General features: G+C 63.7%; 52 protein-coding genes and 3 tRNA genes (1 of these 55 running past the window's edge). 20 read left to right on the plus strand and 35 right to left on the minus strand.

Annotated elements, in window-relative coordinates; all coding sequences use genetic code 11:
* Positions 1-289: 289 nt before the first annotated feature.
* Positions 290-874: a dTDP-4-dehydrorhamnose 3,5-epimerase family protein gene (locus R3P95_RS16750; RefSeq protein WP_149407112.1), complete on the minus strand. Its 585-nt coding sequence runs from the start codon at positions 872-874 to the stop codon at positions 290-292.
* Positions 871-1743, minus strand: coding sequence for a glucose-1-phosphate thymidylyltransferase RfbA (gene rfbA / locus R3P95_RS16755; RefSeq protein WP_317548914.1), 873 nt, complete (start codon positions 1741-1743; stop codon positions 871-873). Before rfbA ends, R3P95_RS16750 begins: the two co-directional genes overlap by 4 nt.
* A gap of 129 nt (positions 1744-1872) precedes the next feature.
* Between rfbA and R3P95_RS16760 the strand changes: the two genes are divergently transcribed.
* Complete coding sequence (locus R3P95_RS16760) at positions 1873-2391, plus strand: maleylpyruvate isomerase family mycothiol-dependent enzyme (protein ID WP_188078758.1); 519 nt, start codon at positions 1873-1875, stop codon at positions 2389-2391.
* 16 nt (positions 2392-2407) lie between these two features.
* Here R3P95_RS16760 and R3P95_RS16765 read toward each other — a convergent pair whose 3' ends face one another.
* The 3 genes from R3P95_RS16765 to R3P95_RS16775 are packed head-to-tail and all read right to left on the minus strand — an operon-like array spanning position 2408 to position 4754.
* A complete protein-coding gene (locus R3P95_RS16765) occupies positions 2408-2776 on the minus strand; it encodes a hypothetical protein (protein WP_317548916.1) in 369 nt (122 codons plus the stop codon).
* Positions 2773-3981: a hypothetical protein gene (locus tag R3P95_RS16770; protein ID WP_317548918.1), complete on the minus strand. Its 1209-nt coding sequence runs from the start codon at positions 3979-3981 to the stop codon at positions 2773-2775. The genes R3P95_RS16765 and R3P95_RS16770 overlap by 4 nt, the downstream gene beginning before the upstream one ends.
* A complete protein-coding gene (locus R3P95_RS16775; RefSeq protein WP_317548920.1) occupies positions 3978-4754 on the minus strand; it encodes a hypothetical protein in 777 nt (258 codons plus the stop codon). The genes R3P95_RS16770 and R3P95_RS16775 overlap by 4 nt, the downstream gene beginning before the upstream one ends.
* A gap of 88 nt (positions 4755-4842) precedes the next feature.
* Between R3P95_RS16775 and rfbB the strand changes: the two genes are divergently transcribed.
* Entirely contained in the window at positions 4843-5847 is a 1005-nt protein-coding gene (rfbB, locus tag R3P95_RS16780; protein WP_317548922.1) for a dTDP-glucose 4,6-dehydratase, read from the plus strand.
* Here rfbB and R3P95_RS16785 read toward each other — a convergent pair.
* Genes R3P95_RS16785 through R3P95_RS16805 form a run of 5 tightly spaced genes read right to left on the minus strand, consistent with a single transcriptional unit; the run spans position 5844 to position 11368 of the window.
* Positions 5844-6674 (minus strand): glycosyltransferase family 2 protein, encoded by an 831-nt coding sequence (locus R3P95_RS16785; protein WP_317548923.1) that lies wholly within the window; start codon positions 6672-6674, stop codon positions 5844-5846. The genes rfbB and R3P95_RS16785 overlap by 4 nt on opposite strands.
* A complete protein-coding gene (locus R3P95_RS16790; RefSeq protein WP_068054828.1) occupies positions 6671-7138 on the minus strand; it encodes a GtrA family protein in 468 nt (155 codons plus the stop codon). Before R3P95_RS16790 ends, R3P95_RS16785 begins: the two co-directional genes overlap by 4 nt.
* Positions 7135-8076 carry an NAD-dependent epimerase/dehydratase family protein gene (locus R3P95_RS16795; protein WP_317548925.1) on the minus strand — a complete coding sequence of 314 codons (942 nt, stop codon included), beginning with the start codon at positions 8074-8076 and terminating at the stop codon, positions 7135-7137. Before R3P95_RS16795 ends, R3P95_RS16790 begins: the two co-directional genes overlap by 4 nt.
* Positions 8073-9101 (minus strand): glycosyltransferase, encoded by a 1029-nt coding sequence (locus tag R3P95_RS16800; RefSeq protein WP_317549078.1) that lies wholly within the window; start codon positions 9099-9101, stop codon positions 8073-8075. The genes R3P95_RS16795 and R3P95_RS16800 overlap by 4 nt, the downstream gene beginning before the upstream one ends.
* Before the next feature lie 14 nt (positions 9102-9115).
* On the minus strand, positions 9116-11368 hold the full coding sequence (locus R3P95_RS16805; RefSeq protein WP_317548927.1) for a hypothetical protein: 2253 nt from the start codon (positions 11366-11368) through the stop codon (positions 9116-9118).
* Between the two features lie 160 nt (positions 11369-11528).
* Between R3P95_RS16805 and R3P95_RS16810 the strand changes: the two genes are divergently transcribed.
* The 4 genes from R3P95_RS16810 to R3P95_RS16825 all read left to right on the plus strand — a co-directional run bounded on the left by R3P95_RS16810 (position 11529) and on the right by R3P95_RS16825 (position 16767).
* Positions 11529-13331: an N-acyl-D-amino-acid deacylase family protein gene (locus R3P95_RS16810; RefSeq protein WP_317548929.1), complete on the plus strand. Its 1803-nt coding sequence runs from the start codon at positions 11529-11531 to the stop codon at positions 13329-13331.
* Positions 13328-13933, plus strand: coding sequence for a TetR/AcrR family transcriptional regulator (locus R3P95_RS16815; RefSeq protein WP_068054851.1), 606 nt, complete (start codon positions 13328-13330; stop codon positions 13931-13933). The genes R3P95_RS16810 and R3P95_RS16815 overlap by 4 nt, the downstream gene beginning before the upstream one ends.
* Positions 13930-14763, plus strand: a complete 834-nt coding sequence (locus R3P95_RS16820) for an alpha/beta fold hydrolase (protein WP_317548931.1) — start codon at positions 13930-13932, stop codon at positions 14761-14763. The genes R3P95_RS16815 and R3P95_RS16820 overlap by 4 nt, the downstream gene beginning before the upstream one ends.
* 111 nt (positions 14764-14874) lie before the next feature.
* The gene (locus R3P95_RS16825; protein WP_082899050.1) at positions 14875-16767 is read left to right on the plus strand and encodes a glycosyltransferase; all 1893 of its coding nucleotides are present in this window, start codon (positions 14875-14877) and stop codon (positions 16765-16767) included.
* On the opposite strand, the gene R3P95_RS16830 is transcribed toward R3P95_RS16825, so the two are convergent.
* Genes R3P95_RS16830 through R3P95_RS16850 form a run of 5 tightly spaced genes read right to left on the minus strand, consistent with a single transcriptional unit; the run spans position 16768 to position 20897 of the window.
* Positions 16768-17631, minus strand: a complete 864-nt coding sequence (locus R3P95_RS16830) for a TylF/MycF/NovP-related O-methyltransferase (RefSeq protein WP_068054857.1) — start codon at positions 17629-17631, stop codon at positions 16768-16770.
* Positions 17632-17683: 52 nt separating this feature from the next.
* A complete protein-coding gene (gene glfT1 / locus R3P95_RS16835; protein WP_068054860.1) occupies positions 17684-18595 on the minus strand; it encodes a galactofuranosyltransferase GlfT1 in 912 nt (303 codons plus the stop codon).
* Positions 18579-19385 carry a galactan export ABC transporter ATP-binding subunit Wzt/RfbE gene (gene wzt / locus R3P95_RS16840; protein ID WP_068054862.1) on the minus strand — a complete coding sequence of 269 codons (807 nt, stop codon included), beginning with the start codon at positions 19383-19385 and terminating at the stop codon, positions 18579-18581. The genes glfT1 and wzt overlap by 17 nt, the downstream gene beginning before the upstream one ends.
* Positions 19386-19396: 11 nt before the next feature.
* On the minus strand, positions 19397-20278 hold the full coding sequence (gene wzm, locus R3P95_RS16845; protein ID WP_068054868.1) for a galactan export ABC transporter permease subunit Wzm/RfbD: 882 nt from the start codon (positions 20276-20278) through the stop codon (positions 19397-19399).
* 19 nt (positions 20279-20297) lie between these two features.
* Positions 20298-20897, minus strand: a complete 600-nt coding sequence (locus tag R3P95_RS16850) for a bacterial proteasome activator family protein (RefSeq protein ID WP_317548937.1) — start codon at positions 20895-20897, stop codon at positions 20298-20300.
* Between the two features lie 175 nt (positions 20898-21072).
* Between R3P95_RS16850 and R3P95_RS16855 the strand changes: the two genes are divergently transcribed.
* Positions 21073-22278, plus strand: a complete 1206-nt coding sequence (locus R3P95_RS16855) for a cysteine desulfurase-like protein (protein ID WP_068054866.1) — start codon at positions 21073-21075, stop codon at positions 22276-22278.
* 104 nt (positions 22279-22382) lie between these two features.
* Here R3P95_RS16855 and R3P95_RS16860 read toward each other — a convergent pair whose 3' ends face one another.
* Both R3P95_RS16860 and mgrA read right to left on the minus strand, forming a co-directional pair.
* Positions 22383-23372 (minus strand): NAD(P)H-quinone oxidoreductase, encoded by a 990-nt coding sequence (locus R3P95_RS16860; protein ID WP_317548939.1) that lies wholly within the window; start codon positions 23370-23372, stop codon positions 22383-22385.
* 114 nt (positions 23373-23486) lie between these two features.
* Positions 23487-24521, minus strand: coding sequence for an L-glyceraldehyde 3-phosphate reductase (gene mgrA / locus R3P95_RS16865; RefSeq protein ID WP_317548941.1), 1035 nt, complete (start codon positions 24519-24521; stop codon positions 23487-23489).
* Between the two features lie 77 nt (positions 24522-24598).
* Between mgrA and R3P95_RS16870 the strand changes: the two genes are divergently transcribed.
* From R3P95_RS16870 to R3P95_RS16880, 3 genes are all read left to right on the plus strand, one after another.
* Entirely contained in the window at positions 24599-25111 is a 513-nt protein-coding gene (locus tag R3P95_RS16870; RefSeq protein ID WP_068054875.1) for a MarR family winged helix-turn-helix transcriptional regulator, read from the plus strand.
* Between the two features lie 45 nt (positions 25112-25156).
* Positions 25157-25246: transfer RNA gene (locus tag R3P95_RS16875), tRNA-Ser, on the plus strand.
* Between the two features lie 153 nt (positions 25247-25399).
* Positions 25400-26362, plus strand: a complete 963-nt coding sequence (locus R3P95_RS16880; protein WP_187298384.1) for a GGDEF domain-containing protein — start codon at positions 25400-25402, stop codon at positions 26360-26362.
* Here the strand turns inward: R3P95_RS16880 and R3P95_RS16885 are convergent.
* Both R3P95_RS16885 and R3P95_RS16890 read right to left on the minus strand, forming a co-directional pair.
* A complete protein-coding gene (locus tag R3P95_RS16885; protein WP_317548946.1) occupies positions 26348-27283 on the minus strand; it encodes a pseudouridine synthase in 936 nt (311 codons plus the stop codon). The genes R3P95_RS16880 and R3P95_RS16885 overlap by 15 nt on opposite strands.
* 78 nt (positions 27284-27361) lie before the next feature.
* Complete coding sequence (locus R3P95_RS16890) at positions 27362-27685, minus strand: excalibur calcium-binding domain-containing protein (protein WP_317548948.1); 324 nt, start codon at positions 27683-27685, stop codon at positions 27362-27364.
* 141 nt (positions 27686-27826) lie between these two features.
* Between R3P95_RS16890 and R3P95_RS16895 the strand changes: the two genes are divergently transcribed.
* Both R3P95_RS16895 and R3P95_RS16900 read left to right on the plus strand, forming a co-directional pair.
* Positions 27827-28030, plus strand: coding sequence for a DUF3072 domain-containing protein (locus tag R3P95_RS16895; protein WP_032395510.1), 204 nt, complete (start codon positions 27827-27829; stop codon positions 28028-28030).
* A gap of 288 nt (positions 28031-28318) precedes the next feature.
* On the plus strand, positions 28319-29365 hold the full coding sequence (locus tag R3P95_RS16900) for an alpha/beta hydrolase (protein ID WP_317549079.1): 1047 nt from the start codon (positions 28319-28321) through the stop codon (positions 29363-29365).
* On the opposite strand, the gene hisC is transcribed toward R3P95_RS16900, so the two are convergent.
* The gene (gene hisC, locus R3P95_RS16905) at positions 29354-30406 is read right to left on the minus strand and encodes a histidinol-phosphate transaminase (protein WP_317548949.1); all 1053 of its coding nucleotides are present in this window, start codon (positions 30404-30406) and stop codon (positions 29354-29356) included. The two genes, R3P95_RS16900 and hisC, sit on opposite strands and share 12 nt — an antisense overlap.
* A 93-nt stretch (positions 30407-30499) precedes the next feature.
* On the opposite strand from hisC, the gene R3P95_RS16910 reads away from it, so the two are divergent.
* The 3 genes from R3P95_RS16910 (at position 30500) to R3P95_RS16920 (ending at position 31600) form a co-directional block, all read left to right on the plus strand.
* Positions 30500-31264, plus strand: a complete 765-nt coding sequence (locus R3P95_RS16910) for a dienelactone hydrolase family protein (protein WP_068054886.1) — start codon at positions 30500-30502, stop codon at positions 31262-31264.
* A gap of 123 nt (positions 31265-31387) precedes the next feature.
* Positions 31388-31477, plus strand: a tRNA-Ser gene (locus R3P95_RS16915).
* Between the two features lie 50 nt (positions 31478-31527).
* A tRNA-Arg gene (locus R3P95_RS16920) sits at positions 31528-31600 on the plus strand.
* 184 nt (positions 31601-31784) lie between these two features.
* Here R3P95_RS16920 and R3P95_RS16925 read toward each other — a convergent pair.
* From R3P95_RS16925 to R3P95_RS16955, 7 genes are all read right to left on the minus strand, one after another.
* On the minus strand, positions 31785-32804 hold the full coding sequence (locus R3P95_RS16925; RefSeq protein ID WP_317548950.1) for a hypothetical protein: 1020 nt from the start codon (positions 32802-32804) through the stop codon (positions 31785-31787).
* On the minus strand, positions 32801-34117 hold the full coding sequence (locus tag R3P95_RS16930) for a hypothetical protein (RefSeq protein WP_317548951.1): 1317 nt from the start codon (positions 34115-34117) through the stop codon (positions 32801-32803). Before R3P95_RS16930 ends, R3P95_RS16925 begins: the two co-directional genes overlap by 4 nt.
* 348 nt (positions 34118-34465) lie before the next feature.
* Positions 34466-36367, minus strand: a complete 1902-nt coding sequence (locus R3P95_RS16935) for a hypothetical protein (RefSeq protein ID WP_317548952.1) — start codon at positions 36365-36367, stop codon at positions 34466-34468.
* Positions 36364-37497 (minus strand): VWA domain-containing protein, encoded by a 1134-nt coding sequence (locus R3P95_RS16940; protein WP_269594766.1) that lies wholly within the window; start codon positions 37495-37497, stop codon positions 36364-36366. Before R3P95_RS16940 ends, R3P95_RS16935 begins: the two co-directional genes overlap by 4 nt.
* 20 nt (positions 37498-37517) lie before the next feature.
* On the minus strand, positions 37518-39746 hold the full coding sequence (locus R3P95_RS16945) for a DUF5682 family protein (RefSeq protein ID WP_317548955.1): 2229 nt from the start codon (positions 39744-39746) through the stop codon (positions 37518-37520).
* A complete protein-coding gene (locus R3P95_RS16950) occupies positions 39743-40831 on the minus strand; it encodes an ATP-binding protein (RefSeq protein ID WP_317548957.1) in 1089 nt (362 codons plus the stop codon). The genes R3P95_RS16945 and R3P95_RS16950 overlap by 4 nt, the downstream gene beginning before the upstream one ends.
* Positions 40828-44172 carry a DUF4132 domain-containing protein gene (locus R3P95_RS16955; RefSeq protein ID WP_317548959.1) on the minus strand — a complete coding sequence of 1115 codons (3345 nt, stop codon included), beginning with the start codon at positions 44170-44172 and terminating at the stop codon, positions 40828-40830. Before R3P95_RS16955 ends, R3P95_RS16950 begins: the two co-directional genes overlap by 4 nt.
* Positions 44173-44455: 283 nt before the next feature.
* On the opposite strand from R3P95_RS16955, the gene R3P95_RS16960 reads away from it, so the two are divergent.
* Positions 44456-45100, plus strand: a complete 645-nt coding sequence (locus R3P95_RS16960; protein WP_317548961.1) for a hypothetical protein — start codon at positions 44456-44458, stop codon at positions 45098-45100.
* A 34-nt stretch (positions 45101-45134) separates the two neighbouring features.
* Here R3P95_RS16960 and R3P95_RS16965 read toward each other — a convergent pair whose 3' ends face one another.
* The 5 genes from R3P95_RS16965 to R3P95_RS16985 form a co-directional block, all read right to left on the minus strand.
* Entirely contained in the window at positions 45135-45356 is a 222-nt protein-coding gene (locus tag R3P95_RS16965) for a hypothetical protein (RefSeq protein ID WP_317548963.1), read from the minus strand.
* 104 nt (positions 45357-45460) lie between these two features.
* Complete coding sequence (locus R3P95_RS16970; RefSeq protein WP_317548965.1) at positions 45461-46240, minus strand: SDR family NAD(P)-dependent oxidoreductase; 780 nt, start codon at positions 46238-46240, stop codon at positions 45461-45463.
* Between the two features lie 13 nt (positions 46241-46253).
* Complete coding sequence (locus tag R3P95_RS16975; protein ID WP_317548967.1) at positions 46254-47585, minus strand: MFS transporter; 1332 nt, start codon at positions 47583-47585, stop codon at positions 46254-46256.
* 24 nt (positions 47586-47609) lie between these two features.
* Positions 47610-49049, minus strand: a complete 1440-nt coding sequence (locus R3P95_RS16980) for an FAD-dependent oxidoreductase (protein ID WP_317548968.1) — start codon at positions 49047-49049, stop codon at positions 47610-47612.
* Positions 49042-49866, minus strand: a complete 825-nt coding sequence (locus tag R3P95_RS16985; RefSeq protein ID WP_317548969.1) for an SDR family NAD(P)-dependent oxidoreductase — start codon at positions 49864-49866, stop codon at positions 49042-49044. The genes R3P95_RS16980 and R3P95_RS16985 overlap by 8 nt, the downstream gene beginning before the upstream one ends.
* A 217-nt stretch (positions 49867-50083) precedes the next feature.
* Here R3P95_RS16985 and R3P95_RS16990 point away from each other — a divergent pair, with 217 nt between their 5' ends.
* Positions 50084-50746: an IclR family transcriptional regulator gene (locus R3P95_RS16990; protein WP_179272235.1), complete on the plus strand. Its 663-nt coding sequence runs from the start codon at positions 50084-50086 to the stop codon at positions 50744-50746.
* An 18-nt stretch (positions 50747-50764) separates the two neighbouring features.
* On the opposite strand, the gene R3P95_RS16995 is transcribed toward R3P95_RS16990, so the two are convergent.
* Positions 50765-51184, minus strand: a complete 420-nt coding sequence (locus R3P95_RS16995; protein ID WP_094671256.1) for a nuclear transport factor 2 family protein — start codon at positions 51182-51184, stop codon at positions 50765-50767.
* Positions 51185-51279: 95 nt separating this feature from the next.
* Between R3P95_RS16995 and R3P95_RS17000 the strand changes: the two genes are divergently transcribed.
* Complete coding sequence (locus R3P95_RS17000) at positions 51280-52125, plus strand: endonuclease/exonuclease/phosphatase family protein (protein WP_317548970.1); 846 nt, start codon at positions 51280-51282, stop codon at positions 52123-52125.
* A gap of 179 nt (positions 52126-52304) precedes the next feature.
* A complete protein-coding gene (locus tag R3P95_RS17005) occupies positions 52305-53969 on the plus strand; it encodes a BCCT family transporter (protein ID WP_317548971.1) in 1665 nt (554 codons plus the stop codon).
* A 137-nt stretch (positions 53970-54106) separates the two neighbouring features.
* Here R3P95_RS17005 and R3P95_RS17010 read toward each other — a convergent pair whose 3' ends face one another.
* Together R3P95_RS17010 and R3P95_RS17015 are read right to left on the minus strand one after the other, a co-directional pair.
* Entirely contained in the window at positions 54107-55429 is a 1323-nt protein-coding gene (locus tag R3P95_RS17010; protein ID WP_317548972.1) for an MFS transporter, read from the minus strand.
* A complete protein-coding gene (locus tag R3P95_RS17015; RefSeq protein WP_317548973.1) occupies positions 55426-56652 on the minus strand; it encodes a M20 metallopeptidase family protein in 1227 nt (408 codons plus the stop codon). The genes R3P95_RS17010 and R3P95_RS17015 overlap by 4 nt, the downstream gene beginning before the upstream one ends.
* Before the next feature lie 129 nt (positions 56653-56781).
* Between R3P95_RS17015 and R3P95_RS17020 the strand changes: the two genes are divergently transcribed.
* Positions 56782-57671 carry the 5' portion of an Lrp/AsnC family transcriptional regulator gene (locus tag R3P95_RS17020; RefSeq protein ID WP_317548974.1) on the plus strand. It continues 151 nt past the right edge of the window, so the window shows 890 of its 1041 coding nt (coding positions 1-890); it begins with the start codon at positions 56782-56784; the stop codon falls past the right edge of the window.

A 57671-nucleotide genomic window follows, 5' to 3' on the forward strand; every position in this document is an offset into this window, starting at 1 on the left:
ATGCGCGCATTCTCGTCAGCGGTCAGGGGCGATTCTGCGCGCGTCTGACGAATGCGAGCGCGTTTGCCCGGATCTGGTGGTGCCGCCTCGTCCCGCCGCTCACGAGAAGTTCGGCAGGTCTCCGCGTTCGAGGGCTTGGGCGAGGGTGGGTGCGGCTTTGACCTTGTCGGAGAGTGCGCAAACGCGCGCGCACTTGCCAAATGCGCGCATTCTCGTCAGCGGTCAGGGGCGATTCTGCGCGCGTCTGACGAATGCGAGCGCGTTTGCCCGGATCTGGCGTCGCCGCCGCTCACGAGAAGTTCGGCAGGTCTCCGTTTTCGAGGGCTTCGGCGAGGGTGGGGGCGGCTTTGTCCTTGTCGGAGAGTTCGTAGGTCAGGGGTGTGCCGTCGCGGGCGGTGGTGGGCCAGTCGATGCCCAGGGCGGGGTCGAGTGGGTTGATGTCGCGGTCCAAGGCCGGGGTGTACTCCAGGGAGCACAGGTACATGACGGTCGAGTTGTCTTCCAGGGACAAGATGGCGTGGCCGAGTCCTTCGGAGAGGAACACTGCTTTGCGGTCGACGTCGTCGATCAGCACGCTGTCCCACTGCCCGAATGTCGGTGATCCGACGCGCAGGTCGACGATGACATCGAGGAAGGCTCCGCGGGCGCAGGTGACGTATTTCGCCTGCCCGGGCGGATTGGTGGTGAAGTGGATCCCGCGCAGGACCCCGGCGGCGGAGACCGAGCAGTTCGCCTGCAGCAGCTCCAACGACCGCCCGGTGGTGGCCTCGAACGCCGACGCTTTGAACCATTCGAAGAACACTCCGCGGTCGTCGCCGAACTGACGTGGGGTGTACTCGTAGGCACCGGATATTTTCAGTTCACGAAAGGTCATCGGTTCCCTCGGTCGATCAATTCCAGCAGGTAGCGGCCGTACCCGGACTTGACGAGTGTCTCGGCGCGCACGCGCAGTTCGTCGTCGGTGATGAATCCTCGTCGCCAGGCCACTTCTTCGGGGGATCCGATCTTGAGGCCTTGGCGTTGTTCGATGGTGCGCACGTAGTTCGAGGCGTCGAGCAGGGAGTCGAACGTGCCGGTGTCGAGCCAAGCTGTCCCGCGAGGGAGAACTTCGACGTGGAGGCGGCCGGCCTCCAGATAGTGGCGGTTGACGTCGGTGATCTCGTATTCCCCGCGGGCGGACGGTTCGAGGTCGCGGGCGATGGCGATGACGTCGTTGTCGTAGAAGTACAGGCCGGGGACGGCGTAGTTCGATTTCGGGGCCGCCGGTTTCTCTTCGAGGGAGATGGCTTTACGGTTGTCGTCGAATTCGATGACGCCGTAGGCGGTGGGGTCGGAGACCTCGTAGGCGAACACGGCTCCGCCGTCGATGTGATCGAAACGCGACAGTTGGGTGCCCAGGCCGGGGCCGTAGAAGATGTTGTCGCCCAACACCAATGCCGCGGAGTCGGTGCCGATGTGCTCGGCACCCAATACGAACGCTTGGGCGAGACCGTTCGGCTCGTGTTGGACCTTGTAGGTCAAGTCGATGCCGAACTGGGAGCCGTCACCGAGGAGGCGCGTGAATTGGTCGGCGTCCTGCGGGGTGGTGATGATGAGGATCTCGCGGATCCCGGCCAGGATCAGTGTCGAGAGCGGGTAGTAGATCATCGGTTTGTCGTAGACCGGGACCAGCTGCTTGCTGACACCCATCGTGATCGGATGAAGACGCGAGCCCGTGCCGCCCGCCAGAATGATTCCCCGCATGACCGCGAAGTCTTCCAGACCCTCCGATCACCCGCTCGCTTGTGCCTGCCCCGTTTCTGCTGCGTGAGCTCCGAGGTGCACTTACGCTCGCCGCATACCCAGCTTCCGAGAGAACCGAGGACAAGCCACGTGACGACAACGAACCAGATCTCCACCGGTATCGATCAGGTCACCGCTCTGCTCTCCACAGTGACCGAAGCCGAACGCGCATCGGCCACGCCCTGCACCGAGTGGACCGTCGCCGAGCTGACGGACCACCTGGTGAACACCGCGGCCAACTTGGTGACCATGGCTCGGGGTGGCGAGATCGATTGGTCGGCGTCGCCCGAACCGTCGTCGGATCCGATTCCGCTGTGGACGGAGCGGACTCGCGAACTGCTGGCCGAGATCGATGCAGGTTCACCATTGCCGCTCGGCATGGTGGCTGCGGAACTCTCGGTGCACGCGTGGGATCTCGCGACCGCACTCGGGCGCGGCACGGACGATCTCGACCAGACGGTGGCGGAGGAGGGGATGGTGTTCATGTCGGCCAACATGACCGACGAACGACGAGGCGGTGCTTTCGATCCTGAGCAGCCTGCACCCGAAAGCGCAAACGCGTACGAGCGGTTGGCGGCCTTCGCCGGACGCACTGTCCGAGGGTCCTGACAGTTCCAGCGGCCGATCACTCCCACGGGATTCGGTACGGCGAAGTTCCGGTCTCGGTGATCGGAGTCGGCCATTCGGCCGGCCACACGATCTGCGGATCGGCTTTGAGCTCTTCGACTTCCGGTGGCACCGGAGTTGCGTCCACCTCGACACGTTCCCAACTGCATTCACCCGACGCGACGCGGGTCGCGTAGTGGATCAGGTCGGCCGATGCCCGGCGTGAGGACGCCAGGCGGGCCAGCAGTTCCGCTGTGACGTATCGGGTTCCCGCCGGAGCTTTCAGATCGGTGTTCAGGGCCCGCGTGCGCGCGGCCTCGAGCTCACCGCAGGATGTCATCAGACGGTCGTACGCGGCTCGGGCGTGTGGAGGCAGTGACTGGATCATGCGTCCCGCCAGGGTTCGTCGCCGGTGCCAACGGAGAAGTCCTCGTCCGGAGTGTCGAGGACCGGTCGGATATCCGCGGTCTTTCCCGCTTCGACGGACTGCTGGCCGTGGTCGAGGAAGTCGTTCAATGGGCGTAACGTGTCGTCGATCTTCTTGCCCACCTGGCTCTCGGGATCGCCGAGCGCGTCGAGGAACGCGCCGAAGTCGTCGACCACCTGCTCGATCTTCGCAATGAGTTCCTTGGTCAGATCCATTGCTGTCCAGCAGATTTCGATGATACTTTCGACCTGCCAGGCCGTGCCCACCATCGGTACCTTCTTGATCATGACCTTCAACGCACCGCGGGCGTTGTCGACGGCGACCTCCGATTCGAGAAGTTCGGCGATTTTCCGAACCACTGCCAGCGCAGCGTCACGGAGTTGTTCGGATATCACTGCACAGACCGCGGAAATCGTGCGGCCTGCGGGCCCCTCCCATCGCATTGCGGCCAGTTGTCGGTCGGCGTAATCGGTGAATGCCTGTGCGGCAGCGCCGTTCCAGTAGGCGTCTACGCGCCCCACACCTGCCGCGAACGACTCCGACGCAGCTTCCATGGCGTCGCCTGCGATCTGATATGCGTGGCCGATTCTCCTGATTTCGTTCCAGTTGCCGGTGATCGGCATTGTCGCCTCGTTCAAGGGGCTCCACCCGCAGAGTTCGAAAATCGTTGTGTCGATCTCTCCGAGCCAGCCCGCGGCATCGTCGAGTAACTCTCGGACTTCGTCGACGACGGGATTCGGCGCGGGATAGTCGATCCCGTGGGGCCGTCCGTAATCGGATGCCCCGTCGAATTCGTCCACGTGGCCGACGGCGGCACGATCCGAGCTGCCACGATCGATGCCCGGTAGTGGCGGCGCGCTTGTGTGAGCGTTCAGCAGGTCATAGTTTCGCTGATCCTGATCGGCATACAGCCATGCCGCTCTGTTGAGTTCTGCACCCATTTCCCCGCAGTTGGCGGACAGGTGAACCTGCCGAGTGCGTGTCATCTCCTGAAACCGTGCGAGGTACGGCTGAAGTCGTTTCAGAATCTGCCCAACCACGTTCTCGCTCAGGCCCGCCTGATCGAGCAGATAACGATGACTGGCCAGAGTGTCGCCGCCGATGCGATCGAGAAGATGTCCGAGGCCGGCGATTTCCGAGGATCTGGCGATCAGCGGTTCGGTCATTGCGTCGCGGTCCTTCTCAGTGACGAGATGAGGCCGTCGACATCCTCATCGGAGAGTGCGTTCTCGACATCACGGTCGGCAAGTACGACGAAGACCGCGACCTCTGCCGTGGCGAAACCGGTAGTGGTGACAACGTCGAATGTGGCGCCGGGAGGAGGGCAGTAAGGCGAATCCGGTATGTCTTCCACCAGGGCTGTGTAGCGGACAGCCGGGACTCCGTCGACCTGTAGATACTTGGGGTCGCTGATCTGAACAGTGGGTGCCAGTGAACCGTCTCGGTTGGTGAAGATCATCGACGCCTTCTGCGCTTCCTGATAGGCGAGGACAGTCAAGTCCCCGGCACGTCGACCGGTCATTCCGCTGATCGCCGAAGACTCGAACTCACCCCCCTCGCAATCGAATCGACCGTGGAGGCCCATTGCGCCGTACGTTGCGGTCGACCCGTCCTCGCCGACCCACTCCGCGAAACCGTCGTTCCAATTTTCCCAGTCCGCAGGAATATCGTAGGTCCAGCCGAATTTGGTGGCGATGGGCTGCGGTTGGCCGTCGGGCACCTCGATCTTCGGTGGCGGCCGGTTCATGGACGGAAACCCCGGCGGCATTGGTGGCGGGGCTGTCGTCGAGCCCCTGGGTTCCGGCGACACCGGCGGCAGAGTCTGTACCCCCTCGTACGGCTCGGGCACCTGCGGCGCCAGCTGCGGGATTGCCCACATGATTCCGAACAGCAGTGCCACCGATGCCGCGAGACGCAGCAGTATGTATCGAAGACGCATCGTCACTCCCCCCGAAGTCGAGGAGAAGCTAGCACGCGCGCCCGACAAAGCCGGCCGTCGCCGACCAGCACCGGTAAAGTGCCGGTACATGAGAATTCTCGTCACGGGTGGGGCCGGGTTCATCGGCGCGAACTTCGTACATCAGACCCTCGCGCAGCGCCCCGACTCCCAGGTCACCGTGCTCGACAAGCTCACCTACGCCGGCAACAAGGCCTCCCTCGAGCCGGTGGCGGATCGTATCGAGTTCGTGCACGGCGACATCGCCGACGCCGATCTCGTGGACCGCCTCGTCCGCGAGACCGATCTGGTCGTCCACTTCGCCGCCGAATCCCACAACGACAACTCGTTGACCGACCCGTGGCCGTTCGTGCACACCAACGTCATCGGCACCACCACGCTGCTCAACGCGGTCCGCGAACACGACGTCCGCTACCACCACATCTCCACCGACGAGGTCTACGGCGACCTCGAACTCGACGACCCGGCACGCTTCACCGAATCGACCCCGTACAACCCGTCGAGCCCGTACTCCTCAACCAAAGCCTCGAGCGACCTGCTGGTGCGCGCCTGGACCAGATCGTTCGGGGTCCGCTCCACCATCTCCAACTGCTCCAACAACTACGGCCCGTACCAGCACGTGGAGAAGTTCATCCCACGCCAGATCACCAACATCCTCAGCGGCTCACGCCCCAAGCTCTACGGGGCAGGGCAGAACGTGCGCGACTGGATCCACGTCGACGACCACAACAGCGCCGTCTGGGCGATCATCGACGGTGGCCGCATCGGCGAGACCTACCTCATCGGAGCCGACGGCGAAGCGAACAACCGCACCGTCCTCGAAGCGATCCTCGAAGAAACCGGCAACGCACCGGACGCGTTCGATTTCGTCACCGACCGCCCCGGCCACGATCTGCGCTACGCCATCGACTCGACCAAGCTGCGTACCGAATTGGGTTGGACACCAACGTATGTCGACTTCCGGGCGGGCTTGAAAGCGACCCTCGACTGGTACCGCGAGAACGAGCAGTGGTGGCGGCCGCAGAAAGACGCCACCGAGGCGGTGTACGCCTCCAAAGAGTCCGTACTGCCCTAGCGCGACATCCGATGGCGCAGCAGCAGATACACCGCGCGACGCATGAACGAGGTCATCAGGGCCTTGGCGTTGCCGATGCGAACATCGTTGTCGGACAGCAGTGTCGGGTCACTTGCTTGCAGGGATCGGTGGAAGTCCGCGGCCTGACGTGCCTGCTGTGTCGCCAGTTCCACGCTCCACTGTCCCGAGTTGATACGGAACGACGCCAGTGGCTGCGGAATGGCCACGATGTCGCCGCGTAGGGCTACTGCGATGAAGGTGGCCTGGTCGATCAGGTAGGGATGGCTGTTGTCCCACAGTCCGATCTCGCGGAGTTCCGACAGCTTCATCATGACGCCGCCGGGTTCGCCGAAGATGTTGGCACCGGCCCGAACTGCGGTTCGAGCGGCGACTCGGCCCGATACCGTTCCGTGCAGTCCACCGAGCCCGCGGGCGGCGATGACCGTCTTGCCGTAGGCGTCGATCAGCGTCCGCTGTGCGGCGACCAGAACGGCGGACGGGTTGTCGTCGAAAGCCCGCACCTGAGTGTCCAGCGCGGTGGGCGCGATGGTGTCGTCACCGCAGACGAGCTTGATCAGCTCGCCCGTGGCTTCCTCGGTGACGCGGTTCCAGTTGGCCTGCGCTCCGCCGCCGGCCGGGGTTGTCAGCAGGCGGATCCGTGGGTCGTCGAACTTCTGCGCGACGGCGAGGGTTCCGTCGGTCGACGAGTGATCGGCGATGACCAGTTCGAAGTCCGTGAACGTCTGGGCGAGAATCGAATCGATGGTCTCGGCCAGGTACTCGGCGTTGTTGTACGCCGGGACGACTACGGAAACACGGGGCGTCATGATGTGGGGGCCTGGCTCTTTCTGCGGAACGAGAAGTCGCGGTAGCCGAAGAAGCTGACGACTGCCATCACGGCTGTGACGACCAATTGTGAAGGGATGGGCGGGAAGTGGAAGACGGACACGGCGATCGTCATCAGGGAGATGTTGGCGACGAACGCGCCGAAGTTCACGACGAAGAACCGCAGCAGATCACGTAGGAAGTGACCCCGCACGCGGAACACCAGGTAGCGGTACATCGCGAACGCGCACAGCACGTTGCAGAGATAGCCGAGCACGATCGCGGCGTGGTATCCGTACTGCTCGCCGATCAGCAACTGCCACAGGATGAACCACGCGGTACCCAATGCGGTGTTGACGCCGCCGACGAGCAGGAACGCGATCTTCTGATTCTTGACGATGCGCATCAGCGGCCCCGGCGCGCCGTTCATGCCCGCCGGGGGAGCAGGAGTCTGTGGTTCGGTCATCGACCCACCGCCAGTGCCTGACGCGTCGCGAACAGGGTGGACGCGATGCCTGCGGGCAATGTTCGGTGCGTTCGGCGATCGATCTGCGGCCATACCGTCGACCGCAGCCGTAGATCGCGACCTTGGAACACCGCCAGTGGGGACGCTGCCAACACCACGTTCGGTCGACGGCGGAACACCGTCCGGCAGGCTCCGAGAATCGAGCCGATGGTCACGGCCTCACCGGAGGCGAAGATCTTGATCGTCGGCGATATTCGTCGCGTGGCCGACATGGCAAGGGTGTCGGCAACCATCTCGGCCGCGTCGGACACGTAGAGGTAGTCGCGCAACGTGTCCATCGGGACGTAGATGGATACGGGGGAGGCCATGAGGTATCCCCGGCACAGGTGCGAGATCAGGCCCTGCGGTTTCGCGAGGTTCTGACCCGGCCCGTAGAGGTTCGCGAACCGGCCGATGGCCACATTGATGCCGGTGCGTTCACCGAACTCGGTCGCGATGGCCTCGGACTGCAGCTTGGCGAAACCGTAGTCGCCCAACGGAACCGGGTTCGTTCCCTCGTGATGTGGGGCGCCCGTCGCGCCGGCGTAGACGCCTCCGGCGGACGAGGCGAGGAACACGGTTCCGGTGCCCGCGCGGTCGGCGGCGACAGCCTCGATGTGCGCCAGGACGGTGCGGATCAGGCCGTTCTCTTCGGCGAATTGTGCTGCACTGGTTCCGTTCACGCCCGCGCCCGCGGCCCAGATCACGTTCCAGGTACCGTCTGCGAAGGAGTCGAAGAACTCCGAACAGCGCTGCAGCAGAGCCTGTTCGGCGGACGCCGTGTCCGACCACGGGATGGTGCTGGTGTGCACTCGATGCCCGCGACGACCGGCCTCCCGGGTCACCGCAGCGCCGAGCAGCCCGCCGCTGCCGACGATCCACGTGTGCGTCGCGGTCACGCCGGCGGTGCAGGTTCGGTCGATGGCGCGGTGCGTCCGAGCGGGCCGTTTCCGGGATCGGTGACGATCAGGTACGGCGGTTTGCCCATGGCCGTCTTGACGTTCACGCCCACGTACTCGGCCACCACACCGAGAGAGAACAGTGTTGCTCCGAAGCCGAACAACAGGATCACCATCGTCGATGCCCAGCCTCGTACCTCGGCGCCCGAATCGAAGACGAAGTACGACACCAGTACGTACGCCACCAGAATGAGGCCGAGTACCGCGAAGGCGATGCCGATGAAGCTGACCAGTCGCAGGCCCTTCGTGCCGCTCGAGAGCACCATCCGCCAGAAGTGCGAGAGCAAGGTACGCAGTCGGTAGCCCGATCGACGGTCCACCTCTTCGCGCAACGCCACCGGGCTGGTCGTGACGTCGCCTGCGATCCAGCCGAGTGCGATGTCCAGGTACGCCTCGGAACCGGCGTAGGCGGCGACGGAGCGACCGACTTCACCGAGCACCAGGCGGTAGCTCTGGTAGTCGATGGTGTTGTCCCCGGCCAGCGCCTTGGCGATCAGCCACTTCGAACCCTTGGAGGCTGCGTTGCGCCACATCCCGTGCGGTGCGACGTTGGTGGGCTTGGCGTAGACGACGGTGGACTGCTGGTCGAGGGCAGTATCCAGCATGCCGCCGATCGCCGCCGGATCGTGCTGTCCGTCCTCGTCCATCGTGACGATCCACTCGCCGCCGCTCGAGGCCATGCCGGCGAGGGTGGCGGGATGCTGACCGAAATTTCGGCTCAGCCACACCCCGCGAACGAACGTGTGCGCGGCCGTGAGCTGGCGAATCACCGCGGCAGAGTTGTCGGGGCCGTGATCGAAGACGAGCAGAACTTCCTCGACGATCATCGGCCGCCCGAGGGGAGTATGTGTCACCTGCGTCAGCGGAAGGATCTCGTCCATCAACGCGCTGAGCGTCCGTTCGCCCTGGTAGACCGGTACCACGATGGAGATGCGGTGCGGATCAGCAGCAGAGTCGTCGGACATCACGAGGTCTGAGCCTAACCGCTTTCGGGCTCTCCACCGAACTCCGGCGCAGAGGAGATTCTGCGCCGTCGCACATCGAGCACCACCAGGCCGACCAGCAACAGCGTCCCGCCGGCCATCGCGGCCAGTCCGAGTCGTTCGCCGGGCGGTCGGAAGGTGATGTGCAGGTCCGCGTTCTCGGTGCCGGGCGGCAGGTCGACGTAGAGGAAGATGTCGGCCAGCCCCTTCGTCTGCAGCTCCTCACCGTTCAGTGTCGCGGTGTAGCCGGGCCAGGCCAGACGCGAGAACACGACGCTGCCACCGTTGGGTGCGCTGACGTCGACGTGCTCCGAGTCCGCGTCGGACGATCGGGGTTCGGCCGTGGCGTTCACGGTCGCGACGACGCGTCCCGACGACGCGGGAAGCAACCCGTCGACGCGTTCGAGGACGTAGATCTGGCGAGCGGACTCGGGCGTGGGCGCGGTCACCCACATCCAGCCTGCGGGTGCGGGCCGGGAGTTCGCGAGCGGATATTGATTCTTCTGCAGCGCGATTCGATCGAGTTGCATCAGGTCGGCGTACGTCTTGCCGGTGTACGGCTCGATCTCGAACACGCGCCGGAAGGCGTCCGTGCAGGTCGATCCCTCGTGCTCGAAGCACAGCAGGTTGGCGAAGTCGAGATAGCCGACGGGGGTGTACGCGTTGACGTAGTCCAGGCCCATGATCTTGGCGGAGTTGCCGTACACCTGGGAGTGCCAGGGCAGCCGGGGGTCGTCGGGTCCGTCGGCTGCGGTTTCGGTGAGCGCACGGCTACCGAGTTGCAGAGTCGCGCCCTGCCACTGTGGGAACTCGGCCTTGGCTTCGGATTGGGAGGTAGGCAGCCACCACTTGGCGAAGGGCGGTTCGTAGGTGGCCACCTGGTACATCGCGACCGGCGCGATCGTCACGAGGAGCAGCGCCGCAGTCGCCCGGGTGGAGAAGCGGTGGGCCAGCAGCAGAGCGAGCGCGCCGACGAGCAGGATCACCAGCGCAGCGAGGACGTGGCGACCGAAGAATTCCGGACCCGACGAGCCGGCGCGAAGCAGCAGTACCAGCGTCAGCAGGCCGGCCGCGAGCAGCCGCGGCCGCAGCTTGTCGAGGGTTCCGTACCGGCTGATCAGGGTGACCACGAGAATCAGTGCGACGAGGGCGACGAACGGCAGAATGCGGGCGGGCCAGCGGATCGGTCCGATGTCGCTGGGACCTGCGGTGAAGATCAAGGCGAACGCCAGCATGATCAGTGGTGCGGCCAGCTCGCGCAGAGCCGCGGGTACCCGACGCCACGCGATGAACGCCAGCGCGGGCACCACGAACCAGGCGATGTAGGTGACCGGCGATTCGGTGGTTTCGCCCGCCCAGGATTCGATGCTCGTCACGGCGGTCGGGATGCTCGCGGTGAGCGATTCCGACCACGGTGCGGTCAGGAAGTTGTCGTTGAACGTGCCTTCGTCGCCGCTACGCCAGGTGACCGCGGATGTGAGCACGCCGGGCAGGAAGGTGACGGCCCCGCACGCGGCGGCAGCGATACCTACCGCGCACACCTTCAGTGCCGGACGCCACAGCCGCTGGAACAGTCGTTCGCCGATGGCGACGGATCCGATCATCACTCCGGCCATCACCGCGGCGTGGACGTATCCCACGCTGATGGCGAGGTAGAGGAAGGCGAACGGCACGATCGGACCGCTGCGACCGCGGGCGTAGGACACCGAGCTCGCCCAGGCGTTCATGATCCACGCCGTGCCCATCAGCGCGGTCACCCACGAGGTGTTCTCGAAGAACAGCGTGAACCCGACGAACGGTGCGCTCGCGCCCGCTACCGCAGCCCAGTTGGCTCGCGCTCCGTAGGCCAGGGCGACTCGAAACACGCCCCAGGCCAACAGAATCGAGAAGCCCAGTTTGACGACCGTTGCCAGCAGTACCAGGTTGTCGATCGACGGCGAGATGTAGTTGATCGCCATCTGCACGGGATTCCACAGGCCGCCCTGGCCTTCGACCGGGTAGTTGCCGGCCATCCACTGATCGAGCACGAGGGACGGAAAGTGGCCGTCGCGCATGATGCGTCCGAGCTGAAGCCAGTTGGGAATGGCTCCGGATTCGGTGTCGTCGATGTAGAAGAAACGGGGATCGACGCTGAGCACCAGGAGATAGCCGAGGACCACCACTGCAGCGACCGCTGCTCCCCACGCGAGGCGCTCTCTCCTGCTGTCGGGCAGGGCGGCGCGCGCGATGTGGGTATCCGTGGGGGTCAAGGGTCAACTCCGTGAGTTCGGGCAAAGACACTCGACTGTATCTCTCGAGGTGTCCAGGAACCGAAACGTCGACGCGCGAAACACGCAGGTGATCGCGAGACGGCCGACTCGGTACGGCTATTGCGAGTGATCACTCTCTAAGTTAGAGTTTCGTCATCCTATGACGGAGGTCACATTGAGCTCGAACATTCCTTTCGACGTCGTCATCACCGGCGGCACCGTCTACGACGGGTCCGGCGGTCCAGGAGTGCGAGCCGATGTGGGCATCGTCGACGGTGTCGTACGGGCCGTGTCGTCCACTCCGCTCGAGGCGGGCCCGACGACCGAGGTGGTCGACGCCACCGGTAAGTGGGTCACCCCGGGCTTCGTGGACGTGCACACCCATTACGACGCGGAAGTGCTCGTCGGGCCCGGTCTAGAGGAGTCCGTTCGGCACGGGGTCACGACGGTTCTGCTGGGGAACTGTTCGTTGTCGACGCTCTACTCCACTCCGGTCGACATCGCTGATCTGTTCAGTCGGGTGGAGGCGCTGCCGCGCGATCATGTGCTCAAGGCCGTCGATACGCACAAGACGTGGACCAGTCCCGACGAGTACATCGCAGCGCTCGAGCGCCTGCCCCTCGGCCCCAATATCGCTGCGTTGGTGGGTCATTCGGATCTCCGTGCGCACGTCATGGGTCTGGACCGCTCGACCGATCGCAGTCAGAAGCCCACCCGCGAGGAGTGGCGCGCCATGTCCGAGGCGCTCGAGAAGGCGCTCGACGCCGGGCTGCTCGGAATGTCGACCATGACGAACCCGTGGGACAAGTTGGACGGCGATCGATACCGGTCTCGTTCCCTGCCGTCCTCGTACGCGCGCTGGAGCGAATTTCGTTCTCTGCACAAGATTCTGCGTCGACGCGGTCGGTTGTTGCAGAGCATTCCGAACCTGAACACCAAATACGACATGCTGTTCTTCCTCGCCTCCGCCACCGGAATCGGACGCACTCCGCTCAAGATCTCGCTGCTGGCCGCGGCCGATGCGAAGGCGTCGCCCTGGATCCATCGGATCTTCGGCCCGCTCGCTCGCATCGTCAACGGACCGGGCAAGGGTCAGTTCCGCTGGCAGCACCTGCCCACCACGTTCGACGTCTATTCCGACGGCATCGACCTGGTGGTGTTCGAGGAGTTCGGTTCGGGCCGCGCCGCGCTGCATCTACGAGAAGAGTTGGGCCGCAACGAGTTGCTTTCGGACGAGGCCTACCGCCGTTGGTTCCGTGCCGATTTCGAGAAGAAGTTCAGCTCGCGCGTGTGGCATCGAGACTTCGCCGACGCCGAGATCACCGAGTGCCCCGACGCGTCGGTCGTCGGCAAGAACGTCGCGGAGGTCGCGGCCGAGCGCGGTGTGCACGTGGTCGACGCATTCCTCGATCTGGTGGTCGAGCACGGCCGAAAGCTGCGCTGGCACACCACTGTTGCCAATCATCGCAAGCGGCAGATGGACAAGCTGATCAACCAGCCCGGGGTGACCGTCGGTTTCTCCGACGCCGGCGCTCATCTGCGCAACATGGCGTTCTACAACTTCGGCATCCGGTTGTTGCACCGCGTGCACGATGCGCAGCGCGATCGTAAGCCGTTCATGACGGTCGAGAAGGCCGTGCACAAGCTCAGCGGCGAGCTGGCCGACTTCTACGGTCTCGACGCCGGACACGTGCGGGTGGGGGATCGCGCCGACATCGTGGTGATCGATCCGGAGGGGCTGGACGAGGAGGTCCTGGCCTACCGGGAGGAGACCATGCCGGAGTTCGGTGGCCTGAGTCGAATGGTCAACCGCAACGACCGGGCCGTGGCCGCCACCCTGGTCGCAGGCCGAGTGGTGTTCTCCGGTGGCACCTTTGCTCCCTGGTTCGGTGTGTCGGAGCGGGCAGGTAGTTTCCTGCGGGCCGGCACCCCGACGGCTCCGCGTCGACGGGAGCGTGTGTGAGCCCGAGTCAACTGCAGCGTCGGACCGAGACGATCGGAAAGTTGCTCGACGCGACCATCGAGTCGTTGTGCGAGAAGGGCTATGCCGCAACCAGTGTCAGTGAGATCGTCAGCCGCGCAGGGGTGTCTTCCGGTGCCATGTTTCGGCATTTCGACACCAGGCTGGACCTGATAGTTGCCGCAGCAGACGAGGTTCGGCGACGTCAGTTCGTGGAGTTTCGCCGTGGCCTGTCCGGTTTCGGGAGCGCGTCGATCGAGCACTGCCTCGAACTGCTCAGGGCTGCGTGCCGCGCTCCGATCAACGGTGCCTGGTACGAGCTGTTGACCGCGGCCCGTAGTGACGAGGAGTTGCGAGAGAGGCTGCAGCCGTTCACCGTTCGGTACCACGAGCAGATCGCCGAACTCGCTCGCACGCTACCGGTCGCCGGCGTGATCGATCCACGCCATCTGGAGACGGTGGTCTTCAGCGTGGTGCATCTGCTCGACGGCGAGGCGTTGGCCGCGGTGGTGCATCCGCAACCCGAGCAGGAGGCCATGCGGCTGAGGATGATCGCCCACTTGCTACGCGGCGGCACTCTGTACGCACTGAGCGACGCGGGATGACCCACTGGACTGTGCGCACTCCGGGTGCCGAGCTTACCGTCTTCGAATACGGGGACCCGGCGGCGAAGTCCACAGTGCTGCTGGTGCACGGATACCCCGACAACCGTCACGTGTTCGATCCGCTGATCGCCGAGCTCGGCGACCAGGTTCGGGTGATCGCCTACGACACACGAGGAAGCGGAGCATCCACGCTCGAGCACGAGGCGGACGTGTCCATCGAGCAGCTGGCGCGCGACGCCTTCGCGGTGGTCGAGTCGATTCCTGACCTCACCGGGAAGGTGCACGTCTTCGCCCACGACTGGGGTTCGGTCCAGATGTGGGAGGCGATGGCCTCGCCTCGCGCATCGACCGTGTTCGCGTCGTACACATCGGTGTCCGGACCCAGTCTGGATCATCTGAGGCAGGTGGCACGGGCGCGGCTGGTGCGGCCGCATCGATGGCCGTCGTTGATCGGGCAGTTGGCCCGGTCCTGGTACGTCTTCGGGTTTCATGTGCCCGTTCTGGGCACACGGGTACCGGACTTGTTGGCACGGCTGAATGTCGAGGGTGAGCCGACCCCGACGGTGGCCGACCAGCAGCGCGGCATCGCCCTCTACCGGGCGAACGTGTTGCGGCGTGTGCTCCGCGGGCCTGCTCCACGGTGCGCGGTCCCGACCACCGTGGTCGTACCGTCACACGACCGCATGCTGTCGACCAACCTCACCGACGGTCTCGATCGATGGATCCCCGATCTGCGCGTCGATCGAGTCGATGCCGGCCATTGGTGGCCGTACACGCACCCCGCCGACGCCGCCCGCGTGCTGATGGCGAGGGTGCAGGAAGCGAAGTAGACGGCGAGCGTCGGACAGATCGGTCGGGGCCTGTGCAACCATGGTCAGTGGTCTTCTTCTCTCCACGACCGCACAGAGCCACTACTCGAACTGGATGGGGTACTTCTCGGTATGGACGGCACTGCTCTCGATCGTCTCGGCTCGCCATCGGATGTGTCGGCTGTTGCCGGCGGTGACGGCGAGCCCGAACTGACAGTTCAGAGACTGCTGTTCGACGGCCCGTCGCCCCTGGTCAGTGCCGATATGTACAGCTCTGTCGGTAAGGGAAATGCCGAGCGCACCCGTACGGGCGTCCGTATCGCCAAGCGCAGCGTGCTGCACACCAACAGCTACTTCGGACGGTTCCCGGCCAGCTACTGGCAGCGGTGGACCACCGTCACCGAGGTTGTGTTCCGTGCGACCGTCGCCGGTGCCGGGCGGATCGATCTGGTGGGCACGGACTACAAGGGCCACGAGCGCACGATGGCCAGTACAACGGTCGATTCCGCGAACTCGTCGACTCAGTTGGCCGTTCCCGTCGCCACGACGCAGTTCCTCGACGGCGGCGCGCTGTACGTCCGCTTCACCACCACATCGAGCGAGTTGTCGGTACAGGACGCGGAGTGGACCGTCGCCGCGCCGGAGAAGCTGCGTCCCACCTCGGTGGTGATCTGCACGTTCAACCGCGCGGACGACTGCGCCAACACCGTCGCTGCCATGGCCGACGATCCCATCGCCCTGCTCGGGGTCGACAACGTCTACGTCGTAGATCAGGGCACCGATCAGGTGCAGACGCGCGAGAAGTTCCAGCGCGTGGCGGCCGAGCTCGGCGACAAGCTCGTCTACATCACCCAGCCCAACCTCGGCGGTGCGGGCGGATTCACCCGCGGGCTGTACGAGGTGCAGGGCAAGGGCGGCGATCCGGCCAACGTCATCTTCATGGACGACGACGTGCTGTGCGAGCCCGAGGCGATAGTGCGGATGAACTCGTTCGCCAACATGACCGTCGAGCCGGCGATCATCGGCGCGCAGATGCTCTACCTCTTGCACCCCGATCGCGTGCATGTCGGTGCCGAGGTGGCGAACCTGCAGAAGCTCGAAGCCGGAGTGCACGTCAAGAACGCAATTTCGGACAAGAGCGCGTTCAAGCGCAAGCGCCAGCAGGACGTTCGCGTCGACGCCGGCTACAACGGCTGGTGGTCGTGCCTCATCCCGTCCGAGATCGTCGGCCAGGTCGGCTACCCGCTGCCGCTGTTCTTCCAGTGGGACGACATCGAGTACGGATACCGTTCTCGTGCAAATGGTTTCGCGACAGTCACGCTGCCCGGTGCAGCTGTATGGCATGCCGACTTCGCGTGGAAGGACTGGGACGAGTGGCACCGCTACTTCAACCTGCGCAACGGCATGATCACCGCCGCCCTGCACATCGAGCTCGACGGTAGGACGCTCGCCAAGCAGCTGTTCACCGATCTGCTGCGGTACCTGGTGTCGATGCAGTACGGCATGGCGTACACGCTGATCAAGGCCGTCGAGGACTTCCTGGCCGGTCCGGAAAATCTGCTCGACGGCGGCATGGACGCTGCCGGTTCCATCCGACGCGAACGTGCTGCGTACGGAGAAACCAAGCGGCACAACGCCAACGACGTTCCCGGGGTGCGTCCGGCGGATATGTTCATCACCCCCGCGGGACCGCACCCGAAGAAGAGCATGGAATTCGCCGTGTTGGCCAAGCGGATGCTCAATCAGTGGCGCGGCACGGTGAACCCCGGTCCGGTCGCCATCTCCGCCGACGACGCCCACTGGTGGCACGTCTCGCTGTTCTCCCACGCGATCGTCACCGATCGCTCGCAGGAGGGCGTCCGAGTTCGCCAGCGCAACAAGCAACATGCGGTCGAGCTGCTCAAGCGCGGCGTGACCGCACTCAAGCGTCTGCGCACCGAAACCCCGACGGTCGCTGCGTCTTACCGCGCAGCGGTGCCCGAGCTGACAAGCCGAGAGAACTGGGCTCGCCTCTACGGCCAGTAGCTATTTCGCGCGAACTGTCGGGGCCGTGCGAATGCGTACGACGACCTGTTCGTTGTCGGCGGTGTAGCCGAGGTAGTCGAACTCGGTACCGGTGCGTGCGACGAATTCCGTCCACGCCCGGTACTCGTGGTTGCGCCAGCCGGGGAAGTTGAAGTACTCGTCGAACACGATCACCGTGCCCACCGCGAGTCGATCGGCCACCAGATCCAGCACGGTGACCGTCGACGAGTACAGGTCGGCGTCCAGGTGCAGGAACGCCAGCTTCTCGTGATGGCCCTTCAGGAAGCCCGGCAGCGAGTCCTCGAACAACCCGGGGACGATCTGTGCGCCCGGCACTTCGGGGATGGTGTCCTGCTCGAAGAGACCCTTCGGGAAACCGGTGCGCCAGGTTTCGGGGAGGCCGGAGAACACGTCGAATCCGGCGACGACGGTGATGTCCTTGCGTGAGCTCAATTCCTCGGCGATGATCTCGAGCGTCGTTCCGCTGGCGACGCCGAATTCGAGTGCCATGCCGCGAATGGATACCTCGCCGAGGGCGAACCGCAGCGTCGCGTGCGGCCGCAGGAACGTGGGGGCCTGCGGCATCATCTCTTCGGCGAATTCCGCGCTCTGGGCGGCTGCTTCGACGTCGGAGGCGTACGGAATATCGCGACGCATCCGCATCTCGAGGCCGCGGATGAACGCGTGCAGATCGTCGATCTCACGCCGCTGGCGTTCGAGGACGTCGAGCAATTTCGCCTGCTGATCGCTGGTCTGTTCGGCCAGCTGAGCGGTCTGCTGAGCCAGAACCTCGCCGATCGCCCGTTGAAGCTTCTCCCGTGCCGACGACTTGATGCGATCAGCGAGCTTCCGAGGTTCCGTCATGGGCACACGGTAGCGGTATCACGCGGGTCCGCGCACCCCATGACGAGCGGTGCTAGGGCCTACGGAAGTGTTCCCGACGCCCCAGCCCGCGCAACCGGAACCATTCGGCCAGACCCTTCGGGTTACGGGTGGTGATCAGGAAGAACCAGGTGAACCGAATCCACTCCTGCGGCAACAGCTTTCGCATACCGGGCTGCGACATCAGGTAGCCGCGATTGCGGTACGTGAAGTAGCGCTTGGTCGCGTCCTCCGGGTACTGCGTGTGCATCCGGCCGCCGAGGATCGGCTTGAACTCCTCGGCCCCGTTGGGATGCACGTAGGCGGTCGTCAAGCACGTGCCGAACTTCAGGCCCGATCGCTGCAATCGGCGATGCACTTCCACCTCGTCGCCGCGCACGAACAGGCGTAGATCGGGCACGCCCACTGCGTCGATCGTCGACGCCTTGAACAGTGCTCCGTTGAACAGCGAGGCGATGCCTTCGAGAAGGTCGTCGTCCGGGTTCGCCGGGTCGATCAATTCGGACCGCAGCCGACGCCATTCGACGCCGCGGCGCAGCGGAAAGGCCAGCCGGTCCGGATCCTCGATGTCGCAGACGACGGGGGAGACCTCGTCGAGGCCGTGGGTGAGAGCGCAGTCGTAAAGGGTCTCGAGCACCTTCGGGCCCTCGGGGCGGCCGTCGTCGTCGGCGAGGAACACCCAATCCGCGCCGAGCGAGAGCGCATACAGAATCCCGAGTGCGAACCCGCCCGCACCACCCAGATTGTGCTGCGAGCCGAGATACGTCGTCGGCAGGTCGGTCGATTCGACCAGTTCGCGTACGGCGGTCTCGTCGGCATTGTCGACGACGACCAGATGATCGAGCGGACGCGTCTGCGCACCGATGACATCGAGGGAGAGAGCCAACAACTCACGCCGCTTGTGCGTGACGATGACCCCGACAATCTTGTCAGCCACCGGCTGCATCCTCCCGCTCGATCTCCTTCAAGATCTGCGCGACGTGGTCTCCCGCGTCGTCACCGTCGTATGCCCGCACCACGTCCTCGATGCCGCCCTGCTGCCGAATCTGGCCGTGATCGATCCACATCGCGGTATCGCACAGCTGAGCCAGGAATTCGTTGGAGTGGCTGGCGAACACCAGGATTCCCGAGCGCTTCACCAACTCCTGCAGGCGGTGACGCGCCTTCTTCATGAATTCCGCGTCCACGGCTCCGATGCCCTCGTCGAGCAGCAGGATCTCCGGGTCGATGCTGGTGACCACGCCCATCGCGACGCGCACGCGCATGCCCGTGGAGTAGGTCCGCAGCGGCATGTCGAGGTAGTCGCCGAGTTCGGTGAAGTCGGCGATCTCGTCCATCTTCGCGAGCATCTGCTTGCGCGTCTGCCCGAGGAACAGGCCACGGATGATGATGTTCTCGTAGCCGGAGATCTCGGGGTCCATACCGACGCCCAGATCGAACACCGGCGCGACGCGGCCGCGGATGGTGGCGCTGCCTCGCGTCGGCTCGTAGATGCCCGAGAGCAGCCGCAGCAGCGTCGACTTGCCCGCACCGTTGTGACCCACCAGTCCGACGCGATCGCCGTCCTTCAGGTTCATCGTGATGTTCTTGAGAGCTTCGACGACGACGACGTCGGACGAGTTGCGGTCGATCGCACCACCGGCCTTGCCGAGGAACGCCTTCTTCAGTGACCGCGTCTTGGCGTCGAAGATCGGGAAGTCGACGCACGCGTCGTGAGTGCTGATGCTGATGGACAACTCGAATACCCCTAAACCCAGTAGGGCACGCGGGCCCGGTACTTCTTGAGTGCGACGATGGCCAGCGCCCAGCCGACGACGGTGAACCCGAGCACGATGTACCAGTGGTACGCCTGCTGATCCTCGCCGATCAGTGGGGCCCGGATGATGTCGAGGTAGTGGAAGAGCGGGTTGATCTCGACGAGCTTGGCGCGGTTCGCGGCCTCGCCGCCCATGGACTGCAGGCCTGAGGTGGTCCACACGATCGGCGTCATGAAGAACATCAGCGTCACGAAGCTGCCGAGGATCGGGGCGATGTCGCGGTAGCGGGTGGCGACGATGCCGAACAGAATGGACACCCACACGGCATTGAGCAGAATCAGCACCAGCGCGGGGATCGCGAAGATCACGGTCCAGTGCAGCCCGCCCTCGGGCCAGAAGATCGCGATGATGATCACGTAGATCAGCATGTTGTGACCGAACAGCAGCAGCTGACGCCACACCAGGCGATAGACGTGCACGCTCAGCGCACTGGGCAGCTGTTTGATCAAGCCCTCGTTCGCGACGAAGACGTCTCCGCCTTCGAGGATCGCGGCGCTGATCAGTCCCCAGACGATCAGGCCGACGGTGACGTGTGGCAGGAACTCGCGCAGATCGATGTTGAGCAGGACCGAATACAGCAGACCCATCGCGATGGCCTGCACGCCGGTGGCGATGGTGATCCAGAACGGACCGATCACCGACCGGCGGTACCGCTGCTTGATGTCCTGCCAACCGAGATGCAGCCACAGCTCGCGCTGGTTGAAACCGGTTTTCAGGTCGCCGAAAGCGCGCCGATAAGTCTGTGAGTCCGAAACCGGAGCAGGCATCTGGTCTCCTGCCTCGCTCTCGGGATCCTTCGCTGGTGCCGACACGACGGTCGACACTACCTGCTCAGAGATACTGGCCGGTACCGCCGCCGCCGTGGTTCCCGCCGGCTCCGCTCCCGCCACCCGGGGCACCCATCACACCGGGAGGCAACGCGCCCTGCCGCATCTGTTCGAGTTGAGCCCGCGCGGCCATCTGCTGAGCGAACAGGGCCGTCTGGATGCCGTGGAACAGACCTTCGAGCCAGCCGACGAGCTGAGCCTGCGCGATGCGCAGTTCCGCGTCGGTGGGGACGACGTCGTCGCCGAAGGGCAGTACCAGGCGCTCGAGCTCGTCGCGCAGTTCCGGTGCGAGGCCCTGTTCGAGTTCGTGGATGGACGACTTGTGGATTTCCTTCAGCCGCGTCCGGCTCGCGTCGTCGAGCGGCGCGGCGCGCACCTCCTCGAGCAGCTGCTTGATCATCGTGCCGATGCGCATCACCTTCGCGGGCTGCTCGACCATCTCCGACAGGCCCGATCCATCGTCCGATCCTTCGTTCGCGGAGGATCCGGCGGCGCGGGCCGCAGCGGCCGTCGCTTCCTCGCGGCTCAGGGCGAGCGGTTCCCCGTTGGGGCCGATCACAACGACATGGTCATCGGGCGCGCTGTTCGGCTCGGATTGAGTCATATATCCATCATTACGCCTCGCTCGCCGTTGCGCGATCGTCAGGGGCGATTATCCTGGTTCGGTCGTCGGGAACAGTGGAGGCCGGGAGGATCGAGCGTGCGAGGTGTGCAACCGTTCCCTGGGGAAACAGGACGTGGAACACATGCTTCACCGGTCGGCGCTTAGAGTGTCCGGCATGGGTTACGACGTCGCGCGAGTGAGAGGTTCCATCCCCTCGCTCGGTGACGGGTGGATTCATCTCGACCCCCAGCTGGGGATGCTGATCCCGGACCGCGTGTCGACCGCTGTGTCCACCGCATTTCGGCACAGTGCCTCCAATCATTCGGCCGGCAACACCTCGGCCAAGCGCAGTGCAGCTCTGCTGGAATCCGCCCGCGTCGCGATCGCCGATCTTGTCGGTGCCTATCCGTCCGGTGTCGTCATCGGCCCGGACCGCGCGACGTTGCTGTCCTGGCTGGCGGATTCGATGAGCTCGCGGCTGGGCCTGGGAACCGGTCTGGTGCTCTCGCGTCTGGACGAGGAAGCGAACGTCGCACCGTGGCTGCGGGTGGCCAGCCGGTCGGGCGCGCATGTCCGATGGGCCGAGGTAGAGATCGATACGTGCGAGTTGCCCACCTGGCAGTTCGACGATCTGATCACCTCCACCACTCGGCTCGTCGCGGTCACTGCTGCGTCGCCGATCGTCGGTAGTGCGCCCGATGTTCGGGTCGCGGCGGATCTGGTGCACGAGGTCGGTGGGCTGATCGTGGTCGACGCGGCCGGAGCTGCCCCCTACGCCCACGTCGACATCAAGGAACTCGGGGCCGACATCGTCGCGATCGACACCGCCGCGTGGGGTGGGCCGTCGGTCGGTGCGTTGATCTTCCGCGATCCGACGCTGCTGGAACAGTTGCCGTCGATGTCGCTCAATCCGTCGGCCAAGGGGCCGGCGCGGCTCGAGGTCAGCAGTCACCAGTACGCGTTGTTGGCCGGCGTGGTCTCGTCCATCGACTACCTGGCCAATCTCGACGACGCAGCGACCGGGACGCGTCGCGAGCGCCTCGAGCTGTCGATCGGATCGCTGCAGCACTACCACGACGGTCTGTTCGATTACCTGATGAAGGCGCTCGGTTCGCTGGACCACGTGATGGTGCTCGGCAATGCACCGACGCGCATCCCCACTCTGAGCTTCACCGTCGAGGGCATGCCAGCGGTGAAGGTGTCCGAGCAACTCGCGCAGGCCAGAATCGGCAGTGTCAGCGGAGTCCACGGCGGTAGTCGGTTGCTCGACGCGTTGGGCGTCAACGACGAGGGTGGTGCCGTCACCATCGGTCTGGCTCCGTACACCACCCGCTACGAGATCGATCAACTCGTCAAAGCGCTCACCGCCCTCGCCCTCTGAGAGCGGCTGTGCCGCACGCGCACGAGGAGCCTCCGGGTCGTTCCGCAGGCTCCACTCCGGCCTCGTAGCCCACTACGAGGTTCCGCCACGACCGCTGAGCTGCGCTACTGGATTCGCAGAATCACTTTTCCGATGGTCTCGGCCTCGTCGAGCATTCGATGTCCTTGCGCCGCTTCGGTTATCGGGATCTCAGCGTGCACGACGGCGGTCACGCGGCCCTCGGAGATCATCGGCCACAGGTGTGCGGTCATGTCCGCGACGATGTTCGCTTTGCTCGACGGCCCGGTTTCGGGTCGGCCGCGCAATCCGGCTGCGTGTACCGAGCCGCGCTTGGCGAGGAGTTTGCCGAAGTTCAGCTCGCCCTTCACTCCGCCCTGCATTCCGATGGTGACGACGGTGCCGTCCATGGCCAATGCGTCGAGGTTGCGGTCGAGGTACTTCGCGCCCATGTTGTCCAGGATCAGGTCTGCTCCGTGATCCTCTGTCTGTGAACGGATCTCGGTGACGAAGTCCTGGTTCTTGTAGTCGATCAGGATGTCGGCTCCGAGGTCTGCGCACATGTCCAGCTTGTACTTGGATCCGGCGGTGACGGCGACGGTTACGCCCATCTGTTTGGCCAGTTGGATTGCGTGCGTGCCGATTCCACTGCCGCCGCCGTGGATGAGCAGTACCTGCCCCGAACGCATGTGTGCGTCCATCACCAGGTTGGACCACACCGTCGAGGCGACTTCCGGAAGTGCCGCTGCGACATGTAGATCGAGGCCCTGCGGAATGGGGAAGAGTTGGGTGGCGGGTACGGCGACCTGCTCGGCGTAGCCGCCGCCGGCCAGCAGTGCACAGACCCTGTCTCCGACGTTCCAGCCGCTGACGCCCTCACCGAGTTCGGAGATGATGCCCGAGCACTCGAGTCCGAGGATGTCGCTGGCACCCGGAGGCGGTGGGTAATTGCCCTGACGCTGCATCAGGTCGGCGCGGTTGACGGCGGTGGCCGAGACATCGATGATCACCTGTCCGCGGCCGGGGCGGGGGTCGGGGACCTCGGTCCATTCCATGACGTCGGGATCGCCGAATTCTTTCAGTGTGATGGCACGCATGTCTCCATAGTGCGCCTCCGGCGCAGTGGTGCGGTTAGGTGCCCTCTGGAGCACCCGGGAGTGGAGCCTGCGGAACGACCCGCAGGCAGAGCCGCACCACTGCCGCAGGCACCTTTACAGGTCCCAGAGATTGATTCCGAAGTCCTCGGCATGCGTGTCGATCTCGGCGAGTTCGGCGTCGGTGAAGTCCAGGTTCTTCAAAGCCGCCACGTTGTTCTCGAGCTGTTCGACGCTCGATGCGCCGATCAGTACCGAGGTCACGCGTGGGTCGCGCAGGGCCCAGCTCAGGGCGAGCTGCGCGAGGGATTGGCCACGGGTGGCGGCAATGTCGTTCAACGCCCGGAGATGCTCGATGTGGTCGTCGGTGAGCCAGTCCGGATTCAGCGATTTGCCCTGCGCCGCTCGCGAATTCGAGGGAACACCGTCGAGGTACTTGTCGGTGAGCATGCCCTGGGCCAGAGGCGAGAAGGCGATGACGCCCGCGCCCACCGCGTCGAGGGTAGCGAGCAGTTCGGGTTCGATCCACCGATTGACCATCGAGTAGCTGGGCTGATGGATCAGCAGGGGAACACCCGCATCGGCGAGCAGGTCCGCCATCTTCTGCGTGCCCTCGGGCTTGTACGAGCTGATGCCCGCGTACAGGGCTTTGCCCTGCTGCACAGCGCTGATCAGTGCGCCTGCTGTTTCTTCGATCGGGGTGTCGTGGTCGGGCCGATGGCTGTAGAAGATGTCGACGTGGTCGAGTCGCATTCGGGTCAACGATTGTTCGAGCGAGGACAGCAGGTATTTGCGAGAGCCACCGAAGCCGTAAGGGCCGGGCCACATGTCCCAGCCGGCCTTGCTCGAGATGATCAGCTCATCGCGATATCCGGCGAAATCCTCGGAGAAGATGCGGCCGAAGTTCTTCTCCGCGCTGCCGTACGGCGGGCCGTAATTGTTGGCCAGATCGAAATGCGTGATGCCGAGATCGAATGCGCGACGCAAGATCGCGCGCTGGTTCATCAGCGGTACGTCGTCGCCGAAGTTGTGCCACAGTCCCAACGACACCGCAGGAAGTCGGGGGCCCCGTGAGCCCACTCGGCGGAGCAGCATGGACTCGTAGCGATCGTCGGCGGCAACGTACGGCGGGTCGATGTAGGGATCGGTCATACCTCGACCATAGGGCGCTGCGCCGAACGGGGCCTCGAACCGCGTCAACCTACTCGTGGGTAGATTTCCCGCCTAAGATGACACGCGTGACGGCCGAATTAGCCATTGGTCCCGGGGGGGACCCGCAGTGGCTCGACACTGCGGAAATGAAAGCATGGCGCGCCTATATGGACGGCGGGCAACGATTGATGGGGGTATTGAACAAGGATCTGCAGGATCGCCACGATCTGTCGATGGCCGAGTACCGCATCCTGGTGATGTTGTCGGAATCGGTCGACGGCTCCATCCGAATGAGTGAGCTCGCCGACGGTGTCCTGTCCTCGAGAAGTCGCCTGACGCATCAGATCAGGCGAATGGAACTGCAGGACATGGTGTCTCGCAGTACCTGCGTCAACGACGGCAGAGGCGTGCTGGCGGTGATCACCGAGGAAGGGCGTCGGCGATTGTCGGAGGCGGCACCCACGCACGTCCGCGGCGTCCGGCAGCACCTCGTCGACATCCTCTCGCCCCACGAACTCGAGGTGCTGGGCGACATCTTCGAGAAGGTCGACGCCGCGATGGACGCGTCCGGCTCGACACCGCGACGGTGAGGGGCGATTGGGCCTCGGGCCGCTCGGCCGTTTAAGATCGCACACGGAAGCGTGGCAGAGCGGCCCAATGCACTCGCCTTGAAAGCGAGAGACGTGTAAAAGCGTCCGGGGGTTCAAATCCCTCCGCTTCCGCCACAAGTTCTACCCCGGTCCACCCGCGAGGGTGGGCCGGTTTTGTTTGCCCCGGGAGCCGCGGAGAGGCGTCGATACCGCCCCGGTCGACCGGTCCTACGTTCTGCGCTCACAATTGTCGCCATGAGGACGCGCCGCAGTCGACCGTTACTGCACTTGAAGACGCGCTTGTGGACGAATCCGCCGTTCGCGAACGTCACCTCGCTCGCCTCGGCGGTCGTGGCTGTCAGTGGCGTGCTCGATGCCGTCACCTCCGATCCGGGTGCTCTCGGTCGGTGGTGGACGTGGCTCTGGACGGCCGTTGCCGTCGTCGTGGTTCTGATCCCCGCGGCGATGGGTGCGAGGTTTCCGCGGAGCATCGCTTTGCTGGGCTGCTTGTTGTTCATCGGCGTCACCTCGGTCCAGATGGGCACATCCACCCAAGGGATCGTCGCGGTCAACAACCTTGTTTTCTATCCACTGCTCGCCTGCTATCTGGGATGGTTCTTCCGTCGTCTGGTCGCCAGGTCGGTTGCAGGCGTGGCGATTGCGGCGTCCGGCATCGGCGTTGCGCTCAGCCCCAGTGGATCGCTGACGGTCACCTGGCTCAATCTGATGCTCGCGTCGTTGTTCTGTCTGGAATCTGCGAGCTATCTCTACCGACGCTTGCAACGGCAGGTCGAGACGGATTCGTTGACCGGAGCAGTGAACCGAATCGGGTTCGAGCGCAACGGAAGTCAGTACCTGCGCTGGGCCGAGAAGTCCGGCGCACCTCTGGCATTGGTGATGATCGATCTGGACCGCTTCAAGCGAGTGAACGACGAGTACGGCCATCATGCCGGCGACCGGGTGCTGGCTCGATTCGTCACCGAGGTTCGGCGAGGTCTTCGTGCGTCCGATGTGGTCGCGCGTATCGGCGGCGACGAGTTCGCCCTCGTCCTGCCCGGAATCGACGAGCAGAGTGCCCACAGTCTGGTGGGGCGTCTTCAGCAGCTCACCACCAGTGCGTGGTCCTCGGGTTGCGCAGTGAGTTCGCGCGGCGACACCATGGACTCGCTTCTGGCCCGTGCGGATGCTCGACTGCTCGACGCCAAACGACTCACTCACTCGACAGAACGGGACAGATCAGATCGGGCCTGACGGTCGAGTACCCTCGGCCCAACGCTCCAGGCCCAATCCGGTCTCGAAGCGTCGCAACGATTTCGAGATCGGGTCCGTGAATTCGATTGCACTGGCGAGTAATTGGAGCGGGTCGGTGAAATCATCGACGGCTCGGCCGGTGGCTGTCGGGTAGAGATCGTCGCCGAGGATGGGCACGCCGAGTGCATTCATGTGCAATCGCAGTTGATGGGTGCGGCCGGTCACCGGTGTCAGTCGATAGCGACCGAGTCCGTCTCGATGCTCCAGTAGTTCGACGGTGGTGTGCGCGTTGGGTTCTCCGTCGACCTCGTGGGCGGTGAATTGCCCCTTCTCCGAGACGATTCGACTGCGAACGACGGTCGGCAGGGTGAGCGACGGGTCGTAGCGCGCGATTGCCTCGTACTCCTTGCGGACCTCGCGATCCTGGAAGAGCGTTTGATACGCGCCGCGCAGTGTCGGATCCACGACGAACAGGACCAGGCCAGCGGTCACACGATCGAGCCGGTGAGCGGGCACCAGTTGCGGCAGTTCGAGTTCGAGACGCAATCGTACGAGCGCGGTCTGCAGAATATGTCCGCCGCGGGGGATGGTCGACAGAAAGTGAGGCTTGTCGATCACGAGCAACGCGTCGTCCCGGTGCACGATCGAGATATCGAACGGCACAACGGTTTCCGACGGTAGGTCGCGGTGGAACCAGACCGCCTCGCCGGGAACGTATGGAGCGTCGAAGGAGATGGGGCCGGCCATGTCGACGATGTCACCGGCGGCGAGCATGGCGTCGATCCGGTGCGGGGGAATGCGTGACTCCGTAGCGGTGAGGAAGTCACGAACAGTGAGCCAGGGGCCGTCCTCGGGCATCCGAATTCGGGCGGGATCGAGACCGTACCGCTTCGCCAGGGGCGGTTGCTGGCGTCGTCTCACCGGATGAGCGTATCCGCCCGCCGAGACCGCACTTGTGCAGACAAATCAGTGCCATCTACCTGCACAAGTGCGAACTCGCTACTCGCAGCCGATGCCGTCGTTGTCGCGGTCGAGATGAGGTCCGTAGCCGTACTCGTCCCGATAGACCGGGTCGGCTCCGGCGTCGCGCGCCGCGTCGCAGTTCTCGTACTGGAATGTGCCGCCCTGACGGGGTGCGGGCGCGGGAGCTGCCAGTGGGGCCGGGGGTGGGGGCAGAAGCGCTGGGCAGAACTGGGCCGAACCGCTGCTGCAGAGGAAATCGGTGATCGGATCGGCCGAGGCGACGGCCGGGGCGGTGACCAGGGCGGCCGCCGCGATCGCGGCGCTGATGCCGATCTTGACCAGCAGGTTCTTCGTCTTCATGGAACTCCAATCGAGGGGATGTGATGTGGAGCATCCTCGGCGAATTGTTGAACTGTCAATCAAGTCATTCGAGTGACCTACGCCAGAGCGCACACGGGCAATCGTGTTTGGAACCCGTCGATTCGGCGTATCTACGAACGTATGAGCGAAAACGAGCAGGTCAACCAGAACCCCGAGAAGGATCCCGACGATTGGGTCACCGGCGACGAGCCGATGACCGGCCCGCAGAAGAGCTACCTGAGCACTCTTGCGCAGGAAGCGGGCGAGGAAGTTCCCGAGGGTCTCAACAAGGCGCAGGCGTCGGAAATGATCGACAAGCTGCAGGGCGAGACCGGCCGCGGCTGAGACTCCCAGAGGTCCACTCGATGTGACATCGACCCCCGAAAAGTCCACCAAATGTCACATCGAGTGCCTTCGCGGTAGCGGTGTCCGCGAGGACATCCGACCAGGTAGACCGTTATGTCTCGAGTACATGTAACAAAGGATCACGCGGACTTTTGTACCCGTGTATCCGCGGCTATTGTGAGCGAACCCACAGCTTTAGCGTGCGCGCATATCGGTGGGTACGTTGAGTGACGGATGTTGTTTGTGTTGCGCCCCGTGAGGGTGCGCCGGGGGAGGATGGGCAATCTGATGCACCGTCGAGTGTTGGCAGTAGCGGGAGCTGCTCTGGCAGTGTCGCTGCTGGGGTCGGGTCTCGCCGGGGCGCAGCCGCTCCCCGATACCGGCAGTTCCGATGGCGCCGGTGCGGCTCCTGGCATCGCAGCTCAGTCCCAGCCGTTGCCCTCGGCGCGCATCGATCGGGTGGACATGCTGACCAACCGCCGCGCTGCCGTGTGGGTGGAGTCGCCGGCCATGGGCCGCGCCATCCAGGTCCAGGTTCTTCTTCCGGCCGCGCAGGCGGTGTCTCGTCCGACGCTGTACATGCTCGACGGTGTGAGCGCGGGCAAAGAATCCGATTACAAGGAAAGCACCTGGACGCAGAAGACCGACATCGTCGACTTCTTCGCCGACAAGCAGGTCAACGTCGTGCTCCCGGTCGGTGGATCGAGCAGCTACTACACGGACTGGAACGTGCCGGACCCGGTGCTGGGCGTCAACAAGTGGGAGACGTTCCTGACGTCGGAGTTGCCGCCGCTGATCGATGCGCGCTTCTCCGGTAACGGCACCAACGCGATCTCGGGTGTCTCGATGGGTGCCCAGGCCGCGATGGACCTGATGACACGTCACCCCAGCCTCTACACCGGCGTCGCCGGCCTGAGCGGTTGCTACGACAATTCGCAGACCAACTTCAAGGACGCGGTGCGCGCCACCGTCGCCACCAACGGCGGCAACGCAACCAACATGTGGGGCGAGAACACCGATCCCAAGTGGGTCGAGCACGATCCGTCGCGTAATGCCGAGGCGCTCCGCGGCAAGGACGTCTACCTGTCCGTCGGCACCGGCCTACCCGGTCCGTACGAGCTAGGCCCCGGTGGCAGCGGAGTCGAGAGCGCCCTGATGGGTGGACCGCTCGAGGCTGCCGCGCTCTACTGCACAACGGTGTTCGATACTCGGCTCCGGTCGCTGGACATCCCCGCGACAGTCGTCTACCGCCCGTACGGCATCCATCAGTGGCCGTACTGGCAGGACGACCTGCGTGAATCCTGGCCGACGCTCGAGCGCGCGCTAGGCCTGTAGAGCGAACTTCAGAAACGCGTCGTTCTCGTGCGGGTCGCCGATGGTGACCCGCACTCCGTCGTTTCCGTAGGCGCGCAGCAGCACGCCCTGTTCGGCTGCAGCAGCAGCGAACTCACCCGAGCGTTCGGCCAGCGGCAGCCAGACGAAGTTGGACTGCGATGCGCCGACGTCGTAGCCGCCCGCAACGAGCGCGTCGCGCACACGATCCCGTTCCGCGATGAGGGCATCGGTGCGGGCCAGCAGCTCTGCCGACGCCTCCAGCGACGCCACCGCAGCCTGCTGGGCAACGGTGCTGACTGCGAAGGCGATCCGCACCTTGGACAGTGCCGTGATCACCTCGGGATCGGCCACCGCGTAGCCCACCCGCAAGCCGGCGAGTCCGTAGGCCTTCGAGAACGTCCGCAGCACGATCACATTGCGTCGTCCGCGTGCCAGCTCCACTCCGTCGGTGTGGTTGCCTGCGTCGGGGCGGGTGTACTCGAAGTAGGCCTCGTCGAGGACCACGAGAATGTTCGACGGCACCGCATCGAGAAACGCCTCGAGCTTGTCGCGCTGAACGACGGTTCCGGTCGGGTTGTTCGGGTTGCAGACGAAGATCAGCCGGGTGCGGTCGGTGATGGCGGCGAGCATCGCGTCGAGGTCGTACACGTGGTCGGCGGTCAACGGAACCAACACGGGTGTCGCGCCTGCGACGCTGGTGACGATGGGGTACGCCTCGAACGAGCGCCACGCGAACAGCACTTCGTCGCCGGGACCGCAGGTGATCTGTACGACCTCCTGGCACAGCGAAACCGAACCACTGCCGACGGCCACGTTCTCCGCGGCGACTCCGAGCTTCTTCGCCAATGACTCGACGAGCGCGGTCGCTCGATTGTCGGGGTAGCGGTTGACGCCACCGACGGCCTCAGCGATCGCGTCGCGCACGCTCGGCAGTGGCCCCTGCGTCGTTTCGTTGCTCGCCAGTTTGATCGCACCCGGAAAAGTGCGTCCGGGAACGTAGGCGGGGATGGCGTCGAGGTCGGGGCGGATGCGCGCGGTCACGGCTGCCATTATGCGCTCAGGTTCGGGGTTGACTTCTGCGCGTCCGTGATATTGCTGTGCACGACCGGACCGATCGTCCTATCTTCGATAAGTATGTCGGGAATATTGAGCGACGTCGCAGTTCTTCGGTCCGCCTCCGCGCCCACGGTCGGTGCGGACGACGTGGTGGACACGACCGCGCACGAATCACCCCCGCGTGAGAAAGTGCCGTTGACGGCTGTCGAACCCGATGGTCCACCTCGCGGCGGAATCGTCGTGCTTCACGAGGCACGTGAGGTGCCCGAGTCTCTACTCGACCTGCTGCGCGCACTCGCGCTTGAAGGCTGGCTCGCCGTCGCGCCGAACCTGTTCCACCGAGGCCACGGCGACGACAAGGAAGTGTTCGGCGACGACCTCTTCGCGGACTTCGATGCCACCTCCGACTGGCTCGTCCAGCGCGGTGTCTATCCCGATTGTGTCGGGGTGATCGGGTTCGACGACGCAGGCACAGCAGCGTTGATCGTGGCCACCAGCCGTCCGGTCGGGGCGGCGGTCAGTGTTGCTGCCGCCGGCATCGTCGAACCGCTCAACTCCGACGCTGTCGCGTTGGTCGAGGCCGCACCCAAGCTGCAGGCCCCCTGGCTCGGTCTCTACGGCGAGGACGACCCGCACACCCCACCGGAACACATCGAAGCCCTTCGCGACGCCGCCACGCGCGCCTCAGTGGCCACGAACGTCGTCAGCTATTCGGGGCTGAAGCATCGAGCCGACCATCCCCGCGAACAACCCGGCAGCTCCGATCACAGCGACCCCGCAGCGGCCGCGCTAGTGGACGCGCAGACCCGAATTTTCGACTGGTTCGACAGCTTCATGCGCTGAAGAGCAACAAGCATCTTTGACGCGAACGACGCGCGAACCATAGGCGTCGACCAGCCGTTTTGCCTTCTGGCCTCCGCTGTGGGTAATCTCTTTCCTCGGCGGTCCGAGAGGGCCGGCAGCCTAGGAGGCGTGCCAGAGCGGCCGAATGGGAGTCACTGCTAATGACTTGTCCTTTCACCGGGACCGGAGGTTCAAATCCTCTCGCCTCCGCCACGAACGGTAGATCGTTGCCGTTCAGCTGGACCAGTTGAATAACTGAACATGCGCCCGTAGCTCAACGGATAGAGCACTTGACTACGGATCAAGAGGTTAGGGGTTCGAATCCCTTCGGGCGCACGAAAAACAGGCCTTGATCTGCGAATACTCGCGGATCAGGGCCTGTTTTGATGAGCTGGATGTGTCAGGGACGCTGACGGGTAACTCGACGTCGAAGCGTACGAGTTGATTACCGCTTTCGGCCCGTCCGAACACGCCCGGCTCGGCTCCGTGCGGGCATGCCTCAGCCTTGTGGCAGCTGCGGTCAGCGAGGTCTCGGATTCAGTGGCGGTGTGCCGAGTACTTCGTGACCTGGATGCAGCGCGTGCTGTAGTTGTATCAATGTCGCGTCGGTCAAACTGTCCGGGCCCAAATCCAGTGCGCACGCCCAGTCGAACTTCTGTGTAGACCATGCTCGGATAGGTGTCGGGTAGTTCCTGCCCGTCCAATTCACGGGGAGGAGCCAGTCTTCGGTGGACCGTGCGCGCCTCCACAGCCGGCCGGCGCCCTTCTCGAAGCGGGCCTCGAAGTCGTCTGGGTGTGCGGGGTCTCGTCGCACCTCGGTCGGGGTGAAATCGACCGAGACATGTGCCTGAATGCGGTCCGCGCTGACGTGGTCGTGGAACCACTGCATGTTGCGTTTCGATTGTTCGGCCCACCTCGCACGGTCTTCGGCGAACACGTTTCGAGGCATTCTGACGGGGCCGGTCCACGCGAACGTCGAGTCCGGCAGTTCGTCCACCACAGCACAGTCGACAAACGCAGCACGGCCCCTCTCACAGTCCTGCTTCAACACGGTGCCGGTCTCGGTGTCGATCGTCAGCATCATCGCCGAGCCCCTGCTGCCGGTCGTCAACTCCACGTTCCAGCAGAGCCGTCCGATGAATTCGACCTCTTCGATGGCGCGTGTGGGTCGGGTGAGGCCCGGCCGCGCCCAGTGTTCGACCGGACGGGACACGATAAGATCGCGGCCGGGGTCATGTATCCGTGTGTTGAGCTCGTTCGTTTCGATCGGATCGTCATGACCGGCCTGAAACACCCAACACGTCTGGCCGTCGGCAATGAACAACGGTTTACCGTCGAGTGATTCCATGCGCGTCTTGCGACCGAAACGGAACAGGCGAACCTCGCCGAGCCCGAAACCCACATGCGACGGAACGACGCCGTAGTGCCCGTCGTAGACGACTCCGGGCCCGATGTCGGCGTGAACTGCGCCGGCGACACCGATGACCGGCCGCTGCGGCCCGTCGACGATCTTCAGCAGCACCTCGACCCAATGCGTCATACGTACAACACCCCTCCGACGGAGTGCGACCGATCAGGGTAGGCGCGAGTGTCTGCCTGCTCCATCAATTCTGTCGGGGCATAGCGAGTTATGTCGTCGAGACGCTGTCCCTGTTCGTCGTACAGGTTGAGTCGAGCCACCAAAGTAAGCCCCTCGTAGTAGTCGTGCGTGAAACTGATGTGCAGTCGACCGTGCGGCCAGTCTCCGATGAATTCGGCTCGCACGTCGTGCATTCGCTTCGAGAACCGCCGCCCGTCGAGTCGGCGAACGCAGTACCGAACGTACGACGCATGATCAGGCGGCTCGGGAGCGACGGGACGGCAGTAAGCCGTGATGTCGAGATCGTCTATAGCTGTTTCGCGTTCGCGCTCCGCTGTGTCGATCGACAGCCGAACAAGCTGGCGGCCAGGACTGCCTCTGTCTGCAGATCTGACCAGAAGCCATAGCCGCTGACCGCGTGCGGTGCCCTCGTAGACTTGGACGCCGGGCAGTGCGATCTCACGTACGGGCGTAGACGAGCCGTCGCGGAAGGCCTTCACGAGAAGAACGCCGCTGCGTTTGCTCGGCGTGCCCCAGTGCCATCGGATGCCGTCTCCGAGCGCGCGCTTGCGGCGGTGCTGCTCGTTGTAGGTAGTGTCTGCGTACTCGCTGGTGTGCCAGACGCCGTCAGCTCTCGACCGTGGGTAGTCGTCGAGTTCGATATGGGTTGTCTCTGCGTTCAGTGGTAGGTGAATCCACGACTTGGATTGTCGGAGAACGTATCCTGTCGGTGTCGGGTTGTCGCGATAGGTGCGCGACCAGGGGGCATGCTCGACGCCGAGATGGACCGAATATTCATCGAAGTCCGCTGTGACGAGAACCCCGGCGACACCGATCGGCGACGTGCCTCCGCCTGTGTGGGCCAGGATAAGAGGCGGACCAGGTTGCGGTCGGAGCAGCGGAGGCGCGGCCGCGGTACGGGCGACGTCGTCACGCATCCGGGTGGGTCGAAAACACCATGCGCCCGACGGTCCAGCCGTCAGCAGGTGCGTGCCCTCGAGGTACTCGGCGTGATGTACCCCATCCGCAGTGACACAGGCCAGAACATCCGTTCCGCTGTATTGGAGCCAGACATGATCTCCGTGGGATGCAACGGTGAGCGTGGGCGACGGTGATGGTATCTCCGGCCACGACACAATCCGGTCGATCTGTCCGGATCCCGGATCGAGAAGTACTGCAACAGGCTGGGTTTCATCGATCACCCACAGCCGGTCGGCAGCGGAAAGAATGTACCGTGGGCGCAAGAATCTGCGCTCGGACGACGGGGCGCTCATGCGCCTTTCTGCAGTGTCATGACGGCGACAGTACCCCACCTCGTTCGACTGAGTGGTCCGAATGCGCATGGCGCAACTCGGCCCGGCCTTCTGTGGCGTGGATTGCGAAGTAGAACCATGAGACGCTCGTATAATTCCAAAAGCGTTGCTTTGAAGCGTCTTTCGTGATCAGAGGATTCGACGACGAGCCTAGCGCTCATGACCCCGCCCCACGGCCACGCCGTGCCTCGGTTATCGCGTTCTGAACCAGATCTGCCATCGACGGCAACGCACTGTCTCAACGGCGTCGATCGAGGCGTAGCGCTTTCGTGTACCGAGTGGTGGAATCGTGCCGATCCTGTTGCGGGGTCAACATTCCTGCGCGACCGCGAGCCTGAGCAGGGCGTGGAGCCACGCGTCCAAGAGATCACCGATGTCCCCCGAGACGGAGTCCGCGACGCGAGTGAGTGCTGACGCCGTGGTGGTCATGCCTGAACCGGCGAGTTGTACAGCGGAACGTCGAAGGTACGTCGTGTCTGTTGCCGATGCGTGGCGTAAACCCTTGTGCGCAAGGTCGGCGAGCAGCTCCAGTGCAGTGTTCGGTGCACTCTGCAGCAGGTCGGTGCGGGTGGGAAGTGTGGAGGTTGCGGTGTCCGGCGCTTCGAGATCCGGTACGACCACGCCACCCACACCGGCGATGGCAAAGGGGCTTATCTGCAACAGGCCGTTTCGAATGCTCAGTCGCCCTGCGACGGCGGCCGGACCGGTCGACAGGCAGGAGTCGACGGCGTCCATTGCGCGCGGCGCGTACGACCGATAGTCGACGACTACCTCTGCCGCGGTTTGTCGTTCGTCACGTACTCGAATCGTCAGTTGCTGGCTTGCGGAGGAATATTCCTTGGAAAGAACGGATTCGACATGGACTACACCGACCCCTCTGGTCAGGATCCGCTCGCTCACGACCGACGGCGTGCGTCCGGCCAGCCGCGTGTACTCGGCACCGTAGTCGTTGATCACCGTCAGAGACTTGCTCCATGTGTCGGTGCTCAGGGGCATGATCGCTGTGCGGCCGATCCCTCTGCGACCGAGCCTTATTCGGTGGTTGGCCTGCCGCACAGCAGATTCGGTGACCACAGTGGACGATGCCAGTGCTTCGATGGTGGTTCCGGCGACACGTCGCTTCGAGAGTGCGTGGCCCGTCGGTATCTCTCCGCTCGGTTCGGTCCATTCGGTTTGCAAGAGATGGACGGTGTCCGAATCAGGTTCCGCGAAGTACAGATCCGCGCGTATGTTCGGTCCCGTTCCGGTCACGTGGGTGCCGAGTGCGATGAGTCGGGTTTTACGAAGTGGGGTTTCGCTCGGAGTATTTGTGCCCAAAGCTGTTGCTGCGATCGACGAATCCTGAGATCGTCCGGCACGTACTCGCGCATCGATTTCCGCGATGACGGTCGCGGCGCGGATGCGGCTGTGTCCGGCATGTCGGGAGCGGTAGGCCTCGACTTGATCGAGCAGTTCCGCGCACGCATCGGCCAGCCACACAGCAGTTCCCGCCTGTATCGAGCGCACCGTCCGCCGCAGAGCGACGTACTGTACTTCGGTCAGATGAGCGACACCGTCGACGAGAACTGTCCGTGCGAGCAACAACGCTGCGCCCGCGGTGGTGCTCTCCGGCATCACGCTTCCGCCCACGTGGACGGTGTCGTTGTGGCGTGCGTCGGCCTCGCGTACGGCCCAGACTGCGAGGGCGATGGACTCTGGGGTGGCCTCATCGGAAGCGGACGACCGTGCGAGAGTGAGCTCGTGGGGCACGAGGAACCGTACTGTGCTGTGCGGTAATTCGACCCGTACCGAAGGGTCGTCGCCTCGGGAACGGTGCACTGTTGCCGAATACCCTGTGCGGCGGATTTTCTCGGCTCGCCGGAGTGCCGACGCGCCGAGGTGTGCGATCAGTGCCCCGTCGTCGAATTCAGCTGGCGACCAGGTTGTGCTCGGAGCCGCTGGATGCAGAAGTCGATACGCCACGACCAGCCCTACGAGATGGCGGCAGATCCCGGTCGCTTCGCACGTACACGAGGCGTCGGTGAACGCACTCTCGGCGGCAAGGATGGTCTCGACGCCGTCGGCGTAGTGAGCGACGACGGCGTCTTCGGAAACCGACAGTGTGGGAGGTTCGGTCGACTGCATGCGAAGCGCTCTCTTGAGGAGCCCTCGGTTGGCGACTGCGGCGAGTGCGTCGTCGGTCAGTGCAGCCAGGTCGGGTCTTGCCGTCATCGGATGCATTCGGCTACGAACTCGGCGAGACCCGCCGGTGTCATCGCTCCGACGTGCACACCTGCGCGGCTCAGTCGGCGGCCGATTTCACGGTCGTAATTCGGTTCACCGGACTCGTCGAGTGCGGCAAGAGCCAGTACACGAACTCCGTCGTCGGTCAGCCGGGTGATGGACCGAACGAATCTGTCCGCGTTGCCTCCTTCGTAGAGGTCCGAGATCACGGCGACGATCGTGCGTCGGGGTGTGTCGATCAGCTGTGCCGCGTAGTCGACAGCGCGAGTGCCATCGGTCCCACCTCCGAGCTGTACGCCCATCAGGAGCTCCACCGGGTCCAGTACCTCCGACGTCAGGTCGACGACTTCGGTGTCGTAGGCAACCAGGTGTGTCCTCAGCCCCGGGATGTTCCAGAAACAAGCTGCTGTGACAGCGGAATGGATGACCGAGTCCACCATCGACCCGGACTGATCGACCAACAGGATCAACGTCCACACGTCCAGGTGCCGACGAGTTCGAGACGTGAACAGAGGTCTCTGGATCGTGATCCGTTCGGTTTCCGAGGACCAGTGTTTCAGATTGGCGCGCACCGTTGCGGCGAAGTCGAAATTGCTGGCCGTTCGGTGAACGGTTCGGCGGCGATTCCGGGTGCCGTGAAAGGACTGTCGCACATCGACGGAGAGCTTTTCGATGAGCTCCCGCACGACCTTGTCGACAGCGTTCTTCGCCAGCTCGAGTACATGTGGTTCCATGAGGTGCTTGGTCCGAAGCACCGCGCGAAGCAGGCTCGCGCTGGGCTCGATCCGCGCGAGCGCGACCGGGTCGGTGATCACCTCGGTGATTTCGTACCTCTCCACGGCGTCCCGTTCCAGACGTTGAACCGTCTCCTTGGGGAAGAGTCGGTGGATGTCATCGAGCCAGTCCACTGCCGTGACCGGGGAACTGCCCGTGCCTGTCTCGCGTCGCACCGTGACCTCGGGACGCGATCGAGGCGGTACCGCGGAGGACTGGCCTTCGCGAATACCGTGCGCGCGTCGCGACGGATCACGGTGATACAGCCACTCCAACGCAGCATTCTGTTCCGCGGCAGCGCCGTCGAGTTCCCCGAGCGCACCCGCGGATGCATCTCCGAGCACGAGCCGCCACCGTTCGCGGTTCACTGAAGGCCCACCCGCGACAGAGCAACATCCACGCGGGCGTCCAGACGTCGCCCGTCATCGACCGACAGTTCCGGCCCGCCGAGCTCGGACTCACCGGGAGCCGGGGCGGTGCCCACTCGGCGCGCAATGGATGCACGTTCGCGTGGTGGAAAGAACTCGAATGCTTGTCGAAGCGCCGGCAGCGCCAGCAGGAAATCGTGCTCGGTGGAGCTGCTCACGACATCGTCGACGACATCGAGGACGCGATCACTCGATTCGCTGTCCGAGAACTGCTCACGTGCCACCCCGAACAGCCCGGACAGCCAGTCTCCCAGTTGTTCCGGCCGGACGGATGAGACCACGGAAAGGGCATCCGACGACGTCGTGGTGTCCCAGATTGCACCGAGGGCAGCACCACGAACATCGACTGCACCACCCGGACCGCGCGCTGTGGCGGCCAGCTCTCGGCTCGGATCGGCTGACAGTACCTCGGGTGCGTGACGCATCGCATCGGACAGCGCAGCCACAGCTGCAATGCGCGAAAGGTCTGCCCCTGCAGGGGATGCGCGGAGACGCCCTGCCAGAACGGTGGTGCGCGCCGACGCCGAATCGACCACAGCGGCAAGCGCAGTCGATCCGCGGCTTCCGAACAAAGAATCGTGACGCCACAGATCGAGCGATGCTCGAAGCAGCAGGCCGACGTCACCGAGCTCGAATGCACTCTCGATCGCCGAGACAGCGGCGCGGCCAGTGCGCCGCGATTGAGTATCGAGCCCGCAGAGGATGGCGTCGAACAGTATTCGGGTGACCGCGGGAATGTCGGAACCGCAATTCGCCAACGCGGCGTCGAGTGCGACACCCGCGGCATTCGAGAGGGTGTGACCCTGGGCTGCAGCCTCGATGAGTGCCGGTATGCGGCCAGGGGAGTCGACCAGCGTCCACTGCTCGACCGAGACCGGATCGACCCCGCTCTCCGGCCCCGAATCGCGCTCGAAGCCCGGCACCGCCAGCACCCGAAGCTGATGCAGTATCCGGCTTCGGGTCCTGGCCGCCGGGTCGATGAGGTCGAGGACGATCGTCGTTCCGAATGCGAGTGATTCTGCGTCGAGGAGATTCACGACATGATGAACGAGTCCGGGAACCGGTGAAGCTGGGTGCAGAGAACCACGTCGAGTTCCCCGCAGGGTAGCGAGGCACAATTCGATCACTGGATGCTTTTGTCCCCGAGCGTAATCGGCATTCGTGGTCCACGGCAATCGAGTCGGTAGCGCTTCGTCGATCAGCGTCGAGGCTGCAGCGTCCAGCACGTCGGTTCGGGTGGGGACCGCATGTCCACGCAGACTCGCCAAACCGTACATCTGCTGTCTCAGACCGATGAAATCGACGGTCGACGCCGGGTGTCCGTGAGATCGAACGTTGCGGACGATGGCGGCGATCGCTGTGTCGGCGACCGTAACCGGATCGCGCCATGCGGACTCGCACCACCACGGATACACCGTCGACATTCGTTCGTAGGAGTACGGCACGAGGTAGCTGCCGACGTCGAGTTCGGGGTCAGGCGTCGGAACAGAAGGCCGGGTGAAGCTGTTGGACAACGAGGTTCGGACCAATTCCGCCATGATCGCAGGACGGTGCAATCCGCCGCACACGACAACGACGGCTCCCCGTGACGGACTGTCTCGGACCGTGCGTATCCACGAGGCCATGTACCGTTCGCGCTCGGACACCGTGAGGTCGTCGGCTCGGACTGCGTCGAAGTACTCGTTGAGCAGGTCGGTCATCGCATCTGTGGTCAGCTCGGTTGAGCGCGATTCGATCACGCTCTCCCACAGTGCATCTTCCGTGTCGACGGCCAGTCGCGCGAGCATCGACGACACAGCCGGCCCGTGCGGCGGAGAGGTGTCGTCGAATTCGGGGTGCCAGGTCGGTAGGTCGATGAAAGAGGGTCTTGCACCCATCTTCGACGCGCTGCGAAGTGCGACCCATTCCGGGGACCACTCGGTGAAGGGCGTCCAGGTCACACGTGACCGGTGTTCTCGCCTCACGTGCGAGAACAGGGCTATCGGCAGCGTGTGGTCGAGGAGCAGCTCGTCGAGCCGGCCGTTGAAATCGACCGGACCTTCGATCAGAACATGACTCGGCTCGAGCTGGGCGATGGTGTCGGCCACGACTCGTGCGCACACCGGGCTGTTGTGTCGTATACCGATGACCACCAGGGGTTTCTGAGCGCCCGAAGGGATGTTCACGGTCCGACCAGGCGCGCGTGCGCTCTGCGAAGTTCCTGCCACCCGCTCTCTGCTCTGTGTGAGGTCCGCTGCTCGATGTATCGGCGAAGGCGTGCTGCGTCCTCGCTGTTGTCCTTGGTCGCAGTTCCAGCGAGTGACTCCGCCAGATCATCGATCGTTCCGGTGTCGCCCCGGAGATACCACCCTCGTACGCCGGTCGCGTGTGCCAGGGACACTGCTTCCGCAGTGCTCATCACCGACGACAATCGCTCGACCGGAGCGCCTCCCTCGGTGAAGCCTGTTCTGAGCTCCCGGAACAACGTCACCAGAATGTCGGTCACCGCGGGATCTTGCTCGACTGTGACGCCCGAAGCCCGCAGCAGCGCCGACGATTCCGCGCGCACCAGCGCCCGCTCGGTCTCGAAATCAGCGATGGGGTGCACTGTCTCGAAGTTGAATCGGCGCCTGAGCGCTGCACTCATTTCGTTGACACCCCGGTCCCTGGTGTTCGCCGTCGCGATGACGTTGAACCCTTCCCGGGCGAAGACCATCGCGTCGGTGCCGCCGAGTTCGGGCACTGCGAGGACTCGCTCGGACAGGAGGGAGAGCAACGTGTCCTGAACTTCCAACGGACATCGGGTCAACTCCTCGAATCGAACGATTCGTCCCTCCGACATACCGCGCAGCATCGGAGCCGGCACCAACGATCGAGCCGACGGGCCCTCGGCGACGAGCAGTGCATAGTTCCACGAGTACCGAATCTGGTCTTCTGTTGTGGCTGCGCCACCCTGAATCGTCAGCGTCGAGTCTCCGCTCACGGCGGCGGCGATCAATTCGGACAGTAAAGATTTCGCTGTTCCGGGCTCACCGACGAGCATCAACCCGCGCGTGGTGGCGAGAGTGACCAGTGACCTCTCGACGAGAGAGGGGTTGCCGACGTATTTCGCGACCACATCGAGCGAGGCATCTCCCATCACGAATGCGCGTGCCGCGGTCATTGTCAGCCGCCATCCGGGAGGACGTGGTCCGGAATGGCTCTCGGCCAGACGTGCCAGTTCGTCGGCGTAGCGCTCCTCGGCGGGAGGGCGCTGCACGCGTGTGGTCACGAGGCGAATCCGGCCAGATCGGCGATGAGCTCCGATACCGTTGCGCGATCGACGTCGCCGAGCGTTCCGCCTCGGAGGTCGACGGACACGAGCTTCTGGTCGGGGTATCCGTTGTAGGGATCCCCGGTCCCCATACCTGGTTCGAGTCCCAGTAGTACGGAGACGTCGTCGCTCAATCGGTACAACAGGCCTTGCCCCCATGAAGCCGGGTTCTCCCACACCGGCTCCCAGCCGCGGTAGGTCAATCGCAGCGCCTGACTCGGGGTTGCGGTGACGCCGGTGAATCGAGCCAGGCCGCTACCGTCGACATCGCCGGGAAGCGGGTCGTGGACCGGACGCCCGAGTTGCGGAAATGGCTGCAGGATCTCGTAATCGGCGAACACGTCGGACCATGCTCCGACGGTGTCGGGAATGTGTGCCGGGTGGACGAGACCGATGGTGCCGTCGCCGAGGGTGACGGCGTTGTCGTCGACGTCAGCTGGACTGTTGTCTTCCGAGATCCGGAACACGGTCGTCGGGTGCGGGCCGGTGCCGAACTCCCCCCACAGCAGGCGGCGGGCGATGTGAATGAGCAGGGGATTGCCGAGCACGAACCGAGTGAACTCATCGTTCGTCCAGCGTCGTCCGGTCACCATCGATCTGTTGAAACGCTTTATCTGCTCTGCAGCAACACTTTTGACCTCACGCTTCAAGTTCGCGAACCGCTTTTTCGCGTCCTCGGCAGATATTGGGTCGTCTCGTGTTGTCGGCTTCGGAAGTCCGGCAGTCTTCTTGCCGTTTTCGTCGAGTACGAATGGAACCAAGGCCTCGGTGAATCCGACTGTGAACGAGCGTGGCCCGTAGCTCAGGGACATCGTTCCTTCAGGTGTCAGATCGAGATCCGGGACGATGCGGTCGGCCAACTGCTCGTGATCGAGTCCCAGACTCTCCGCGAGTTCGGCTACGCGTTCCTTGGCTCCGTTCTTGAGCGACTTGAACTTCATCTTGCGCGAGATGTGGTCGAGCTCGGTGAGCGCGCGCGTCGATCCGTGCGCGGCCAAGGCGTCGAGACCGAGTTGCGCACGAGCGGTTCCGTTTTCGCCGGGCCACTGGCGGATGAGGGGTGCCAGTCGTGTTACGGCGGTGTCGTCGCCCAGCCATCCCAATGCCAGGATCGACCAGTTCTCCTTGGACGGTGCGCCGTTGCCCCACCACCGCTCGAATACGGCCCATACGGCGGTGCCCAGAGACCTGCGGTCGCAGTGGGCCGCGGCGAGGTCGAGTCCCGCGTACGGGGCGTCCACGGTGCTGATTGCGCACATGGTCAGCATGTGGTTCATCGCCGAAACCGGAAGCTTCGCTGATCGATCTGCAGTCAACACCGTTGGAAGAGTGGGCGTGTCCACCCATTCGGGAATCTTGGGAATGCGTTTGGGGAGTACTTCCAGAGGATCGAGATCCACAATCGCGGCAATTGCGTCGACCTCGTCCTGTCCGTACTTCGTGGTTGCACCTAGGACGGTCTCGCGCGACGTCGCTCGTGCCAGGGCACGCAGGGCGGTCGTCGCGTGATCTCGCTGTTTACCTGGCTTGCCCAGAGCGTCGGGAACGAGCAGAGCGGCTGCGTCGTCAGCGTGTCGAACGAGCCACGCCAGAGAGGGTTTCCGAAGATTCTTCCGGGTCGCGAACGCGGTCGCCTGAAGGCGCGCAACGTCGATATCGACGTAGGGCATGAGGTACGGGGCAGCTGCGCCCGGGTGTGCGCGGGCGAAACGCAACATCATCGGCAGGGCGTCGAGTTCGAAGCGCGCCACAACCCGCAACGGTTCTTTGAGTGTTGTGCCGGGCCAGTCGGTCAGAAGCGGGCGGGCCACATCGTCGGGCGCGAGGACGAAGATGTACTGGGCAACGAAGTCGCGGACCGTCGCCGGGTTCGTGTCGGGGACGTAGCTTCTCTTGAATGTTTCCCAGGTGTAGTACTCGCGGCGGGAGTTCTGAAGTTCCTCGCGCTCGCCGGGGAGCCACTCGATCTTTCGAATGTCCGGTGTCGCGATGCCGGGAAACACGTTCGGAGGGTTTGCTTTGTGCTTGCGCGTCCACGGCGGGTTCACGAGTATCTCGGGCAGGTCGGTCGCCTCAGGGACTTCAGCTGTCAGTTCGGTGATTCGCCGCTGCTCTGTCTCCGGCAGCGTCGGTGCCATTTCGATAGCGAGCTCTGGATTCTGGCGGACATGACGATCGAACAGCGATGAATTCTGGCCGGCGAGAAGCCGCATTGCGCGACGCGGATAGTGCCGCATGGCGTGCACCACAGCAGGTAGTGCGCCCTTCATGCTGCTTCGTGCGGCGAGAGCCGAGAATGCGTCGTCGCTGGGGATCGCGGACAAGGCCTGGAGCAGTCGCATCGGAATCGCGTCGTCCTGAACGTACCGATACCGTTCGGGAGCGTCGAGCAACTCTGTGAGCATCGGTGTGAGTTCGGTACCGACTCCCTCGACGACGGCAGCAACCGTCGCGTCGTCGCGAATCCACGACTCTTGCCCGTAGGGCGCTGCGATCCGTTTCAGCTCCGCCGCGGAGTTCGACGAAGTGATCAACTGTGAGATCCAGTGGTAATGAGGCGCGTCGGCACCCGAAATGAGTTGTCGGGACCAGTCCTTTTCGGTCGGAAAGAGGTACGACGCTGTCAGTTGTCGGACAGTGTTGGTTCGGAGCGGTGCGACCGCATCGCGGGCCGCTGCATATTCCTGGTCGGAGGCGACCGCGAGGAGTCCTCGCATGCGATCGAGCACTTCTTCCCGAGCCGAGTATCGGATCTGCTCGTCGGTTGAATCCGACTGCGCGAGTCGTTCCTGCTGAACGTAGCGAGGTAGCTCGACGGGCACCGAATCGTCGGTGTGGCCGATTCGCGACACCATGATCATCGTGTCGGGCGGGAGCTCGGAGACCGGAACCGTGACGTAGACGAACTTCGTGTCGGAATACTCCATTAATGCTTCGGTGGCGAAGACAAGACCGTGACGAGCGACCCAGCCGTCGACGAACACCGTGTGCGGAACTTCGTGATGGTTCAAGAAGCGTCCGAGGAGAAATGCGAAGACGGCCGCACCGACCGGGGTGTGCGTCCCAGCTCGGTAGTCCCGAGCCGCCAGCGCAAGTGGCGACGGGTCCGGATCGGCGTCCAAATACCTTGTGGTCCAGCGAACGTACTCGTCGTTGGTTTCGACGGCCTCGCGAAGCACGGTACCGGCATCGGGCGATACGGGCTCGACGTGCGTCCTGAACCCGCCGTGGCGCGGATACTTCATCGGGAGCCAAGTCGCATGCGGAGCGAACGCTGATTCGTTTGTGCTCTCGTCCACGCAGCTCCTTGGTACTCGCAAATATGGCGCTCTGTTGTCTGGAGGATGATAGCGGTCCGAACTATCTGCGGCAGTCTGTTTCAGACTGCTGGGTCTGTCGCTGTCGTTCAACTCGTGGATGCCACGATCCGACTTCTCGCTCGTATTGCTTTCGCTGTTGCCATCCCGAAGCGCTCCTGGTCTCGAACATGCACGGTTTCTGCGCCGTGTAGTCGATGCAGCGCTTCTGGACAATCAGAACAAACCGGGCATAAGGTTTGATGACGTCTTAGAGGGAGTTCACGTGAACGATCAACCGGGCAGAATCTCGCGCGAACACGCTCGGCCGGATGCGCGGTTGTCCCTGCCTCTGTTGCTCATCGCGGCCTTGTTCATCGGCGCGCTGCCGTTCTACGTTCGGCAGCCGCTCGGTTCCGGGGAGTCGGTATCGAGTCCGATGTGGTTCGGCGGATCTGCCTATCTCGCATCACCGGTAGCGGGTCTCTACTGGCTGATCGCACTGCCGGTGTGTATCGGTGCAGTTGCTCTCTACTGCTCGTGGCGTGAACGTAGATCAGGTGCCGAACTGCACGTTCGTCTGTGGCTCGCGGTCAGTGTTGGATTGTGTGTTGCCACGGTCGTTGCCGTGCGGAGCGGACTGCTGTGCTTCCTGGGCAACCTGACCATTCGCGGACTGCTACCGCTGTTGTCTATGTCGGTTGCGGTGTTGATCTGGGGTGTTGCCCTGCGGTCGCGCGTAGTGATCGGGGTGGGAGTCGTGGCCGTCGCGGCGAGCCTGGTGTCGAACCTCTACAACGTGGAGAACCTTGTACCGCAACAGTTCACGTTCGACACTCGCTTCAGTCTCTGGTTGAACATCGTGCTAACGGCGTTCGTTTTCGTAGTCGGAGCGGCGATGGCCGTGTTCGCCAAAAGATCCAAGCGCTGAATTCCTGCAACTCGATCTGCCGCGTGACGCGGCGTCAGCCGTTGAGAGAGTTAACGCGATTGAGCACGGCCCACAGGAGTTCGTACGTTCCGCACAGGGCGGCACTCACCAGGGCCACCGACCAGAACCCGACGTCGTACACAAGTACGGCAGTGAACTGGCAGATCACCAGGCAAGCAAAGAATACGTGCCACGAACGCCGCTTGCGCTCCTCGAATTTCGAAGTCGACTGTTCTGCGTAGTCGACCGGGCGCATGGGTTCCATCCCTCCACGGTCTCATGCGTCGGTCGGTGGCGCGAGGGCATGGACGAGCCGACCGCAGAGAACTGATGCAGTGGCGGGCCCGCCCATCCCGGACATCAGCGTCCGGTTTTCAACTCATTGGTAATGCGGTGGTAGATCCCGCCGGACGTCAGTCCGCCGTCGACGACTATTTCCGTCCCTGTGATGTACCGCGATGAATCCGACAGCAGGAACGCAACGGATTCCGCGATCTCTTCGGCGTCGGCGACGCGTCCTGCAGGTACCGATTGCAAGCTTGTCTCCACGAAAGCCGTTGAGCCGGAGTGCAGTAGCGGTGTGTCGACCAGGCCGGGATGGATCGAATTGACTCGTACTCCGTATTCGGCGAATTCGAGCGCACCTACTTTCGACAGACCCCGCACTCCCCATTTGCTTGCGCCGTATCCTGCCGCGAAGTAGCCAAGCATTCCGGCGATGGATGACACGTTGACGATGGAACCACCACCCCGCTTGAGGAGTGGCGCACAAGCTTTCATTCCATAGAACACCGAGCTCAGATTGATGTTCATGACGCGATGCCAGTCGTCGACAGTCGTGTCCTCGATGCCCGCTCGGTGACTGACGCCGGCGTTGTTCACCAGTCCGTCGAGGTTACCGTCTGATGACTCGATGGACTTCGCCAGTGCCGTCCACGATTGCGGTGCGGTGACATCGAGTTGGAAGAACTCCGCCCGGCCACCGGCATCGAGGATGCTCTTCACGACGGCTTCACCTGTGGCCGTAGAGATGTCGGTGACCCAGACTTTTGCTCCCCGGCCTGCCAGCATCTCCGATTCGACTCGGCCCATGCCACTTCCTGCACCGGTGACGACGATGGTCTTGTTCTCGAAGTTCATGCGAGGGGGCCTCTCACTCTGTTTTCAGTTCGGTACCTTTCGTCTCGGTCACGAAGAAGACCGTGGCGAAGGTGATGACGGCGCAGAAGACGAAGTAGCCAGCGGGTGCGAGCGGATTTCCGGTGAGTGAGATCAGGTACGTCGCGATGAAAGGTGCTGTGCCACCGAGCAACATGTTGGTGGTGTTGTTGCCCAGGGCCAAGCCGGTGTACCGCACCGAGGTCTTGAGCATCTCCACGTATGTCACGTACGAGGCACCGTTGACGACGGACACCGCGATGAACAACACCGACTGCCCGACGACGGCCTGCCACAGGGTGCCGCCTGCCATCATCATGAACATCGGCACACCGAGAACAATGGCTGCGAAGCTGCCTGCGAACAGCACGGGCTTGCGCCCGTACCTGTCTGCCATGTAACCCGAGATGGGTAGGGTGATCACCCCGAGAACCAAGGCGAGCGAGGTCGACAGGAATGCTGCCTGCGAGGTCTGACCGCCCTCGGTCCTGAGGTAAGTGGCCGCGTAGACCGATGCGATGTAGTAGCCGCCCGTGATGAGCGCGCCGAGCAGGATGATCTTCACGACGCTGCCGCCGGAGGTGCTCAGCAGCTCCGAGATGGGGAGCTTCTTGGTCTCTCCCTTGTTCTCCAGCTCCTTGAACTCCGGGGTGTCGTCGAGACGGTTCCTGATCCAGATGCCGACGCCGCCGATCACGAGGCTGAGCAGGAACGGGATTCGCCACGCCCAGGAGAGGATCTGTTCGTCGGTGAACACGGAGTTCAGTGCCAGTGCGCACAGCGAGGCGAGCAACGATCCGATGTAGGTGCCGGTGTTGACCATCGACGTCTGGGTCGCACGCCACCGCGTCGGCGCGGACTCGGAGACGAACGCGTTCGCCCCTCCGAGCTCCCCACCGGCAGCGAATCCCTGTAGGCATCTGCACAGGACGAGAACCGAGGTGGCCCACACTCCCAGAGTGACGTATGTCGGGAGCAATCCGATTCCGGCGGTGGCGACCACCATCAGCAGGATGGTCCAGGACAGCGCGTTCTTGCGGCCGTACTTGTCGCCTATGTGTCCGAAGAAGATTCCGCCCGGAACGCGCAGGAAGAAGGCAACTGCGAACGCCGCGAACGTGCCGAGAAGGGCGGCCGTCGGATCGTCGGACACGAAGAACAGTGCGGCGATGGTGGTGGCCATGTAGCCGTAGATGCCGAAGTCGTAGTACTCGACGACGGTTCCGACGACAGCGGCGCGGATCACTGTCAGGGGAGATTGTTTCGGGTTCGTGCTCGGTGCTCGTGCGTCCGACTCGGGCTGCACGGCGCGATCGTTCGTAGTCATCGGTGTCCTCGAGGTCAGGGGTGGTCAGGCCGTCAGTGGCTGTGCATCGACGGTGTGAAGGGCGGCGTTTCGACCGGCAATCCGGCCCATGGTGAGTGCATTGGCGACAGCGTTACCGCCACCGACGTAGCGCTGTCCGAGAACTCCCGCTCCGGCCTCGCCTGCGGCGAACAGGCCGGGTACGCGGGTGCCGCGTGTTGTCAGTACGGCGGAATCGGAATCGATCTCCAAACCTGCATGTGTGCAGACCAATTCGGCGGGGAGGATACGTGCGGCATAGAAGGGGGCGGTCTCGATGGGTTCGGGATTCGACGTACTGCCTTTGTTGGCGAGTGTCCGATGGCGCAGAAAGTCGGGATCCTCCCCGTGGGGCAGATGCGCGTTCCATCGCTCGACCGTGGAGTCGAGGGTCGCGGCGGGCACCGTCATGAGTTCGGCCAGCTCCGCGAGGGAGGATGCGCGAAGTGTCCGGCCGGCGTCTGCCTCGTCCTCGATGTGATCGGGTGCCCAATCGGCATATCCCGCAGGCAGAGTCATTCGAGCGTTGTCGTCGAAGATCATCCAGGCAGCGCCACCCTGGGCATCGATGATTCCGGTCGAGACCGCATACGAGGCGTCCTCGTCCATGAATCGACGTCCCGCGGCGTTGACGTGAATACGTGATTTCGGGGGGAATCCCGACTGCCAGTGGTGGTAGCGCTGAAAGTAGACGGTGGGCAGCATGAGTCCCCACCCATGACCTGCTACGGACGCGTTCACCGACGGCGCGTACCGAAGGTGGTCACCGCGACTGCCCTCGGCGGCAACGACGAAAAGTGCCGAGCCGGCCCGGTTGGCAGCTGGAAAATGAATATCGACCAGCTCGGGATCCCGGGCGAAACCACCCGAGGCCACGACGACTGCCGCAGAACGGAGTTCGACGTCATCGGCAACGACGCCCACGACCCGGTCGTTCTCGGTGAGTAATGCTTGCACCCGTGTGTCGAGAACGACCTCGATTCCGTGCCTACGGCGTGCGGCGTCCAATACTTGGACGAGGCCGTATCCCTGGTCCTTCGGAACGTGCCCCCTCCAGACGTCCTCTACGCCCGCCTGGCTCAGTCCTGGTTGGTGCGCGTTGCCGGAAATCTGGGCGGGGATGTCCAACCCGAGTTCGAGAAGCCACTCCAGAGTCGGGCCGGCCTGCTCGCAGAAGGTCCTGATCAGCCCGGGCTTGAGCATCCACTGATTGAGATCCATGTAGTGCTGGAAGTACTTCTCTGCGCTGTCGTCGATTCCGAGGGCGCGCTGAACGCTTGTCGCTGCGGCGGTGAACAATCCGGCCGACAGGGCCGTCGAGCCGCCCAGTTCCTTGAGGGCCTCGAAAAGAATGACGGATGCACCGTTCTCGGCCGCAGTGACCGCCGCTGCGAGCCCCGCGCCGCCGCCGCCGACGACGATGACGTCGTAGTCGGTGTCAGACATGACGCGACCCGCCATCCACCGCAATGCTGTGTCCGGTCACGTAGCGAGCACTGTCCGACAGCAGGAACAGGAGCGGACCGAAGACCTCCTCCGGTGCACCTAGTCGATGTAGTGGAACGGAATCGAGCGCTCGAGCAAGCGCTTCGGGATCTTCCTGCACCCACCGAGTCATCTCGGTGTCGATGTAGCCGGGTGCAATCGAGTTGACGCGAATGCCCACATCTCCGAACTCGACGGCAAGGGATTCCGTCAGGTGGGCGACGGCCGCTTTGGACGTGCAGTAGGCACCACGCCCCTTACGGACACGAAGCGCGGATACCGAGGACATATTGACGATCGCGCCCCCTTCGGACATATGACGACCTGCTGCTTGCGAACCGAACAGAACGCCTTCGACGTTCACGCTGAGCGTGGCACCGATCTGCTCTGGGGTGATGTCCGCGGCATATGCGAACGGGAAGATGCCGGCGTTGTTGATCCAGAAGTCCATTCGCCCGAATTCGGCCAGCGCAGTTCGGGCGAGCGCTTCGTGATCATCGGCGACGGTGACGTCGACTCGAGCACCGATGATCGTTCCAGGCTGCTCGACCAGCGATTCGGTAGCCAGCTCCGTGTTGAGTTGCTCCGCTGTCTCTTTCATCCGAGCGTCGTTGATGTCGGCACCGACGACGTGCACGCCGCGCGCCGCAAGTCCCTTGGCGAACACCGCTCCCATTCCCTGAGCGGCCCCGGTGACGACGGCAACCTTGCCCGACAGTTCGGGGTAGACCGCGGTCATCATGCGATCGACGACGCGACCGGGATTGGGGTTGTTCATAGCGTTCTCCTCATGCCGAAGATGTTGAGCGGGCACCCGAATCGGGCTGAAACGAAAGCTTGCGGTGCGCTCAACTGTGTGCGATAATCGCACGCAGTGTGCGATTCACTCCGAACTGTAGGTGGTCCACCTCACACTCGTCAATAGGGGGTCCTTCATGTCCGATGCCGACTCGGGCCGTATGGACGGCAAGGGAGCCGTGACCATCGATTCGGGAATGTCCAAAACGCTGCACCACGGACTCGCCGTGCTCGAGCTTCTAGCCGAACATCCGAACGGCTTGTCGATCACCGAGATCGGCGACGGAGTCGGCGTGCACCGCACCGTCGCTCACCGCTTGGTTCGGACTCTCGAGGCCCATCATCTGTGCAGGCGAGACGAGTTCAAGCGAATAGCGCTCGGAGCTGGTCTGGTGGCACTTGCGGAACCCGTCGAGCAAGATCTGCGAACCGTAGCGCGCCCCGTTCTAGAGGAACTGGCGGATCAGTTGGGGGCGACAGTCCATCTCGTCGTTCGCGAGAATTCGACAGAAGTAAGGGCGTTGATGGTTGTCGAGCCACGAGGCGCGAAGGTGCACGTGGCATTCCGTGGAGGGCAGGTCGATCCGATCGACCGGGGATCTGCCGGCCTGGCGATACTCGCGTCACTACCCCCGGTCGACGGCGAGCGCGCAGAAGTGACCAGGGCGCGGAGCGTCGGATACGCGGTCACCCAAGGCGAGGTGATTCCATCGGTCGGCGGCGTGTCCGCCGTGGTGCCAGGTCGCCGCGGGGATGCCATGGCGAGTGTGGGTGCGTCGGTGTTCGAGATCGACGACGAAGCGCAACTCGGCGCGGCCGTCGTCGCTGCTGCGGCACGGTTGGGGCGTTTACTTCGCTAGCCAGTGGCTGGGGGGGTGTCAGGCGTCGTCGCGGGACACGGTCCTGTGCTGGATACGCCACCGATCATCCACTCGTACAACACGATCACGGACCGACGTGAACCGGACGAGCCGGGTATCGCCGCCACGTGGCGTTGCCATGATTTGGAGATAGCAGTCGACGATCAGTTCATCGACACTCACGAGATCGACGGCAATGTTCGTGATGACATGCCTGCGTTTCTCATTCGATTCGATCGCGCTGTCGAAGAAGCGCTGGGCAAATGCGGTCAACTGGTCGCTGCCGACCTCGGGTTCGGGATAACTGGGCGAATCGAAGACGCCGTTCGCGGTGAATGTCTCGGCCCACTCCGCCGCGCGTCCGGAATCGATTGCGTGGCTTTGCCTCCCGTAAAGAAGCTGGATATCGGCAACGGTTGTCGAGTCGGGACCGGGCATCGGCGTCTCCTTGGTGCGCTATTCGCACGCGTAGTGCGTATTGATGTCGACGTTACGTTCGGTCCGCCCGATAGTCGAGTCAGGGTCCGCGCGCGGTGACCGAAAAGGGACTGCGTGGGTATCACCGCGTCTGCCATCATGACGCCGTGAAGATCGTGTCGATCAATGCGTGGGGTGGTGCCATGTACGACGAGCTCGTCGCCTGGCTGAAAACCGTTGAAGCCGATGTCATTTGTCTTCAGGAGGTCACTCGCACTCCGCATCGATCGGGCTGGGCGACGTTCGCGGACGGTGAGCGCACTCTGCCGCAACGGCTGAACTTGTTCGACGACGTGTCGGCGGTGCTTCCCGGATATACACCGCATTTCGTCGCGAACGACGCGGGGCCTGTCACGGACGGTGACGGCACCGAGTTGAGGCAGGACTTCGGCATCGCCACCTGGGTGCGTGACGACGTTCCCGTCGTAGGAATCGATGCCAGGTTCGTTCACTCCCGGTTCGTCGATCACGCGGAGTGGAACGTTGACGACCGACCGCGAGCTGCCCTGACGATTACCGTTCGCGATCGCGTAGCCGAAAGCTTCATCTCTGTCATCCAAGTGCACGGGCTGCGAGATCCAATAGGCAAGGGCGACAGTCCCGCTAGGTTCGAGCAGGCCCAGAAGCTAGCGGAGATCGTCGAGCATGTACGGGCGGTGAGTGACGAAATCGTCCTGTGCGGAGACCTGAATCTGCTGCCGTCGAGCGAGACGTTCAGGTTGCTGGCCGAGCATGGGATGACCGACATGGTGGGATCGGCAGATACCCGAACGTCGAGGTACACGAAACAAGTGCGCAGTGCCAGCTATCTGCTGGTGTCCTCGCCGTTCGCGGTACGCAGATTCGAGGTCGTCGCCGCGCCGGAGGTGTCCGATCACCGAGCACTTGCGCTCGACATCTGAGGGCCGGGTCCTGGTTCGAGCTCGGCGCGTTGCCCGTCTCGGGCAGGTAACAACTCGGCTGCAGCGGTGGACAGGCCGGCTCGAGTAAAGAATTGTTAAAGTTCGGCGACGGCACGCCCCAACGACCGCGCAGGAACCGAATCCGACGAACCGTGCCGTCGAGGATGGTGACGGCAACCGTGGACACACTTGCTCGCAAACTGGGCCTCAGAACCGACAATCACATCTTCTTCGTGTCGGCCGGCCTCACGATCACACTGCTGGTTCTGTTCCTCGTCTTCCAGGACTGGGTGGGAAACGCGTTCGGTGTCGGGAGGGAGTGGATCGTCACCAATCTCGGCTGGTTCTTCATCATCGGCGTCACGGTGTGGCTGGTGTTCCTGATCTGGGTTGCCGTCAGTAAGTACGGTCATCTGCGGCTCGGTGAGGACGACGACAGACCCGAGTATTCGAACCTGTCGTGGTTCGCAATGCTCTTCGCCGGCGGAATCGGCACTGTGTTGATGTTCTGGGGTGTGGCAGAACCGATTTCGCATTTCTCCGCGCCGTCGTTCGATGACGTGGAGCCCTACAGTGTCGAAGCATCCCAGGATGCGATGAGTATCTCGCTCTATCACCTCAGCTTGCACACCTGGGCGATCTTCACGTTGCCAGGGTTGGCATTCGGCTTCTTCATCTACCGGTACAAGCTGCCGATGCGCGTGTCGTCGGTGTTCTATCCGATTCTGAAGGAACGCATTTCGGGTCCGATAGGCAAGACGATCGATGTATTCGCAGTATTGGGCACGATCTTCGGACTGGCAGTGTCGTTGGGGCTCGGTACTTCTCAGATCAACGCCGGACTGAGTGAGCTTGTCGGGCTTCCCGATGCCGTGTGGGCGAAGGTGCTGATCATCGGCGTACTCACTGTGGTTGCGACGATTTCGATTGCCGTCGGGTTGGACAAGGGCGTGCGTCGCCTCTCCAACCTGAACATCCTCGTCGCGGTCGGTTTGATGATCTTCGTCCTGATCGCGTCGGACACCGTCTTTCTGCTGCGCCAGGTGTTCGAGAGCTTCGGCAATTACGCACAGGACATCGTTCCGCTGTCCTTCTGGAACGACGCCATGGCCGAGTTCACCTCCGACGGCGGGTGGGGATGGCAGGGTGGTTGGACCGTCTTCTACTGGGCGTGGACCGTCACCTGGGCCCCGTTCATGGGCGTCTTCCTCGCACGAATTTCGCGGGGCCGCACCATCCGCCAGTTCGTCGCCGGAGTTCTGGTTGCGCCGTCACTGTTCACACTGGTGTGGTTCGTCGTATTCGGCTGGTCTGCAATGAGAATCGACGGAATCGGTGGCAACGGCGGTTCGATCTCGGAAGCAGTGTCCGAGAGCGTGCCGTTGGCGATGTTCACGTTCTTCGAGAACTTCCCGGCCGCGACCCTGGTTCAAGGGATCGCCGTGGTCGTCGTGGCGCTGTTCTTCGCAACCTCGTCCGACTCGGCATCGCTGGTGATCGACATGCTGTGCTCCGGTGACGGTGAAGCGGGCCCCGTGCGGCAGCGCGTGTTCTGGGGCGTCACCGAAGGCGCGGTGGCCGCAACGCTGATCGTGCTCGGCGGTGAGGCGGGACTGCAAGCCCTGCAGCAGGTCATCACCGTGATCGGACTGCCGATCTTCATTCTGGTGTCGCTGATGATCATTGCGTTGGTGATGGGACTGCGTGCCGAGCGAGTGAAGGTTGTACCGCTCACGAGGGAACAGTTCATGGAACATAATGGCCAGACGTCGCGCACCGAGTCCGAGAAAGTGCGTTCGTCGAGCCTGGCAAGAGACTTCGAGGTCACACAGGACCGAGCGTAATTTCGGACATCGATCAACGAGAGAGCATGCCTACTGTGTTGTTTCGCGACGAAGGGCGAGAGGCGGCAGCACGGTCGAAACAGGGGTGGAGATCCGTACTGTCCCCGCTTCTTCGCACGAGCCCACCCACCCAGTCGCTACGAATCGACCTCTGAAGCGGCCAGATCGCGTTCTCTCGTCTCGGGAATTGTGATCAGAGCGGCTATGGATACCGCAAGCAGAGCAAGTGTGTACCACTGGAACAGGTCCGGCGTTCCACGCTCGGCGAAGAATGTCTGCACGTAGGCAGCAGTTCCACCGAACGCGGCAACCGCGATCGAATACGGAACCCCTACTCCCGCGGCTCGCATGCCGGTGGGAAACAGCTCCGCCATCATCGCAGGCATGACGGCCAGGATTGCTCCGATGGCACACAACGCCACCGACATCGCCAGAAACAACGTGAGCGCGCTGGATCCGACCATGGCGTCGAGCGGAAAAAGTAGCAGCGCGATTCCGATGTTTCCTATGAACAGCACCGGCTTTCGCCCGATTCTGTCCGAGAGTGCACCCCAGACGGGGAGTGATGCGATCAAGACGACATTGGCTCCCACACCCGCCCACAATGCGCCGGACGGGTCGATTCCGCGCACCGTGATGGCGTAGGCCGGTGCCGATACTGCCCACACGTAGTAGAAGACCGTGCCGCCGACGCTGAAGAAGAGCACCTGCAGAACCTGGCGCCGATGTGCCGAGAATTGCTCCCTCATCGATGTTTTCGCGTGAACATCGCCGGACTTCTCGTATACCTCGGTCTCGGCCATGCGCGAACGCATCCACAGCACGAACAGTCCGAGCACGCCGCCCAACAGGAACGGAAGTCGCCATCCCCAGTCCGTCATTTGCTCACCGGTCAGCGTTGTCGTCAACAGGGCACCCAGGAGCGTGCCTGCGACCACGCCCGAGGTATTGGAGATGTAGATCAGACTCGACCACAGTCCCCGACGTTCGGAGGGCGCGTACTCGATGATGTACGTCTGCGCGGAGGGTAATTCACCGCCGTGAGCGACGCCCTGAGCAAGACGGGCCAGCACCAGGACGACGGCCGCTGCGGCACCGATCGTTTGATGGGTCGGCGTCAGACCGATGACGAGACTACCGATCGAGGCCAGTGCGACAGCGAGTGTCATCGACAGCTTGCGTCCACGGCGGTCGGACAACCAGCCGAACAGCAGACCGCCGAAGGGACGTGCGACGAAACCGACCGCGAAGACACCGAACGATGCCAGTAGGTCGGAGACCGGAGATCCGGTGTGAAAGAACTGGGGCGCGAAGAAGGCAGCGAAGATCGCGTAGACGGTCCAATCGAAGTACTCGATTCCGTTTCCGGCCCCCACTCCCACAATGGCTTTGGTCTTCTCCCATCGGTCGTTCGGTCGAGCTTGGCTCGGTGTCACTCCGGTGGTTGCGCTCTCGGTCATCGTGCTTCGCTTTCTGGTGAGGGGGTGTGGTCGAGCCGTCCGATGGCCAGTCCGGCGTAGACAGTCGCGGCGTCGGCGAGGACGGAATCGTCGAAACAGGCTCGGGGCGAGTGGTTCATCGGCGCGGTAGCAGTGTCGGCGTCGGGCATGCATGCCCCCAATCCGATGAAAGCTCCGGGAATGTCCTGGAGTACGTACGAGAAATCTTCGGATCCGGACAGAGGGTGTGGAGCCGTTTCGTACCGCTCCTCACCGAGAAGTTCGACGACCGTCGCTGCCCCGAGCTGGACTTCGGTGGCGTTGTTCACGGTCATCGGAAACTCGGCGATCACGTCGACGTCGACGTCGACGCGGTGTGCCGACGCGACTCCGTCGAGAACCCGTCGCAGCGCGGTGGGTACGGCGTCGTACGTGACTTCCGAGTAGCACCGCACCGTGGCCTCGAAGTACGCCTCGTCGGGAATGATGTTGTGGCGTGCGCCCGCTCGTACCTTCGCGACCGTGACGACTACGGGATCGAAGATGTCGAAGGTGCGCGTGACCATGGTCTGCAGCGATGTGATCATCTCGGCCATCGCCGTCACCGGGTCACGTGCCGTCGAAGGGGACGAGCCGTGACCGCCTGCCCCTCGAACGGTGACGATGAGTCGGTACGACGCGGCGAGCAAGGTGCCGGGTCGGGAAAAGAATGTGCCGTTGGATTGTTGGGAGGAGAAGACGTGCAATCCGTAGGCCGCGTCCGCTCGTCGGCCCGATGCGTCGAGCACGCCTTCCTCGATCATCGTCGCTGCGCCGTCCCAACCTTCCTCGCCCGGTTGGAACATCAGCACCACATCGCCTGCGATGTGGTCACGATGACGTGAGAGCAGCTGGGCGGCACCGACCAATGCGGCAGTGTGCAGATCGTGGCCGCAGCCGTGCATCGCACCGTTCTGCGAGGCAAAGTCCAAGCCGGTCTGTTCCGTAACCGGTAGTCCGTCCATATCGGCTCTGAGGAGCACTGTGCGCGCGAAGTTGTCAGTCGGTTTCGTTCCGCGCAGAACAGCGGTCACCGACGTCGTGCGGGTGCCCGTACGGACCTCGAGTGGCAGGCCATCGAGTGCTTGCAGCACCGTTTCCTGCGTACGCGGCAGGTCCAGACCGACCTCGGGCTGCCGATGCAGTGTGCGTCGGAGCTGCTTCAGATCGCCGGCCAAGGCGTGGGCGTCGTCCAGTAGATTCATTGATCACCTTCGTGTCGACAGCCATCCATCGGGGTTGACTGTGTCCGTCGTCATAGTGTCTGGTTGCCCCTACGAGGAGCACCCATCTTCGTCAGAAGCGATCACTCAGCGAACCCATGAAGGTGTTCTGTGCAAGAAATGCTGACCGAATCCGAACTTTCGCTCGTTCATGCTCTCCAGATCGCACCGCGGGCTTCGTGGACGGATCTCGCTCCTATCCTGGGTTCCACCGCGGCGACGCTGGCTCGGCGATGGCATTCGATAGTCGAGCGTGGGCTGGCGTGGATCACCGCGTACCCAGCACCGTTGACCGGAGCGGGTGCGATCACCGCCATGATCGAGGTGACGTGTGGACGCGTCGGCTCAGCGGAGCTTGTCGATGCGTTGGTCCAGGATCCGCGAGTGGTGTCGATCGAGCATGCTGCGCGTGGCAGAGACCTGGTGTTGACGGTGCAGACGTCGTCGCTCGACGAGCTGACCGGTTTGGTGCTCGACGATCTGCCGGGCTTCGACAGTGTTCGATCGACTCAAACCCACACGTGCACGGCGTTGCACGTGGAAGGAAGTCGGTGGAGGTTGGACTCATTGGATGGCGCACAGCATTCCGCGGTCGCCGCGCTCGGCGAATCACCTGATCGGTCCGGGTACGCGCGTCCGGAAAGCCTGACCGATCAGGTGGCGCGCTCGCTCGTCGGTGAACTGACGGGAAACGGCCGGGCGTCGGCCCCTGAAATAGCGTCCGCGCTCGGTCGACCTACGTCGTCCGTTCGGCGGCAGCTTGCTGCGCTTCTGCGTTCTCGCGCAGTCGTGCTGAGATGTGAAGTGGCACAGGATGCTACGCGCTGGCCGATTACCGTGACGTGGTGGTGTCGGCTCCCCGTGCAGGCGCATCAGGAGGTCGTCGAGATAATCCGTGCGCGTTCGGAACTGCGACTCTGCATGTCGCTCACCGGACCCGCGAACTTCCTACTCAGCATGTGGGTGTCCTCCGTGCCCGATATTCTGCGAGTACAGGAATG

Origin of the sequence: Rhodococcus cercidiphylli (assembly GCF_033042225.1) — a bacterium.
Taxonomy (GTDB): Bacteria; Actinomycetota; Actinomycetes; order Mycobacteriales; family Mycobacteriaceae; genus Rhodococcoides.

What these genes read in the sequence shown, in the direction of transcription:
- R3P95_RS16750 (WP_149407112.1), bottom strand. Translation starts at nt 874, where the DNA reads ATGACCTTTCGTGAACTGAAAATATCCGGTGCCTACGAGTACACCCCA.
- rfbA (WP_317548914.1), bottom strand. Translation starts at nt 1,743, where the DNA reads ATGCGGGGAATCATTCTGGCGGGCGGCACGGGCTCGCGTCTTCATCCG.
- R3P95_RS16765 (WP_317548916.1), bottom strand. Translation starts at nt 2,776, where the DNA reads ATGATCCAGTCACTGCCTCCACACGCCCGAGCCGCGTACGACCGTCTG.
- R3P95_RS16770 (WP_317548918.1), bottom strand. Translation starts at nt 3,981, where the DNA reads ATGACCGAACCGCTGATCGCCAGATCCTCGGAAATCGCCGGCCTCGGA.
- R3P95_RS16775 (WP_317548920.1), bottom strand. Translation starts at nt 4,754, where the DNA reads ATGCGTCTTCGATACATACTGCTGCGTCTCGCGGCATCGGTGGCACTG.
- rfbB (WP_317548922.1), top strand. Translation starts at nt 4,843, where the DNA reads ATGAGAATTCTCGTCACGGGTGGGGCCGGGTTCATCGGCGCGAACTTC.
- R3P95_RS16785 (WP_317548923.1), bottom strand. Translation starts at nt 6,674, where the DNA reads ATGACGCCCCGTGTTTCCGTAGTCGTCCCGGCGTACAACAACGCCGAG.
- R3P95_RS16790 (WP_068054828.1), bottom strand. Translation starts at nt 7,138, where the DNA reads ATGACCGAACCACAGACTCCTGCTCCCCCGGCGGGCATGAACGGCGCG.
- R3P95_RS16800 (WP_317549078.1), bottom strand. Translation starts at nt 9,101, where the DNA reads ATGTCCGACGACTCTGCTGCTGATCCGCACCGCATCTCCATCGTGGTA.
- R3P95_RS16810 (WP_317548929.1), top strand. Translation starts at nt 11,529, where the DNA reads ATGACGGAGGTCACATTGAGCTCGAACATTCCTTTCGACGTCGTCATC.
- R3P95_RS16820 (WP_317548931.1), top strand. Translation starts at nt 13,930, where the DNA reads ATGACCCACTGGACTGTGCGCACTCCGGGTGCCGAGCTTACCGTCTTC.
- R3P95_RS16825 (WP_082899050.1), top strand. Translation starts at nt 14,875, where the DNA reads ATGGACGGCACTGCTCTCGATCGTCTCGGCTCGCCATCGGATGTGTCG.
- R3P95_RS16830 (WP_068054857.1), bottom strand. Translation starts at nt 17,631, where the DNA reads ATGACGGAACCTCGGAAGCTCGCTGATCGCATCAAGTCGTCGGCACGG.
- glfT1 (WP_068054860.1), bottom strand. Translation starts at nt 18,595, where the DNA reads ATGCAGCCGGTGGCTGACAAGATTGTCGGGGTCATCGTCACGCACAAG.
- R3P95_RS16850 (WP_317548937.1), bottom strand. Translation starts at nt 20,897, where the DNA reads ATGACTCAATCCGAGCCGAACAGCGCGCCCGATGACCATGTCGTTGTG.
- R3P95_RS16855 (WP_068054866.1), top strand. Translation starts at nt 21,073, where the DNA reads ATGGGTTACGACGTCGCGCGAGTGAGAGGTTCCATCCCCTCGCTCGGT.
- R3P95_RS16860 (WP_317548939.1), bottom strand. Translation starts at nt 23,372, where the DNA reads ATGCGTGCCATCACACTGAAAGAATTCGGCGATCCCGACGTCATGGAA.
- mgrA (WP_317548941.1), bottom strand. Translation starts at nt 24,521, where the DNA reads ATGACCGATCCCTACATCGACCCGCCGTACGTTGCCGCCGACGATCGC.
- R3P95_RS16870 (WP_068054875.1), top strand. Translation starts at nt 24,599, where the DNA reads ATGACACGCGTGACGGCCGAATTAGCCATTGGTCCCGGGGGGGACCCG.
- R3P95_RS16890 (WP_317548948.1), bottom strand. Translation starts at nt 27,685, where the DNA reads ATGAAGACGAAGAACCTGCTGGTCAAGATCGGCATCAGCGCCGCGATC.
- R3P95_RS16895 (WP_032395510.1), top strand. Translation starts at nt 27,827, where the DNA reads ATGAGCGAAAACGAGCAGGTCAACCAGAACCCCGAGAAGGATCCCGAC.
- R3P95_RS16900 (WP_317549079.1), top strand. Translation starts at nt 28,319, where the DNA reads ATGCACCGTCGAGTGTTGGCAGTAGCGGGAGCTGCTCTGGCAGTGTCG.
- R3P95_RS16910 (WP_068054886.1), top strand. Translation starts at nt 30,500, where the DNA reads ATGTCGGGAATATTGAGCGACGTCGCAGTTCTTCGGTCCGCCTCCGCG.
- R3P95_RS16925 (WP_317548950.1), bottom strand. Translation starts at nt 32,804, where the DNA reads ATGACGCATTGGGTCGAGGTGCTGCTGAAGATCGTCGACGGGCCGCAG.
- R3P95_RS16930 (WP_317548951.1), bottom strand. Translation starts at nt 34,117, where the DNA reads ATGAGCGCCCCGTCGTCCGAGCGCAGATTCTTGCGCCCACGGTACATT.
- R3P95_RS16935 (WP_317548952.1), bottom strand. Translation starts at nt 36,367, where the DNA reads ATGACGGCAAGACCCGACCTGGCTGCACTGACCGACGACGCACTCGCC.
- R3P95_RS16965 (WP_317548963.1), bottom strand. Translation starts at nt 45,356, where the DNA reads ATGCGCCCGGTCGACTACGCAGAACAGTCGACTTCGAAATTCGAGGAG.
- R3P95_RS16970 (WP_317548965.1), bottom strand. Translation starts at nt 46,240, where the DNA reads ATGAACTTCGAGAACAAGACCATCGTCGTCACCGGTGCAGGAAGTGGC.
- R3P95_RS16975 (WP_317548967.1), bottom strand. Translation starts at nt 47,585, where the DNA reads ATGACTACGAACGATCGCGCCGTGCAGCCCGAGTCGGACGCACGAGCA.
- R3P95_RS16980 (WP_317548968.1), bottom strand. Translation starts at nt 49,049, where the DNA reads ATGTCTGACACCGACTACGACGTCATCGTCGTCGGCGGCGGCGGCGCG.
- R3P95_RS16985 (WP_317548969.1), bottom strand. Translation starts at nt 49,866, where the DNA reads ATGAACAACCCCAATCCCGGTCGCGTCGTCGATCGCATGATGACCGCG.
- R3P95_RS16990 (WP_179272235.1), top strand. Translation starts at nt 50,084, where the DNA reads ATGTCCAAAACGCTGCACCACGGACTCGCCGTGCTCGAGCTTCTAGCC.
- R3P95_RS16995 (WP_094671256.1), bottom strand. Translation starts at nt 51,184, where the DNA reads ATGCCCGGTCCCGACTCGACAACCGTTGCCGATATCCAGCTTCTTTAC.
- R3P95_RS17010 (WP_317548972.1), bottom strand. Translation starts at nt 55,429, where the DNA reads ATGACCGAGAGCGCAACCACCGGAGTGACACCGAGCCAAGCTCGACCG.
- R3P95_RS17015 (WP_317548973.1), bottom strand. Translation starts at nt 56,652, where the DNA reads ATGAATCTACTGGACGACGCCCACGCCTTGGCCGGCGATCTGAAGCAG.